Origin of the sequence: Metabacillus herbersteinensis (assembly GCF_042433335.1) — a bacterium.
GTDB lineage: Bacteria > Bacillota > Bacilli > Bacillales > Bacillaceae > Metabacillus > Metabacillus herbersteinensis.
In genome coordinates this window covers 230,685-288,355 of record NZ_JBHLVO010000004.1, presented here as the reverse complement: position 1 = coordinate 288,355, position 57,671 = coordinate 230,685, and the positions used below count along the sequence as shown (strand labels likewise).

52 protein-coding genes and 1 pseudogene (1 of these 53 only partly in view) are annotated in these 57,671 nt (G+C 36.1%); 15 read left to right on the top strand and 38 right to left on the bottom strand.

Going from position 1 to position 57,671, the window contains the following annotated elements; translation table 11 throughout:
• The 5 genes from sirA to yneA all read right to left on the bottom strand — a co-directional run.
• On the bottom strand, positions 1-136 hold the 5' end (the start) of the coding sequence (sirA, locus tag ACFFIX_RS08265; protein ID WP_378932388.1) for a sporulation inhibitor of replication protein SirA. The gene continues 314 nt to the left of window position 1, outside the view; the window shows 136 of its 450 coding nt (coding positions 1-136); the start codon lies at positions 134-136; its stop codon lies off the left edge, out of view.
• Between the two features lie 221 nt (positions 137-357).
• Positions 358-2,364: a transketolase gene (gene tkt / locus ACFFIX_RS08260; RefSeq protein WP_378932386.1), complete on the bottom strand. Its 2,007-nt coding sequence runs from the start codon at positions 2,362-2,364 to the stop codon at positions 358-360.
• A gap of 192 nt (positions 2,365-2,556) precedes the next feature.
• Positions 2,557-2,787 carry a DUF896 domain-containing protein gene (locus ACFFIX_RS08255; RefSeq protein ID WP_378932385.1) on the bottom strand — a complete coding sequence of 77 codons (231 nt, stop codon included), beginning with the start codon at positions 2,785-2,787 and terminating at the stop codon, positions 2,557-2,559.
• A 60-nt stretch (positions 2,788-2,847) separates the two neighbouring features.
• Complete coding sequence (locus ACFFIX_RS08250; protein ID WP_378932384.1) at positions 2,848-3,519, bottom strand: YneB family resolvase-like protein; 672 nt, start codon at positions 3,517-3,519, stop codon at positions 2,848-2,850.
• Positions 3,520-3,524: 5 nt separating this feature from the next.
• Positions 3,525-3,833 carry a cell division suppressor protein YneA gene (gene yneA / locus ACFFIX_RS08245; protein ID WP_378932383.1) on the bottom strand — a complete coding sequence of 103 codons (309 nt, stop codon included), beginning with the start codon at positions 3,831-3,833 and terminating at the stop codon, positions 3,525-3,527.
• Between the two features lie 155 nt (positions 3,834-3,988).
• Between yneA and lexA the strand changes: the two genes are divergently transcribed.
• Together lexA and ACFFIX_RS08235 are read left to right on the top strand one after the other, a co-directional pair.
• The gene (lexA, locus tag ACFFIX_RS08240) at positions 3,989-4,612 is read left to right on the top strand and encodes a transcriptional repressor LexA (protein WP_378932382.1); all 624 of its coding nucleotides are present in this window, start codon (positions 3,989-3,991) and stop codon (positions 4,610-4,612) included.
• Between the two features lie 148 nt (positions 4,613-4,760).
• Positions 4,761-6,185 (top strand): magnesium transporter CorA family protein, encoded by a 1,425-nt coding sequence (locus tag ACFFIX_RS08235; protein ID WP_378932381.1) that lies wholly within the window; start codon positions 4,761-4,763, stop codon positions 6,183-6,185.
• A gap of 448 nt (positions 6,186-6,633) precedes the next feature.
• Here ACFFIX_RS08235 and ACFFIX_RS08230 read toward each other — a convergent pair whose 3' ends face one another.
• The 5 genes from ACFFIX_RS08230 to hflX all read right to left on the bottom strand — a co-directional run bounded on the left by ACFFIX_RS08230 (position 6,634) and on the right by hflX (position 11,546).
• Positions 6,634-6,834, bottom strand: coding sequence for a cold-shock protein (locus tag ACFFIX_RS08230; protein WP_378932379.1), 201 nt, complete (start codon positions 6,832-6,834; stop codon positions 6,634-6,636).
• Positions 6,835-7,080: 246 nt separating this feature from the next.
• A complete protein-coding gene (glnA, locus tag ACFFIX_RS08225) occupies positions 7,081-8,415 on the bottom strand; it encodes a type I glutamate--ammonia ligase (protein ID WP_378932377.1) in 1,335 nt (444 codons plus the stop codon).
• Between the two features lie 53 nt (positions 8,416-8,468).
• Complete coding sequence (locus ACFFIX_RS08220) at positions 8,469-8,873, bottom strand: MerR family transcriptional regulator (protein ID WP_378932376.1); 405 nt, start codon at positions 8,871-8,873, stop codon at positions 8,469-8,471.
• A 122-nt stretch (positions 8,874-8,995) separates the two neighbouring features.
• The gene (locus ACFFIX_RS08215; protein ID WP_378932374.1) at positions 8,996-10,264 is read right to left on the bottom strand and encodes a methionine gamma-lyase family protein; all 1,269 of its coding nucleotides are present in this window, start codon (positions 10,262-10,264) and stop codon (positions 8,996-8,998) included.
• On the bottom strand, positions 10,257-11,546 hold the full coding sequence (gene hflX / locus ACFFIX_RS08210) for a GTPase HflX (protein ID WP_378932443.1): 1,290 nt from the start codon (positions 11,544-11,546) through the stop codon (positions 10,257-10,259). The genes ACFFIX_RS08215 and hflX overlap by 8 nt, the downstream gene beginning before the upstream one ends.
• A gap of 222 nt (positions 11,547-11,768) precedes the next feature.
• Here hflX and ACFFIX_RS08205 point away from each other — a divergent pair, with 222 nt between their 5' ends.
• The gene (locus ACFFIX_RS08205; protein WP_378932372.1) at positions 11,769-12,395 is read left to right on the top strand and encodes a trimeric intracellular cation channel family protein; all 627 of its coding nucleotides are present in this window, start codon (positions 11,769-11,771) and stop codon (positions 12,393-12,395) included.
• Positions 12,396-12,448: 53 nt separating this feature from the next.
• Here ACFFIX_RS08205 and spoVK read toward each other — a convergent pair whose 3' ends face one another.
• The 3 genes from spoVK to miaA all read right to left on the bottom strand — a co-directional run bounded on the left by spoVK (position 12,449) and on the right by miaA (position 14,906).
• Complete coding sequence (gene spoVK, locus ACFFIX_RS08200) at positions 12,449-13,414, bottom strand: stage V sporulation protein K (RefSeq protein ID WP_378932370.1); 966 nt, start codon at positions 13,412-13,414, stop codon at positions 12,449-12,451.
• Between the two features lie 289 nt (positions 13,415-13,703).
• Complete coding sequence (hfq, locus tag ACFFIX_RS08195; protein ID WP_378932368.1) at positions 13,704-13,928, bottom strand: RNA chaperone Hfq; 225 nt, start codon at positions 13,926-13,928, stop codon at positions 13,704-13,706.
• Positions 13,929-13,955: 27 nt separating this feature from the next.
• A complete protein-coding gene (gene miaA / locus ACFFIX_RS08190; protein ID WP_378932366.1) occupies positions 13,956-14,906 on the bottom strand; it encodes a tRNA (adenosine(37)-N6)-dimethylallyltransferase MiaA in 951 nt (316 codons plus the stop codon).
• A 277-nt stretch (positions 14,907-15,183) separates the two neighbouring features.
• Here miaA and ACFFIX_RS08185 point away from each other — a divergent pair, with 277 nt between their 5' ends.
• Positions 15,184-15,273: a YjcZ family sporulation protein gene (locus tag ACFFIX_RS08185; RefSeq protein ID WP_378932365.1), complete on the top strand. Its 90-nt coding sequence runs from the start codon at positions 15,184-15,186 to the stop codon at positions 15,271-15,273.
• Positions 15,274-15,343: 70 nt separating this feature from the next.
• Here the strand turns inward: ACFFIX_RS08185 and mutL are convergent, their stop codons facing one another.
• The 6 genes from mutL to ACFFIX_RS08155 all read right to left on the bottom strand — a co-directional run bounded on the left by mutL (position 15,344) and on the right by ACFFIX_RS08155 (position 25,160).
• Entirely contained in the window at positions 15,344-17,200 is a 1,857-nt protein-coding gene (mutL, locus tag ACFFIX_RS08180; RefSeq protein WP_378932363.1) for a DNA mismatch repair endonuclease MutL, read from the bottom strand.
• Between the two features lie 19 nt (positions 17,201-17,219).
• Positions 17,220-19,802, bottom strand: a complete 2,583-nt coding sequence (mutS, locus tag ACFFIX_RS08175) for a DNA mismatch repair protein MutS (RefSeq protein ID WP_378932361.1) — start codon at positions 19,800-19,802, stop codon at positions 17,220-17,222.
• Between the two features lie 240 nt (positions 19,803-20,042).
• Positions 20,043-20,585 (bottom strand): outer spore coat protein CotE, encoded by a 543-nt coding sequence (gene cotE, locus ACFFIX_RS08170; protein WP_378932359.1) that lies wholly within the window; start codon positions 20,583-20,585, stop codon positions 20,043-20,045.
• A gap of 209 nt (positions 20,586-20,794) precedes the next feature.
• A complete protein-coding gene (locus ACFFIX_RS08165) occupies positions 20,795-21,223 on the bottom strand; it encodes a YlbF/YmcA family competence regulator (RefSeq protein ID WP_378932357.1) in 429 nt (142 codons plus the stop codon).
• Position 21,224: 1 nt separating this feature from the next.
• Positions 21,225-22,754: a tRNA (N6-isopentenyl adenosine(37)-C2)-methylthiotransferase MiaB gene (gene miaB, locus ACFFIX_RS08160; protein ID WP_378932355.1), complete on the bottom strand. Its 1,530-nt coding sequence runs from the start codon at positions 22,752-22,754 to the stop codon at positions 21,225-21,227.
• Positions 22,755-22,985: 231 nt separating this feature from the next.
• Complete coding sequence (locus ACFFIX_RS08155; protein WP_378932353.1) at positions 22,986-25,160, bottom strand: DNA topoisomerase III; 2,175 nt, start codon at positions 25,158-25,160, stop codon at positions 22,986-22,988.
• Positions 25,161-25,531: 371 nt separating this feature from the next.
• On the opposite strand from ACFFIX_RS08155, the gene ACFFIX_RS08150 reads away from it, so the two are divergent.
• Both ACFFIX_RS08150 and ACFFIX_RS08145 read left to right on the top strand, forming a co-directional pair.
• Complete coding sequence (locus ACFFIX_RS08150) at positions 25,532-26,047, top strand: undecaprenyl-diphosphatase (protein WP_378932352.1); 516 nt, start codon at positions 25,532-25,534, stop codon at positions 26,045-26,047.
• Positions 26,048-26,129: 82 nt separating this feature from the next.
• Entirely contained in the window at positions 26,130-26,858 is a 729-nt protein-coding gene (locus tag ACFFIX_RS08145) for an endonuclease/exonuclease/phosphatase family protein (protein ID WP_378932350.1), read from the top strand.
• A gap of 120 nt (positions 26,859-26,978) precedes the next feature.
• On the opposite strand, the gene ACFFIX_RS08140 is transcribed toward ACFFIX_RS08145, so the two are convergent.
• From ACFFIX_RS08140 to ACFFIX_RS08130, 3 genes are all read right to left on the bottom strand, one after another.
• A complete protein-coding gene (locus ACFFIX_RS08140) occupies positions 26,979-28,088 on the bottom strand; it encodes an MGDG synthase family glycosyltransferase (protein ID WP_378932348.1) in 1,110 nt (369 codons plus the stop codon).
• 147 nt (positions 28,089-28,235) lie between these two features.
• Positions 28,236-28,472: a hypothetical protein gene (locus ACFFIX_RS08135; RefSeq protein WP_378932346.1), complete on the bottom strand. Its 237-nt coding sequence runs from the start codon at positions 28,470-28,472 to the stop codon at positions 28,236-28,238.
• A gap of 174 nt (positions 28,473-28,646) precedes the next feature.
• Positions 28,647-30,116 carry an alkaline phosphatase family protein gene (locus tag ACFFIX_RS08130; RefSeq protein WP_378932344.1) on the bottom strand — a complete coding sequence of 490 codons (1,470 nt, stop codon included), beginning with the start codon at positions 30,114-30,116 and terminating at the stop codon, positions 28,647-28,649.
• A 234-nt stretch (positions 30,117-30,350) separates the two neighbouring features.
• Here ACFFIX_RS08130 and ACFFIX_RS08125 point away from each other — a divergent pair, with 234 nt between their 5' ends.
• Entirely contained in the window at positions 30,351-30,857 is a 507-nt protein-coding gene (locus tag ACFFIX_RS08125) for a DUF3189 family protein (RefSeq protein WP_378932343.1), read from the top strand.
• Positions 30,858-31,260: 403 nt separating this feature from the next.
• Here the strand turns inward: ACFFIX_RS08125 and ACFFIX_RS08120 are convergent, their stop codons facing one another.
• The 4 genes from ACFFIX_RS08120 to ACFFIX_RS08105 form a co-directional block, all read right to left on the bottom strand.
• On the bottom strand, positions 31,261-31,545 hold the full coding sequence (locus tag ACFFIX_RS08120; protein ID WP_378932342.1) for a hypothetical protein: 285 nt from the start codon (positions 31,543-31,545) through the stop codon (positions 31,261-31,263).
• 233 nt (positions 31,546-31,778) lie between these two features.
• Positions 31,779-32,504 carry a YwaF family protein gene (locus ACFFIX_RS08115; protein ID WP_378932340.1) on the bottom strand — a complete coding sequence of 242 codons (726 nt, stop codon included), beginning with the start codon at positions 32,502-32,504 and terminating at the stop codon, positions 31,779-31,781.
• Positions 32,505-33,409: 905 nt separating this feature from the next.
• Positions 33,410-36,826 (bottom strand): methionine synthase, encoded by a 3,417-nt coding sequence (metH, locus tag ACFFIX_RS08110; RefSeq protein ID WP_378932338.1) that lies wholly within the window; start codon positions 36,824-36,826, stop codon positions 33,410-33,412.
• Positions 36,819-38,654: a bifunctional homocysteine S-methyltransferase/methylenetetrahydrofolate reductase gene (locus ACFFIX_RS08105; RefSeq protein ID WP_378932337.1), complete on the bottom strand. Its 1,836-nt coding sequence runs from the start codon at positions 38,652-38,654 to the stop codon at positions 36,819-36,821. The genes metH and ACFFIX_RS08105 overlap by 8 nt, the downstream gene beginning before the upstream one ends.
• 552 nt (positions 38,655-39,206) lie before the next feature.
• Between ACFFIX_RS08105 and ACFFIX_RS08100 the strand changes: the two genes are divergently transcribed.
• Positions 39,207-40,196, top strand: a complete 990-nt coding sequence (locus tag ACFFIX_RS08100) for a spermine/spermidine synthase domain-containing protein (RefSeq protein ID WP_378932335.1) — start codon at positions 39,207-39,209, stop codon at positions 40,194-40,196.
• 320 nt (positions 40,197-40,516) lie between these two features.
• Here ACFFIX_RS08100 and ACFFIX_RS08095 read toward each other — a convergent pair whose 3' ends face one another.
• From ACFFIX_RS08095 to mtnK, 4 genes and pseudogenes are all read right to left on the bottom strand, one after another.
• Positions 40,517-41,440: a spermine/spermidine synthase domain-containing protein gene (locus ACFFIX_RS08095; RefSeq protein ID WP_378932333.1), complete on the bottom strand. Its 924-nt coding sequence runs from the start codon at positions 41,438-41,440 to the stop codon at positions 40,517-40,519.
• Between the two features lie 111 nt (positions 41,441-41,551).
• A complete protein-coding gene (gene metK / locus ACFFIX_RS08090; protein ID WP_378932331.1) occupies positions 41,552-42,766 on the bottom strand; it encodes a methionine adenosyltransferase in 1,215 nt (404 codons plus the stop codon).
• Positions 42,767-43,066: 300 nt separating this feature from the next.
• Positions 43,067-44,113, bottom strand: coding sequence for an S-methyl-5-thioribose-1-phosphate isomerase (gene mtnA / locus ACFFIX_RS08085; protein ID WP_378932441.1), 1,047 nt, complete (start codon positions 44,111-44,113; stop codon positions 43,067-43,069).
• A 24-nt stretch (positions 44,114-44,137) separates the two neighbouring features.
• Positions 44,138-45,352: pseudogene (mtnK, locus tag ACFFIX_RS08080) on the bottom strand (S-methyl-5-thioribose kinase); the annotation flags it as partial.
• A gap of 146 nt (positions 45,353-45,498) precedes the next feature.
• On the opposite strand from mtnK, the gene ACFFIX_RS08075 reads away from it, so the two are divergent.
• From ACFFIX_RS08075 to ACFFIX_RS08045, 7 genes are all read left to right on the top strand, one after another.
• Positions 45,499-46,686, top strand: coding sequence for a pyridoxal phosphate-dependent aminotransferase (locus tag ACFFIX_RS08075; protein ID WP_378932439.1), 1,188 nt, complete (start codon positions 45,499-45,501; stop codon positions 46,684-46,686).
• A gap of 38 nt (positions 46,687-46,724) precedes the next feature.
• A complete protein-coding gene (locus ACFFIX_RS08070) occupies positions 46,725-47,945 on the top strand; it encodes a 2,3-diketo-5-methylthiopentyl-1-phosphate enolase (protein ID WP_378932329.1) in 1,221 nt (406 codons plus the stop codon).
• A gap of 2 nt (positions 47,946-47,947) precedes the next feature.
• On the top strand, positions 47,948-48,610 hold the full coding sequence (locus ACFFIX_RS08065) for a 2-hydroxy-3-keto-5-methylthiopentenyl-1-phosphate phosphatase (RefSeq protein ID WP_378932327.1): 663 nt from the start codon (positions 47,948-47,950) through the stop codon (positions 48,608-48,610).
• Complete coding sequence (gene mtnB, locus ACFFIX_RS08060; RefSeq protein WP_378932437.1) at positions 48,607-49,275, top strand: methylthioribulose 1-phosphate dehydratase; 669 nt, start codon at positions 48,607-48,609, stop codon at positions 49,273-49,275. The genes ACFFIX_RS08065 and mtnB overlap by 4 nt, the downstream gene beginning before the upstream one ends.
• Before the next feature lie 37 nt (positions 49,276-49,312).
• Complete coding sequence (mtnD, locus tag ACFFIX_RS08055) at positions 49,313-49,846, top strand: acireductone dioxygenase (RefSeq protein WP_378932325.1); 534 nt, start codon at positions 49,313-49,315, stop codon at positions 49,844-49,846.
• A gap of 540 nt (positions 49,847-50,386) precedes the next feature.
• Positions 50,387-50,788: an adenosylmethionine decarboxylase gene (gene speD, locus ACFFIX_RS08050; protein WP_378932324.1), complete on the top strand. Its 402-nt coding sequence runs from the start codon at positions 50,387-50,389 to the stop codon at positions 50,786-50,788.
• Positions 50,789-51,188: 400 nt separating this feature from the next.
• Positions 51,189-51,755, top strand: coding sequence for an ion channel (locus ACFFIX_RS08045; protein WP_378932322.1), 567 nt, complete (start codon positions 51,189-51,191; stop codon positions 51,753-51,755).
• A gap of 131 nt (positions 51,756-51,886) precedes the next feature.
• Here ACFFIX_RS08045 and ACFFIX_RS08040 read toward each other — a convergent pair whose 3' ends face one another.
• The 8 genes from ACFFIX_RS08040 to ACFFIX_RS08005 all read right to left on the bottom strand — a co-directional run bounded on the left by ACFFIX_RS08040 (position 51,887) and on the right by ACFFIX_RS08005 (position 57,326).
• Positions 51,887-53,233 (bottom strand): flavin monoamine oxidase family protein, encoded by a 1,347-nt coding sequence (locus tag ACFFIX_RS08040; RefSeq protein WP_378932321.1) that lies wholly within the window; start codon positions 53,231-53,233, stop codon positions 51,887-51,889.
• A 372-nt stretch (positions 53,234-53,605) separates the two neighbouring features.
• Positions 53,606-54,466: a DUF421 domain-containing protein gene (locus ACFFIX_RS08035; protein ID WP_378932319.1), complete on the bottom strand. Its 861-nt coding sequence runs from the start codon at positions 54,464-54,466 to the stop codon at positions 53,606-53,608.
• Positions 54,467-54,497: 31 nt separating this feature from the next.
• Positions 54,498-54,704: a DUF1657 domain-containing protein gene (locus ACFFIX_RS08030; protein ID WP_378932317.1), complete on the bottom strand. Its 207-nt coding sequence runs from the start codon at positions 54,702-54,704 to the stop codon at positions 54,498-54,500.
• Positions 54,705-54,716: 12 nt separating this feature from the next.
• Positions 54,717-55,067: a stage V sporulation protein AE gene (gene spoVAE, locus ACFFIX_RS08025; protein WP_378932315.1), complete on the bottom strand. Its 351-nt coding sequence runs from the start codon at positions 55,065-55,067 to the stop codon at positions 54,717-54,719.
• A gap of 5 nt (positions 55,068-55,072) precedes the next feature.
• Complete coding sequence (spoVAD, locus tag ACFFIX_RS08020; RefSeq protein ID WP_378932313.1) at positions 55,073-56,083, bottom strand: stage V sporulation protein AD; 1,011 nt, start codon at positions 56,081-56,083, stop codon at positions 55,073-55,075.
• Positions 56,083-56,562, bottom strand: a complete 480-nt coding sequence (spoVAC, locus tag ACFFIX_RS08015) for a stage V sporulation protein AC (RefSeq protein WP_378932311.1) — start codon at positions 56,560-56,562, stop codon at positions 56,083-56,085. The genes spoVAD and spoVAC overlap by 1 nt, the downstream gene beginning before the upstream one ends.
• 18 nt (positions 56,563-56,580) lie before the next feature.
• Positions 56,581-57,042 carry a YhcN/YlaJ family sporulation lipoprotein gene (locus ACFFIX_RS08010; protein WP_378932310.1) on the bottom strand — a complete coding sequence of 154 codons (462 nt, stop codon included), beginning with the start codon at positions 57,040-57,042 and terminating at the stop codon, positions 56,581-56,583.
• 80 nt (positions 57,043-57,122) lie between these two features.
• Positions 57,123-57,326, bottom strand: a complete 204-nt coding sequence (locus ACFFIX_RS08005) for a DUF1657 domain-containing protein (RefSeq protein WP_378932308.1) — start codon at positions 57,324-57,326, stop codon at positions 57,123-57,125.
• Positions 57,327-57,671: the final 345 nt, after the last annotated feature.

Below are 57,671 nucleotides of genomic sequence, written 5' to 3'. Positions count from 1 at the left end.
GAATTAGGTTAAAGTGTTTTGTCTGAGATCTTGTCCACTGGTAGTCTTGAAAAAGGTGATACATTTTTGATTCCCTACCAAAGTAATGACTTGCAAATTCTTCTTCTATTAAATAAATACAGTAGTGTCTCACCATTTCACCCCTTATAACAATGACAATTTCTTTTTATTATAAATGAAGTGAACAGCAAGATTTGTCTGATGGCGTTGCAAGAAGACACTACTTTTGTCGAATTTCCATTAGCAGAAAGAATCCTACTAAATTGTAGTACATTTTTGTGTGGAATCAGAACCACTATCGTATTATTGGTGATCAAAGTAAAAGACAAGGAAAGATGCCCCTTGTCTCATTTTTACTTATTTATTGATTAATGCCTTAACTCTAGCAACAACATTCTCAACAGTAAATCCATATTCAGCCATTACTCTTTCACCAGGCGCTGACGCCCCAAACGTATTGATCGCAAGAATTTCACCTTCATCTCCAGAATAACGCTCCCAACCTAGTGGAGTTGCCATTTCAATTGCAAGGCGTTTTCTCACTTCTTTAGGAAGTACTGATAACTTGTATTCATCAGATTGCGCTTCGAATAGATTCCAAGCTGGCATACTTACTACAGATACATGAATTCCTTCTTTTTCTAACACTTGTTGAGCATCAACAGCTAAACCAACTTCTGATCCAGTAGCTAGTAATAATGCATCAGGAGTTTCTTTTTCTGCTGGAGATATAACGTAAGCTCCTTTCGAAACACCCTCATATGCTGTTTTATCTGTGTTTTTAATCGTTTTTAAGTTTTGACGAGTTAATATAAGTGCAGTTGGAGTCTTTCTTGATTCTAGTGCAACTTTCCAAGCTGCTGCAGTTTCATTTCCATCTGCGGGTCTAATTACTGATAAATTTGGCATTGCTCGTAAGGAAGGTAGCTGTTCAACTGGTTCATGGGTTGGACCATCTTCTCCAACTGCAATGCTGTCATGTGTAAATACATAAGTAACGGGTAAGTTCATTAACGCAGCTAAACGAATTGCAGGACGTAAGTAATCTGAGAAAACAAAGAATGTCCCACCAAAGACGTGAAGTCCACCATGTAATGCCATTCCATTTAATGCTGCACCCATTGCAAATTCTCGAACACCGAACCAGATATTCCGGCCACTATAATCTTTTGCTGTATAATCTTCGGAACCTTTTATCGATGTCTTGTTTGAACCGGCTAAATCAGCAGATCCCCCAAAGAATGAAGGTAAGTTTTGAGCGATTGCGTTAAGTGCTTCTCCAGATGATGCACGAGATGCTAGACTCTTCCCTTCCTCGTACACAGGAATGTCTTTATCCCAGTTCTCAGGAAGTTCACCTTGAATTGCTTGAGTTAGTGTTTTTGCTAATTCTGGATATTCTTTTTCATATTTATCATATAGTGCATTCCATTCATCTTCTTTATTCTTCCCTGCTTCTTTGATGCTGTCGTTGAAGTGATCATACACTTCAGAAGGAACGTGGAAGTCTTGTTCAAACGTCCATAAATAAGCTTCCTTCGTTAATTTTATTTCGTCAAGTCCTAGTGGGGCACCATGAACATCTGATGTACCAGACCGATTCGGTGAACCAAATCCAATGGTGGTTTTAACTTCAATAAGTGTTGGTTGATCTTCGTTTTGCTTTGCAAGCTTAATGGCATTAGATATTTCTTCAATGTTATTACCATCTTCTACTCGTATAACTTGCCATCCGATTGCTTTGAAACGATCTTCTACATTTTCAGAAAAAGAACGATTTAGATCTCCATCAAGGGAAATATCGTTAGAATCATATAATACAACAAGTCGTCCTAGTTTTAAGTGTGCAGCAAGTGATGCCGCCTCTGCAGAAACACCTTCCATTAAATCTCCATCACCACAAATTGCATATGTAAAGTGATCAACAACTTTGAACGCTTCTCTATTATATGTACTAGCTAAATGACGCTCTGCCATCGCCATACCTACTGCCATAGCAACTCCTTGTCCAAGTGGACCTGTTGTAGCATCTACACCCGGTGTATGGCCGTATTCAGGATGTCCTGGAGTTATACTTCCCCATTGTCTAAATGACTTTAAATCATCCATTGACACATCATAACCAGATAAATGAAGCATACTGTATAAAAGCATAGAACCGTGTCCTGCAGATAAAACGAAACGATCTCGGTTAAACCAGTTTGGGTTTTCCGGGTTTTGATTCATATATTTTGTCCATAAAGTGTATGCCATTGGCGCTGCACCCATTGGCATTCCTGGATGTCCTGAATTTGCTTTTTCAATTGCATCAATTGATAAAGTACGTATTGTTGCTAATGAGAGTGATTCAATCGTATGTTCCATAAATAAATCATCCTTTCAGTTCATAACTGCTTCCTACTTTTTAATAATAGCGATACATCGAACAATGCACAACTATTTCCTATTGAAAAAAACCCATTTAATAGAAATGAAATTCAAGCACATCCCTTATGGGCCCTGGTACCAATAGTATGTACAAAAAAAGGAATACATCAAAAAGACGTATCCCTATTGTTAATGTAAATTTCGTTTCTTTTCATCTTTCAACTTCTGCGGTGTCACATCATTTCCTTTTGGATCAATTACAGTAACACCTTTAATCGTATTCTGCATGGATTTACGAAAAACTTGTAAATATTGTTGTCGAAGATCTTGTTGTTCATTCTGTTCAGCTTCAGTTAAACCAGTTTCTTTTGATTTACGAGATAACTCATTTATACGATCAAACTTTTCTTTAGGCAACATATGATGGTACTCCTTTCCTTAATACATTGCCATGTTACTAAAATCACTTTAAAAATACAACTATTCCGTTTCGTCTTCGTTTGATAGTCTGTATTCTTTGTACCTTCTATGAACGGTTGCTTTTGATACATGATAGCCAAAGCCACGAAGAGTTGCAGCTATTTCTGAAAAAGTTAATTTGTTTTGCCTTAATCGAATAATCTCAGAAATTGGAACCTCTATCCGTTCTTTTCCAGTTCCTAAATGCTGATTTTGAATATTTTTATGTGGTTTGTATCCCTTTTCGACAGCACGTCTCATTCCTCTTTTAATTTTCATATTATGTATTTTTCGTTGATATTCTTCTACTATACTAACAATTTCTAAAACCATTGAATCGGCCTCTGAAAGCTCCATTTTTCCCTGGTGGGTAATCGTATAGATCTTAACATTTTCTTTGAGTATGAAGTGAATAATTGCTACACGCGCATTACCTCTGCCTAGCCTAGTTTCATCTTGAACTAGAACAAAGTCTACCGTTTTCTCTTTGATTATATCTAACAATTGAAAGATCCCTTCGCGCTCTATCTCGTATCCGCTTGCTTGCTCAGAAATAATATCAGCAATCGAAAGGTTATAATCTTGGGCCAGCTTTAAGAGTTCTTCTTTCTGTCTCTCTAAGGAAGTCTCCTGAGATTCTTTTTTTGTGCTAACTCGACAATATATAACAGCTGTTAATTTTTTATTACTCATGATGCTTATTCATCGCTCGCTAAGTTATTAAAAAACTGTTTTTTATCAATTGGAACGAACACAACTTCACCTGGTTTAATAACTGAAGTGGCTAAATTATTTTTATCTTGGATCCATTTTACAAATTCTTGTTTAGGGATTGAAGCATGCTCTTCATATTTTTCTGCGATGCTCCACAAACTCTCCCCCTCTTCAATTTCAACTTGATGAAAGTTTTCAAGTGTGTCTTCCTTCCCGGTATATGTAATCGCAAATGCAAATACTATGATTACTACAAAAAATGATAGTATATAAGACAATGATTCTCTTTTCATTAATTTCACCTCATACAGAATGTTTGTTCGTAACTTATAAGATCAGTATAATACGAACGATTGTTCTAGTCAACTGTTTTATTCGAACTTATGTTTGTATATTGAGGAAAATCATGCTATAATCTACATAAATTACTTGAAACCGAGGTGTGCAAATGATAAAACTATCAAAAAGACAGCAAGATATATTAAACTTCATTAAAGATGAGGTTCAGAAAAAAGGATATCCACCTTCCGTTCGTGAAATAGGGGAAGCGGTCGGCCTTGCTTCTAGCTCTACTGTTCATGGTCACCTTGCTAGACTTGAAAGTAAAGGACTTATTCGCCGCGACCCTACTAAACCAAGAGCAATTGAGATTCTAGAAGACGATCAATTGAGTCATATTCCAAAAAGCAAGGTTATAAACGTACCTATAATCGGAAAGGTAACAGCTGGTTTACCTATTACTGCAATTGAAAACGTGGAGGAATATTTTCCTCTTCCTGAAAGCTTTGCAAGTGCCGATGAACAAATCTTTATGCTTGAAATCATGGGAGAAAGTATGATTGAAGCTGGTATATTAGATGGAGACATGGTTATTGTAAGGCAGCAACAGACTGCAAATAATGGGGATATAGTTGTTGCAATGACAGAAGATGATGAAGCGACAGTAAAAAGATTCTTTAAAGAGCGCGATTTTATTCGACTACAACCTGAAAACTCAACAATGGAGCCAATAATTCTTCGTAATGTTTCAATCTTAGGGAAAGTTGTCGGCGTTTATCGTTCTATACATTAATAGTTGCTTGTCATTCACATGGCAAGCTTTTTTTGTATAAATTTTTTCTTAGTCACTCACCCTTTCTAGAAAAAAATGCTTTCTAAGTTTGAATGCATGACTAACGGGTATAACTCTTAATAACTATTTTCTAAAAAGAGGGAAAACTATGGAAGATAATCAATCTACTTTAATAAGAGGTGTTTGTCAGTTTGTTTTTCCTATTTCATTAATAGGGTTCAATCATGAAGAACTATCATTTAATTTAGAAAAAGAGGGATTTAAGTTCTTTTCGTTGAAAAATAGTGACCATGAGTCAGAATTTTACGGAACAAGAACAAATGTTCCACATAGCGATAATGAGCATTATTTCCTTCCGTATATTGAAAATATACTTTTTCAAGACTCATTTCATGCATTTTCTCTAAATAGATTTTCTAAAATGATATCTAATCAGTGTACATTAATCACGCCCGTACATACGATTCCATTTTCTATCCTTTCTATTGATTTGATAATTTGTCCTTTTAACATTGGCTTGATTACAGTCCGTACTGAACTACCAGCTAACATTCCATATCTTGTTGCCTTAGATTTTATGAATCACTTTCGAGTATTAGCGCCTAAAATAACTGATCAAAAAGGGACAATTCTTACTTATAATGAAAAAACGTTTAGTGAAATGAAGAAATTCATATTAGATGAGCTTTGCCCTGGTATCATTCCTTATTTAAACGACGATGAGCGAAATACAACCAACGGAAGTCTTCCTTACTTCGTCGATGAACGTATGTTCGTGTCAGGGTATTTATTACAGCCGAATTCTACTACGATTGATGAATACCAATTATTTAAGGTTTCTCATCTAAATTCTTATGATGACAGCGGAAATGAATACATTTCTGCTAGTAATCCAGATTATATTAGTGAGCATATAAAAAATCATTCATATGATCGCTGGGCCCCTAATACATATTACGTGACAAGTGATCACACATTCACTTGTGTGTCAAAAGATGAAAAGAACTCTAAACAGTTGCTAAATAATATGTATGGACCTCACTATTACAATTTACTTTTACATTTATTTTATAAAATTGTTTTACTCAAGCTCTCTTATGATTATTCAAAACTTGACATCGATCGGAAAGAGCAAAAAATCGAAGACTTAATTCGATCGATTACAAATTTTTCAGCAAAGTTTATTTTCTTTGAAATAAGTAGCAGAACAGAAGGTCAAGAAATTTCCAATTGTTTAAAGCAAACGTTTAAAATTGAACCTCTTTTTGATGAAGTTAAAAATACATTAAATAGGTTATATCAAAATCAAGAGAGGCTCATTGATAAGCGAAAAAACCAGTTGTTACTTATCTTAACGATTTACACAGTGATATCAGGTATTTACGGAATGAATTTAGTGGTTGAAGATTGGAAGGGAAATATCGATTGGAGTAAGTTACTACAGTACTCTGTATTTGAATACATTTCTCTATTCATTGCGATCAGCGGTATTACAGTTGGTTTCCTTTTAGGATTAATTGCACTTTATAAAATGGCGAAAGAGTATTACTTTAAAGAGAAAAAAAATAATTAGTTCCAGTTTCAATAAGGAAATCATCGGAATTTGTTTTATGATGAGTTCAACCATTTTTTACCTGTACTATAATTATCTCCCTACTCGATCTTTAGTGGGGATTTTTTATTTTGTCAAGGGTCACTCTAAGTAACAAATAAGGCTCTTATTACATCGACTAAATCGGAAAAGAAAGTAAAAAAAGCGCAAACGCCTTGGTCAGCCTTAGACATAGCATAAGGCGATTCAAGGGTAGGCGGCGTTCTTTGCCTTCAATTTAGAATTGACTTAATGACCCTGATAGGCAGTCAAAAGCGCGACGTCAATCGCCATGACTGCACTAGCATGTCCTGTGCGTCAGGGCTAGGCGCTGGAGCTGGACTTCCGAAACGCTTACTGTGTCTTAGAATTATATAAATTCTGACAGTAAAAAAAGGACTCAGAATTGAGTCCTTTTCCTTTTGTTTAATTAAGCTTTGTTAACGTTAACTGCTTGAAGTCCACGTTGTCCTTGCTCAGTGTCAAAAGTTACTTTTTGACCTTCGTCTAAAGATTTAAAGCCTTCGCCTTGGATAGCTGAGAAATGTACGAATACATCTTCTCCTCCTTCGATTTCGATAAAGCCGAATCCTTTTTCTGCGTTAAACCATTTTACTGTACCTTGTTGCATAGTATTTCCTCCTGTGTGGTTAAAACCACGATTTATTACTATCCTTGCTCTACAGATATCAAAGGCGAAAAGTTTAAACACTTGTTCTTTCCTCACATACCTAACAAAAATAATTCTTATTAAACATAACAGATATTCTAAAAATAAGCAAATTATTTCAGTAAATAAATTAAAAAAAGTGGTGGGGAATTTTACTTCCCACCACAATTTAAGAGGTTTTTCAGGTATAGGCTTTTAAATCAAGCCTTAAAAAGTTGATAAATACTGCTCTCTTTCCCATGGGTGAACTTGAGTACGGAACATATCCCATTCTATTTCTTTTGCTTCAATAAAGTGTTCAAATAAATGTTCACCCAATGCGTTTACGATTACTTGATCCGTTTTTAAGTTATCTAGTGCATGAGCCAGTGTTGATGGTAAGTCGACGATTCCACTCTCTACACGCTCTTCTTTAGACATTACATAGATATTTCGGTCAATTGGCTTTGGAGCTTCTAATTGATTTTTAATGCCGTCTAGTCCTGCTGCGAGAAGAACCGCCATAGCTAGGTAAGGATTTGCTGCTGGGTCTACACTTCGAACTTCTACACGTGTGCTGATTCCACGAGATGCAGGGATACGAATGAGTGGACTTCTATTTTGAGCTGACCAAGCTACGTAACATGGAGCCTCATAACCTGGAACAAGACGTTTGTATGAATTAACAGTTGGGTTAGTTACAGCTGTGAAATTCGGTGCGTGCTTAATAATACCCGCGATGAATTGTCTAGCTGTTTCACTTAATTCTAAATTACTGTTTGTGTCATAAAATGCATTTTCACCATTACGGAATAATGAAAGGTTCATGTGCATACCAGATCCATTAACACCGAACAAAGGTTTTGGCATGAACGTCGCGTGTAATCCATGTTTACGAGCAATTGTTTTTACTACTAATTTAAACGTTTGAATATCATCACATGCTCTCATTGCGCCAGCATATTTAAAATCAATTTCGTGTTGCCCTGGAGCTACCTCATGGTGAGAAGCTTCAACCTCAAAGCCCATTTCTTCTAATTCTAAAACGATATCACGTCGGCAGTTTTCACCTAAGTCTGTTGGAGCTAAGTCAAAATATCCACCTTTGTCATTTAACTCTAACGTAGGCTCGCCGTTTTGATCTAATTTAAACAAGAAGAATTCAGGTTCTGGTCCAAGGTTAAAATCTGTAAACCCTAGTTCCTCCATCTCACTTAAAAGACGTCGTAAGTTGTTACGAGGATCCCCTTCAAATGGAGTTCCATCTGGGTTGTAGATGTCACAAATAAAACGAGCTACCATTCCTTTTTCTGCAGTCCATGGGAAAATTACAAAGGTATCAATATCGGGAAATAAGTACATATCAGACTCTTCAATTCGTACAAATCCTTCAATTGAAGATCCGTCAAACATCATTTTGTTATCAAGAGCTTTTCCAAGTTGACTAACAGGTATTTCAACGTTCTTAATTGTTCCTAAGATATCCGTGAACTGTAAACGAATATACTTTACGTTATTTTCTTTAACTAAACTAAGAATGTCTTCTCGTGTGTACTTTGCCATTTGTAAAATCTCCTCCAGAAAATGATTATATTTTTTAAAAGTATTGCTAACAATTAGTGGAAAAACCTAGACATATCTCCTTGCCTTAATGTTGGCTTTTGAAATTTACCAGCCTGAATTAGCTCAGATTTAAGTAGTTTCCTCAGCTCACCATCAGTTAAATCGGGCTTTTCAACCTTTTTAGGTTGCTCAGGATTTGGATAGGTTGCTGATGCTTCTTTTCGTGCGAATATTTGCTTTATTCCGGCTAAATTGACACCTTGTTCAATAAAGCTTCTAATTTCTAAAAGTATATCCACATCATTAAACGAAAAAAGTCTTCTATTTCCTTCAGTTCTTGCAGGGAACACGAGCTCATTTTCTTCGTAATAGCGGATTTGTCTAGCAGAGAGTTCAGTAAGCTGCATGACAATCCCCATAGGAAATAAGGGCATTGAGCGTCGAATATTGTCACTCATGTTATTCCCTCCTTTGTTTAACATACTCTTATTATATTCAATGTAACATTATGTGTCAATACATGTTAGAAAATATAACATTGTTTTAATAAAATTAAATTGAAAGGTTTGTCCACATCTTTCTATATCTTAATCAAGCCTTTTGATAACAGATGATCTATTGCTAAACAAATTGCTATTTTCACATGTGAATACGTTAGTCCACCTTGAACATACGCAACATAGGGAGCTCTAATTGGTCCATCAGCTGTTAATTCAATACTTGCACCTTGAATAAACGTTCCTGCAGCCATTATGACATCATCCTCATATCCAGGCATGTAACTTGGATAAGGAGTGACATGAGAGTTAATAGGTGAAGCAAATTGGATGGCCTGACAGAATGCAATCATACTTGTAGGATTATCAAATTGAACAGATTGAATTAAGTCTGTTCTCGTACTATCCCAGCTAGGATTCGTATTCATTCCTAGTTTTTCAAGGATGGAAGCAGTAAATACAGCTCCTTTTAGCGCTTGACCTACAACGTGTGGAGCTAGGAAAAAACCTTGATACATTTCCTGTAGACTATATAGTGAGGCTCCCGCTTCTGAACCAATTCCAGGGGATGTCATGCGGAAGGAGCAGGCTTCCACTAGATTTTTCTTTCCTACGATGTAACCACCAGTTTTCGCAAGTCCACCACCGGGATTTTTAATTAGCGAGCCTGCCATCAAGTCTGCTCCTACATGACACGGCTCTAATGATTCAACAAATTCCCCATAACAGTTATCAACGAAGACAATTACATCTTCTTTCACAGACTTTACAAACTCAATCATTTCTTTAATTTCAGAAATTGTAAAGGACGGACGCGTAGCATATCCTTTTGAACGTTGAATGCCAATCACTTTTGTTTTCTCTGAAATAGCTAATTTTACGTCCTCAAAGTCAACAGAACCATTCTCCAAAAGATCAATAGTCTTGTATCCGATTCCGAATTCTTTTAGAGAACCGACACCACTCCCTCTAATACCGACTATCTCTTCAAGGGTATCATAAGGTTTCCCTGTTATGTAGACTAGCTCTTCCCCTGGTCTTAGCACACCGAATAATGCGATTGAAATCGCATGTGTACCAGAAATAATTTGTGTCCTTACTAAGCCAGTTTCTCCTCCGAACACATCAGCATAAATTTGTTCTAATGTATCGCGTCCACGATCATCATAACCGTATCCCGTAGTCGGAATAAAATGAGAATCGCTCACTCTGTGACTTTGATAACTTTGTAACACTCGAAATTGATTTTCTTCAATTTTCCGATCTATTTCTGCATGTATTCCCGTGATTTGCACTTCTACCTCTTCTACAATCGGTAATAAAGTTTCACCGTGCTTTAAAGAATTAAACATTTTCCAATCCCTCTTTGCTATATTTCTCTAGTTGTCCACTTATAGAATGTGATGGCAATACAAACCCATTCACTTCATAATATTCTTTTTCTTCATGAAAACTTAATTTTTGAATCATTGTTTCTGATTTTAATTGTGCCAAAAGTTTTCCTTCACAAGGCGGAATGTTGACCGTGTAGCTGTCCATTACCCCCATTGCTATCGCTTCAATCTTTTTCAGTAAAGCTTCTAGATCTTCGTCATTAAATGCACTAATTAAAAGAGAGTCACCCTTAGGAGATGGTACAAAGGAACTTGTAATATTATCTCTTTTGTTATATACAGTCAGGACTGGTATTTCGTTAACCTCCAACTCATCTAACAGCTTATAAACCGTTTTTTCATGATTTGCATAATCTTCATTGGAGCTGTCGACGATGTGGAGAATAAGACTAGCCTCTTTCACTTCCTCAAGTGTAGAACGAAAAGCAGCAATTAGTGTAGTAGGTAAATCTTGAATAAAACCAACTGTATCTGTTAAAAGTGCTTGGTAACTCGATGGAAGCACCATTTTGCGCGTCATTGGATCTAAAGTTGCAAATAGTAAGTCTTCTTCAAAACTCATTGCTTCTGTTAAACGGTTAAAAAGAGTTGATTTACCTGCATTTGTGTAGCCCACTAATGCCATTTGGAATGTTTGATTCTTTTTTCGTCGCTGTCTGTAGCGATTACGGTGATTAACAACTGTTGCTAACTGCTGTTTAACTTCATGAATACGTTTATGTATATGGCGTCGATCTGTCTCTAATTGAGTTTCACCTGGTCCTCTAGTTCCAATTCCTCCACCTTGGCGTGAAAGTGAGATACCTTGTCCGGTTAAGCGCGGAAGTAAATATTGGAGCTGAGCGAGCTCCACTTGAAGCTTTCCTTCTTTAGATTTCGCGCGTTGAGCGAAAATATCTAAAATTAATTGTGTGCGATCAATAACTCTTATATTAATTGCAGAAGACAAGTTTCGCAATTGACTTGGTGATAGTTCATCATTAAAAATGATAACATCAACATCTGTTTCTTCTACTAGAGCTACTAATTCTTCGACTTTGCCTTTTCCAATGTATGTGGCAGGATGAGCTCTTTCGCGTTTTTGAAATAATTGGACGATGGCTTTACCATTTGCTGTTTTTGTTAAGGAAGCCAATTCCTCCATTGAATATTGAAAATGTTCATCAGTTATATTAGGGAGTTGACAGCCAACCAAAATAGTCGTTTCTATTTGTTTATGTAAAATATCTCTCAAGAGCATGACCCTTTCCTTAATACCAATTTTTGTACTCTTAATCATATCAAAGAATGTCATTTTTCTCTAATATTATCCGCTTACACTACCTCTTTATTACGCTTTATTTTACACAATGTGAGATTATTGATCACTTTTTAGGAAAAAACATTGACCAAAGAGACGCAAGGCATATAAAATCAAGAAGTTCACAACTAAGATCGGGTTTTCAAAAGGAGTTTGGAATGTATGACATGGGAAGTTTTAAACATGATTGGGACTGTTGCTTTTGCAATTAGTGGGGCAATTGTTGCGATGGAAGAAGAATACGATCTTTTAGGTATATATATATTGGGGATTGTAACCGCTTTTGGTGGAGGAGCAATTCGAAACTTATTGATAGGTGTACCCATATCTGCTTTATGGGAACAGGAAATACTCTTTCACATAGCATTATTTGCAATGACAACTGTCTTTTTGTTTCCACACTATCTTTTAAGGCATTGGCATAAATGGGGAAATTTAACCGATGCAATTGGCCTTTCTGCCTTTGCGATACAAGGTGCACTTTACGCCGTACAAATGAATCATTCAACTAGTGCTGTGGTTGTCGCTGCTGTATTAACTGGAAGTGGTGGAGGAATTCTTCGAGATTTGCTTGCGGGTCGGAAGCCTCTCGTCTTACGAGCGGAAATTTATGCATTTTGGGCAATTCTTGCAGGGCTTTTCATCGGATTTGAAATTGCAAAATCATCTCTAGAACTATATGGATTGTTCATTGGAATTGTGATTTTACGCATGTTATCTTATACCTATAAATGGAGATTACCGAACCGTTCTCTAAAAGTTAACTCAGAAGCATCTATTTCAAATTAATTGTTTAAGAATCGAAGAAAACCCTGCTGACAAATTGTGAGCAGGGTTTTTCATTAAGATGATTGTTCCTCTTTTAACACTAAATCTTGGCCTTTTATTGTTACGAGGTCATCACGGTTGTATTTATCATTAAGTAACAATCGCATAGCTTGCGAACGAATTGACTTTTCTATGATATTACGTACATACCTACCATTACTGAACTTTGTTGGATGTGTCATGCTCTTAATCGTCATAAGATGGTCTCGTAATTTCCAGTCTGCTTCCTTGCTAAATTGATATTCTCTCTCGATTGTCATTCGTTTAGAAATATCCATAAGCTGATCAACGGAGTAATCTGGAAAATCAACAACAAGTGGGAATCTAGAAAGAAGACCTGGATTTAAGGATAAAAAATGATCCATTTCACGGGGATAACCCGCTAAAATTAATACAAATTCGTGTTGTTTGTCTTCCATATGTTTAACTAGTGTGTCGATAGCTTCTTTACCAAAATCTTTTTCTCCACCTCGTGCTAGTGAATACGCTTCATCAATAAATAAAATACCACCGAGTGATTTTTTTATTAAATCTCTTGTTTTTTGTGCAGTATGACCAATGTATTCACCGACAAGATCCGCTCTTTCCGCTTCAATTAAATGGCCCTTAGATAATACATTCATTTGAAAAAACAATTTACCTATTAGTCTGGCAACAGTTGTTTTTCCCGTGCCTGGATTTCCCTTAAACATCATATGAAGAGCTTGCTTTCCTGCTTTTAATCCCTGTTCTTCTCTTTTTTTGTTTATATAAATCCATGCGTAGACCTCTTTAATCATACGCTTCATTTCTTCCATTCCTACAAGCGAACTCATTTCGTCCTCTATTTCTTGTAGAACAGTATGCTTTCCCTCAGCTTTAGGGATCTTTAAGTCATAAGTAGCTGTATTCCGCTCCTCTAGTTTTTCTTTGCTCTGACCATTTAAGATAACGTTGATTTGACCATTATTTTTATATGTGACTGCTTGATCTCGATCCAAAGGTGCTCACCTCACATTCTCTTACTAATTATACGTAGGCTCTTACATAAACGTGACAAAAGCCTAGATGAAAATGTGTTCTCGACAAAATATGATGGAACCTCGTGAAAGTTGTTGTTTTTTGCGGTTTCCCAAGAAATAATCATCCCATTATTTATATTCTGAATGATGGAATATTAGCCCATAAATTTAAAGAGAAGATAAGGTTTTAACCCCCAAAAAAGCGGTCATAAAAAAGGCACTGAAAAACAGTTAGTTTTTCAATGCCCTCGTCATAGACCGATCTCTTTTATTCGAGCTCTAGCTGAACGTTTTTTTGTGGTGAAAAAGTCGAAATTGCATGTTTATAAATTAATTGTTGTTTCCCTTCAGTTTCTAACAGGACTGTGAAGTTATCAAATCCCTTTATTAGACCTCTTAATTGGAAGCCGTTAAGCAAGAATACTGTAACAAATGTGCCATCTTTTCGTAGTGAATTAAGAAATTGGTCTTGTATATTTACTGATTGTTTCATGTTTCGTCCTCCTCTTTTCTCTATAACCTATTTATTCGCTTTAAACTCAAGCTTTCCTGCAATATATGATAAAATTTCATCAACTCTTTCTTCGTATTGAAGTGGAGTCGTCATATCAAACCACTTTACATCCATTTTGTTACGAAACCAAGTTAGTTGACGTTTTGCATATCTTCTAGAGTTTTGCTTAAGTTGTATAATCGCATCATCAAGAGTTGTCTTTCCTTCTATGTACTCGTATATTTCTTTATATCCAATCGCTTGAATTGACTGAGTATTTCGTATCCCTTTATTATAAAGATTTTTAACTTCTTCAATCAAACCTTGTTCTACCATCTGGTCAACACGTAACTCAATTCGTTCATACAGTAATTCTCGATCCATTGTTAAACCAATAAGGACTACATCGTATAGAAGCTCTCGCTTTTGATTTTGTAAATAGTCTGACATGGTTTTACCTGTGATCTGGTAAATCTCAAGAGCTCTAATAACTCTTCTTTTGTTGTTAGCATGAATGTTTTCAGAAGATTTTGGATCTACACGTTGAAGTTGGTTATGCATTTCTTTAGCGCCGAGAGTTATTAACTCCTCTTCAAGCTTAGTGCGAATCAACGGATCAGATGGTGCTTCCGAAAATTGATAATCAAAGAGAACAGATTGAATGTATAAACCCGTACCTCCAACGATAATTGGAACTTTTTGATGCTGATCAATACTGTCAATTAATTGACGCGCTGATTGTTGAAACTCTGCAACTGAATAGTTTTCATCAGGATCCTTAATATCAACTAAATAATGAGGTATACCTTTCATTTCTTCTCGTTGGATCTTGGCAGTGCCGATATCCAGACCTCTGTATATCTGCATTGAATCTCCACTAATTATTTCTCCATTCAGCTTTAAAGCTAAATCAACGCTAAGCTTCGTTTTACCAACAGCTGTTGGACCAATTAGTACAACTACTTTTTTCCTCTCCAAAACACGACCACTCTTTCACAAAGATAGATTCCACTTTTTTCATCTTATCATGTGATATTTCTAAATACCAGACTATTATTACCTTATTAGGAGAATTGTAAACCCTGCGAAAAAGTGTAATAGTTTACCGTTTATTATGGTAACTGAATCAAATGATTGACTTTATTTACTTTTAGTTCTAACGACTATTTTACATATTTCTGTATGATTGTCCATACCAATGAATTCGATTCATCATATACATATTGTAAGCTATCATAAAGGGTGGTGGAAATTTATGGGATACAGTGGTAACAATAGCTTTGCTTTAATTGTTGTGTTGTTTATCTTACTCATTATCGTCGGCGCAGCTTATTTAGGGAACTAATAGTTTGAAAAAGGCTTCTCTAATTAGTTAGAAGAAGCCTTTTGTTTACATAATATTATTATGGTAAGTCTCACATTACACGTTTGAACATTTTCTCCATTTCATATGTTGAATAATGGACAAGAATGGGTCTCCCATGGGGGCATGTGAAAGGATCAGTTGTTTTCCTTAGCGTTTCTAATAACGCAAACATTTCATCATTTCTTAGATGGTGATTTGCTTTAATGGAAGCTTTACAACTCATCATAATTGCTGCATCCTCACGGAGCTTTTTAATATCAATTTTCTTATCGTCTAACACTTGTTGAATCATGTCTTTAATAATTTCCGTTTCATCACCAGGTGGAAACCATTGTGGATGTGAGCGAACGATGTAACTGTTTCTTCCAAAGGATTCTAAAAAGATTCCTACATCTGAAAGCTGTTCGAGATGGGCTTCAATGATGAGCACCTCACTTGTTGCGTATTCGAACGTCAGTGGCACAAGTAGTTCTTGGACTTCGGAATGGTTTTCAGCTACTTTTTCTTTAAAAAACTCATACTTTATCCGTTCTTGTGCGGCGTGTTGATCCAGAATATACAACCCATTTTCATTTTGTGCCAAAATATATGTCCCATGCATCTGGCCAATTGGATATAAAGGTGGGACACGGTCTTCGATACTAGTTGCCATTGTTGCACTAGGTTCTTTTAATTGGTAAGGGTTATCTGTTCTTTCCTCCGGTACTTGTTTAAGCTCGTTCGTTTCTTGTAATCTTTCACTTTCATTCTCTTCTGTCTTAGTTGTGTGTATTAGTAAGGATGATGCTTCTTTAATAAAAGTTGGTTTTTGCTCCTCTTCATCATGGTTATCTCGTTTTGTTGCATGTTCAAATGAGAAATGCTGCTGTACATCGTGCTGACTTACCTTCTCTTTTTGTATATAAGGAGAAGGGATAAGTTGTTGCTTACTGAAGATTCCCTTTAATCCCTCACTAATTAACTCATTTAGCTCCGCTTCTTTGCTTAATCGTACTTCGAGCTTAGAAGGATGGACATTAACATCGACAAGCAATGGATCCATCGTTACCTCTAGTAATACAATTGGGTAACGACCTATCGGTAATAACGTGTGGTAGCCTTGTTGAATAGCTTTTGCCAGAGAATAGTTTCTTATAAACCGACCATTAATAATCGTTGAAATGTAGCTTCTAGACGCTCGTGTAACTTCTGGTAAGGAGACATACCCTTTCACTTCAAAATCCAGTGATTGAAAAGAGATAGGTAGCATCGTTTTTGCCAAAGTTGTGCCATAGATCGCAGCCAAAACATGGCGAACATCTCCCAGGCCATTCGTGTGTAAAAGTTTTTTTCCGTTATGGACGAGGCGAATAGAAACTTCAGGATGTGAAAGGGCGATACGATTTACAATATCTGAAATATTACCCAATTCTGTGTGTATGGTTTTCATATATTTTAAACGAGCTGGCGTATTATAAAATAAGTCAGTAACTGTTATATCTGTTCCTTTACGACTCGTTGTCGACTCATGAAGTTCTACTTTTCCCCCACTTAATGTGATTTTTGTTCCAGCGGCATGCCCAGTACTTGTCTTCATCTCAAGTTTTGACACAGAGGCGATACTTGGTAAAGCTTCTCCCCTAAATCCTAGTGTTCGAATGCGAAACAAATCATTTTCATCTTTTATTTTACTGGTCGCATGTCGATGAAAGGCATTAAGACAATCCTCTGCTTCAATTCCATCACCATTATCAATGAGGCGAATTTTACTTAGGCCCGCTTCTTCAATCTCAATTTCAATGATCGTTCCGTTTGCATCAATCGCATTTTCTAGCAATTCTTTTACAACAGAGGCAGGTCGCTCCACTACCTCGCCTGCAGCAATTTTGTTAGACAACTGCTCATCTAGACGAATAATCTTTCCCAAGAAAATCACCTCCTGCAGATTATTTTAATTTTTTTTGCAAGTGATAGAGCTCATTCATTGCATCTAGAGGTGTCATCTCTAGTAGGTTAATTTTCTTTAGAAGATCAAGAACATTTTGTTCTTTTTTTGGTATTGACTGCTTTTCTCGTTTTGGTGCGTCATGAAACAACGAGAGCTGTGAGTCAGAATAATGCTCTGATACATCATTAATCTCAGATGAGTTTGTATTAACCAACTTATCTTCTTTTTCCAGATCAGTTAGAATTTCTTTTGCACGTAATATGAGCTGCAACGGTAATTCCGCCAACTCAGCTACGTGAATTCCATAGCTTTTATCTGCAGGACCTTCTTCAATTTTGTGGAGAAAGACCACTTTCCCGTTTTCCTCAATCGCTCGAACATGAATGTTTTTCAGTGCTGAAAGTTGTTTTTCTAGTACCGTAAGTTCATGGTAATGGGTGGAAAACAAGGTTTTTGCACCGATATGTTCATGAATATATTCAATAATAGCTTGAGCTAGTGCCATCCCATCGTAAGTAGAAGTTCCACGTCCAATTTCATCAAATAAAATCAAACTTTGATTTGTTGCGTTTACGATTGCATTCTTGGCCTCGAGCATCTCAACCATAAACGTACTTTGACCAGATATAAGATCGTCAGCTGCACCGATTCGAGTAAAAATTTGATCAAAAATCGGAAGAGTGGCTTCACTTGCTGGAACGTAGCATCCTATTTGAGCAAGTATAGATATAAGAGCTACTTGTCTCATATATGTGCTTTTCCCTGACATATTTGGGCCTGTAATTAAGAGCATATTTCGTTCTGTAGCCATGTAACAGTCATTCGGTACATATTCTTGACTATCCAACACCTTTTCCACAACTGGATGACGACCATTTTTTAAAAATAACTCACCTGTTTGAGTAAAAGTTGGTCGACTATAATGACGTTTTTCACTTACAGTTGCAAAACATTGTAAGACATCAAGCTCGCTAATTAGTTTAGCTAATGCTTGCAATCTCGGAATATCACTTTTTATGGTGTCTCTCAACTCAACAAAAAGCTGATATTCTAGCTCGACTATTTTTTCCTCTGCCTCTAGAATTAATGTTTCTTTTTCTTTTAATTCAGGAGTTATAAAGCGTTCTGCGTTTGATAAAGTTTGTTTTCGTTCGTATAGTCCTTCTTGAAGTAGGTGAAGATTTGCTCTGGTTACTTCGATATAATAACCAAATATTCGGTTGTAGCCTATTTTTAAAGACTTGATTCCAGTTCGTTGTCGTTCTTGCTGCTCTAGTTGTGCAATCCAGGTCTTACCGTTTCGGCTAGCATCCCGGTAGTTATCTAACTGTGGATGGTACCCATCTTTGATAAGGTTTCCTTCTTTAATGGAAAGAGGAGGATTAGCAAAGAGCGCAGTATCAAGTGTTCCTAGAATATCCTCACAAGGATCTAGATTTACTCCAAAAGAAGTGTCTTCTAACGATTGTAAAAGTTCTTTTATTAATGGTATTTGTTGCAATGATTTTTTTAGTTGGATAAGATCTCTTGCGTTCACATTCCCAAATGCTACTCGACCTGCTAATCTTTCTAAGTCATACACTTCTTTTAATAACTCTCGTAAGTCTTCGCGTTCAAAAAAGTGCTGTAGAAACAACTCAACCATGTTTAGACGATCGTCAATTTTTTCTTGATGAACAAGAGGTCTGTCTATCCACTGCTTTAATAGTCGCCCGCCCATCGCTGTTTTCGTTTCATCAAGTAACCATAACAACGAGCCTTTTTTTCCTTTTGATCGAATTGTTTCTGTTAATTCTAAGTTTCTTTTAGAATATAAATCAATTTTCATTGACTCATTTAGATAATATACTTGAACTCTTTGTAAATGATTTAAGCTCCGTTTTTGGGTACGCTGTAAGTAATTTATTAACCTAGCAAAAGTTGAGATAAGTTTCTCTTCTGAAAGTTCATCTGTCGTTTTTAAAAACTCTTGAGGAAGCGTTGTTGAATTTTCAATGGAAAATGTCACATTACAACGGTCGATTAATTTCTTCTTCCATTCTTCTAAGAATGAATCCTCGACGACGACTTCTTTAGCACCAACAGAGTAGATTTCGTTGATCACCTCATCAAAACCTGAAACAGATGTGACTAAGTTTTCACCCGTTGTAAGATCACTTAGTGCTAATCCGAAATTTGCTCCAAAATAAGTAATTGATGCAATATAGTTGTTTTCTTTTTCGGTTAACCCTTTACCTTCCATAACTGTTCCTGGTGTAATGAGTTGGACTACTTCGCGTCTAACAACACCCTTAGCTTGTTTAGGATCTTCTACTTGCTCACAAATGGCTACTTTATGTCCTTTTGTAATCAATTGTTCTATATAAGTTGGAGCAGAGTGATGGGGTACCCCACACATTGGAATACGTTCTTCAGAACCGCCTTCTCTGCTAGTTAATGTAATTTCAAGTTCTTGTGACGCGTTCACAGCATCAGTAAAAAACATTTCATAAAAATCGCCTAAGCGAAAAAATAAAAAGGCATCTTGATACTCTGCCTTAATCTTTAAATATTGTTGTATCATCGGCGTATATGTAGCCATTTAAATCCCCCAATGTCTTAAAAAACGTTTCAAAAACACTCTTAATTATAACATATCTCGACAAAAACTTGGGGGATTGAAAGATGGAATATAAAAGAATTTAGTGGTTGAAAAAATTGAGGAATGACCGGAGCGTCCGATTTTGGTACGTGAGGATCAGGCCAAACGAAGCTAACGCAGAAATCTGAAGCTTATCTTTTTCCAAAAAAATAGGCAGGAAGATTTCTCTCCCAGCCACGATCACTCCTCTACATCCCCAACTAAAAACTCAGGATTTAAATCTTCAAATTCATCATCTAAATCATCTTCCCAATCTTCGTCATCATCACAGCCGTGTGGATTTACGTGAACACAAACTTTCGTTTCACCAATTACTTCTGCTAGATGCTCTCTTTCAGCTTGAACGATAATTTTGTTTCCATTTGGTGAGATCGTAACTTCTAAACAATTTGGCTGTTGTAAAGCTACGCAAATGACTTCGTGCTCATCATCTAAGAAATTTTTGTCTTTGTATTTTAATTTGATGACGTCGACATATGAAACACGTTCTGTTACGACTTCTGTTTTTGTGTTGTCGTTGTAAGAATACCAAACGTTAATGTCGTAAGTACCTTCCACTTCTACTGTTTTACCAACCTTATGAGCGTCATATTTATGGTTTATTATCCAGCCGCCCAAAATGCTAGTTGGTCTCTGCGATGGTGAAATCGTATGTGTACATTGCGTAAATTTGCGGCCTTTCGCAACAACTGCTTTTGTAATAATTTCTCTGTATTCAGACATTCGAGCATACCCTCCTCTGGTCTTGTCACTTAATCCTATGCTGGGCTAGTTACGATTGTTCCAATAATTTTTAGGAAATAATGACATGTTACACCAATTCATGAATCCGTATAGTTCATTCTATGCTCTCTCCTTAGAATATGTGCCTATAAAACAAAAAAAGTAACTGCATTTGCCTATGCAGTTACTTTTTTAAAAACTATTTATTTTTAAGAACAGCTACTACCTGAAGAATTACTTAGTTTGGATCCTGTTTCTCCTTGCAGGAGGTCACCACCAGTTGATGTGATGATTTCATTTGTTACTTTGTTTGAAACTGTGTTTGAGATTAATTGAAGCAATTCATTTACTTCAAGTTGAGAATCCTTGAATTCTTGGATAATTGGTAGTTCATCAAGATCATCTTGAATTTTATTAATTTTATCTTCTACTTGTTTAAGTGCTTCGTGTTTACCATAATGTTGGAAATTAACAGCTTGTTTTTGTAAGCTTTTAATACTCGCAATCATTTCACGAACCTTTTGATTTTCATTAAGTTGTGCTTCTGCACGCTTAAAGAAATCAACTTCTTTTGAATCTGCAACCATCTGTGCTAATTCACGAGCTTTTAATACGATATCGTCTTTTGTATATGCCATCTTATTTCACCCCAACCGCTTCTTCTATGATTTCTCCATTTAGTGACCATGTGTTGGCTTTTGACACTTTCACCTTCACAAGTTTACCAACTGATGATTTAGGACCTTTAAAGTTAACAAGCTTACTTTTTGAAGTATACCCTGCCAAAATCTCTGGATTATTCTTACTCTCACCCTCGACAAGTACTTCAACAATTTGGCCTTCGTATTCTTTCATTTTCTTAACAGCAATCTCTTTTACCAAATCGTTTAAACGTTGTAATCGTTGTTTTTTCACTTCTAAAGGTACGTTGTCTTGCATTTTTGCTGCTGGTGTACCTTCACGTGGAGAATAAATGAATGTATATGCACTATCAAATTCAATTTCGCGATACAATGAAAGTGTTTCTTCGAATTGCTCTTCCGTTTCGTTCGGAAAACCAACAATAATATCTGTTGTTAATGAGGCTGTTGGAATAGCTTCTTTAATTTTGTTTACCAATTCCACATAGTGCTCACGGCTATATTTTCGAGCCATTATTTTAAGAATTTCAGAGCTTCCTGATTGGACAGGTAAGTGAATGTGATCGAGTAGATTGCCGCCTTTAGCAAGGACTTCAATTAAACGCTCATCAAAATCTCGAGGATGACTCGTCATGAAACGAACTCTAGGAATATCAATTTTATAGATTTCATCCATTAAATCGCCTAAACCATATGAGATATCTTCAAAATCTTTTCCATATGCATTTACATTTTGACCAAGTAGCGTAATCTCTTTATACCCCTCGGCAGCTAAGTGACGTACTTCCTGAATAATTTCTTCCGGTCTGCGGCTCCGCTCTTTCCCACGTGTATAGGGAACGATGCAGTATGTGCAAAATTTATCACAGCCGTACATGATGTTAACCCATGCTTTAATTTTACCATTTCTCACTCTAGGAAGGTTCTCAATTACATCGCCTTCTTTAGACCAAACTTCAACAACCATTTCTTTTGAAAGATATGCTTCTTTGAGAATGTGTGGAAGACGGTGAATATTATGCGTTCCAAATATCATGTCGACAAACGAATGCTTTTGCAGAATTCGGTTAACAACAGATTCTTCCTGTGACATGCACCCACATACTCCTAATAAAAGGTCAGGTCTTTCTTTTTTCAATGCTTTTAAGTGACCTAATTCACCAAATACTTTATTTTCAGCATTCTCACGAATTGCGCATGTATTTAGCAGAATGACATCTGCATCTTCAACACCATTTGTTGGCTCATAGCCTAGAGCCATAAAAATACCTGCCATAACTTCAGTATCATGTTCATTCATTTGGCAGCCATACGTTCGTATATAAAACTTTCGGCCTTTACCCATTTCTTTAAATTCTTCAGAAATACCGAAGTCTTTATGATAAGTTACTTCTTCTTTTCCACGCTTCTTTGCATCTTTTAATGAAGGTGGCATATAAACCGCTTGAAAATACTTACTAAAATCCTTTTCAGATTTTTTGTCCGCAGGATTAATCTGTGTGCTTTCAAGACGTTGTTTTTCATTCATATAAAACATTCTCCTTTCAAAACCTTCTTGCTTAGCCTACTGCAACTTTCTAAAAGTTAGAAAAATCTATTATCTAGTCTACTGCATTTTTATATAGTTAACGTAGCTCCATATAAATTTATTTTAATAACATACTAAACGTACAACATATAATTATATCGGTTAAAGTTATTGAATTCAAGAATAAAAGCAGTGGTCTTAGACCTTAAAGAGTTGAAGATACTCTAACACCTATTCTTTTTGAAAAGAAAAGACGATTTTGTTAGTAGCCCATTCTAATCTTGCATCAAATGTTTTTTCTCCTTTTTTAAAGCCTTTAATAATATCTGATTGCTGTCCTTGCAGGATTTTTTTTACATTGGTTTGGGAAACTGTTTTCCCGAGGATTTTTTTCGAAATTGTGAAATCACATTTTGTTTTTGAATAATTAGAGCAACCGTAAAATGAAGACTTATCAATAACTGATCCATCACATTTTTTACATTTCCCGAGCTTTGTAACAGTGCGTTTTGATCTATTTGTAGGGTTTTGTTTTTTAAACTCTTCTAGGTGCTCTTCAGCAAATGTCCATTGATTACTATGCTTTTTCGCATCCTCTATTAATTTTATTGATAACTTCTTTGCTTGATCCATAAACTCATTGGGTGCGGCGTTTCCTTCTCCTATTTCGTGAAGGCGTTGCTCCCATTTAGCTGTCATCTCTGGTGAAACGAGAATGCTTGGACCGATCGAACGGATAAGCAACTGTCCTTTTGTTGTTGCATAAACTAAGTTCTTTTTAACATCAATGTAATTCCGGGTTTTAAGAACACCTATAATTCCGGCACGTGTGGCTTCAGTTCCTAGACCCTCGGTTTTATTTAAAACCTTTATTAATTCAACGTCTTCAATATGCTTGCCGGCTGATTTCATAAGGGTAATAATTTGTCCTTCTGTATATCGCTTTGGTGGCTGAGTTTTCCCTTCATTTACACCGACTTTTTCTACTTTACCTTTTTCTCCTTGAGCTAAAGATGGGAGAATTTGTTCCTCTCCAGAATCATCTTTATTCTTCTTTTCAGAAACAACTTTTTGCCACCCTTGCTGAATTTGTTCTCTTCCTTTTGATAGAAAAGTAGCCCTTCCTTCGACAAGTGTATGAATTGTTGTGTAATCAAAAATCGCTTTTTCATAATGTGCTGTGAGTAAACGTTTGACAATTAAATCATAAATTTTCTGTTCATCTTCAGGTAATTTCGCTGGATTCGTTACTTGTTCAGTTGGAATGATCGCATAATGATCTGTTACCTTCTTTTCATTTACATAGCGTTTATTATTAATAATTGACTGAATTGGAAGCGGGAAAAATGATTTGTACTCTTCTAAACTACTAATCTTCTGAAGTATCTCAGGAAACATCGCCGCTTCTTCCTTTGTCACAAAGCTAGAGTCACTTCTTGGGTACGAGATAATCCCCTTTACGTAAAGCTTTTGAGCCACTTCCAACGTTCTTTGAGGTGATAATTTGTAAAGTTTATTAGCTGTTGCCTGTAATGAAGAGAGATTAAATAAAACAGGAGGGTGAAATTCTTTCCGCTCTTTTTCAATGGATGAAATTTCTGCATCCTTTTTTTCGCAAAATTGCTTAATCTTTTCAGCTAAATTCTCAACTTTTATATGCGTTTCCCCGTCTTTATGCCACTTTCCTTTATATCTTTTGCCATCTATATTAAAGGTTGCAACCACTTCCCAAAAGGGTTCAGATTTGAATTGTTCAATTTCTTTTTCTCGCTTCACTATTAATGCAAGGGTAGGGGTCTGAACACGTCCAGTTGAAAAAACATCTGATATTCCCTTTTTCTGCAGCAACAACGTGTATGCACGTGACGCATTCATTCCTACTAGCCAATCAGCACAAGCTCTACTAAGAGCTTCATAGTATATATTTCTTGTTTTGGACTCATCTAATAGATTCTCAAAACCGTTAATTACTGCTTTCGGTGTTAATGATGAAATCCACAGTCGTTTCATAGGCTTATTATTTTTACATTGTGCAAGTACAATTCGTATTATTGCTTCTCCTTCACGCTCTGCATCGCCCGCAATAATAATTTCAGAAACATCCTGACGATGAATTAATCCTTTAATGATGCTAAATTGCTTCCATCTTGTTTTTGTTACGCGATGTTGAAAAGTAGGTGGGATGATGGGAAGAGTATCGAGTGACCACTTTTTCCATTTCGCATCATATTCTTCTGGTGGGACAAGTTCACATAAATGGCCAATTGCCCATGTTAGGAGAGCACCTTTCGGGAAAAGAGGATGTGGAGGAATTTCAACATAGCCATCTTTTTTCTTGAATGTAAACGGGGATGCTAATTTAAGTCCTTGATCTGGCTTTTCTGCGATGATAAGTACTGTTCCCAATATGGTTCAACCTCCTAATTAGATTTGTTGTGTAGTGAATAAGTTTCTCGGATAGCAATAAAAATTAAAACCTTTTAAATGCCGTTTTTTAGTTAAGTTATAAATGTAGAATAGTTGAGGATTAGGTATAGGGGATACACGGGTTTTAAATACTTTTTTTAATGTTTGAACAATATTTTCTGCATCTTATTTTGCCGCATTTATTATAGAAAAGTCAATGAGAAGTTTATAGACACACTTCTAATAACACATAACCTTCATTGGAATGGATAAATCACATGTTTTAAAGAGGGTAATTGCCATCTATTAATACATGCTTTTTGCTTAGGAGGGAACATTATACATATCTAAATATAAAGGAGACAATTTTTATGGATTACAAAATGTTTAAGTCTATCAATCGGCTTGTGGGTCATTATTCTCTAATTGATATGCTGATGATATTGATTTCAAACAAGGTTCGTTATGTGTTTATTATTGTTTTGGGTTTAATGTGGTTTCGAAATAATTCCAATAAAAAAATAGTTTTAAATGCAGTGAAATCTACGGTATTTACTTTGTTGATTAACACTTTAATTAAATTGTTTTATTTTAAGCCTCGGCCGTTTATGAAACGGCGTGTAGGCATACTTATCCCTTCGAAGTTGGACTCATCATTCCCTAGTAAACACACCTTACTTGTGTTTGCTGTATCTACTTCTATTTTTCTTCGTGAACGTATCCTAGGAACAATCCTATTGGGGATGTCTATGTTGACGGGTTTGTCACGTATTTGGGTAGGGCATCATTATCCTTCTGATATTATTGGAAGTGCCTTTATTGGTAGCTTGACGAGTGTCGTGATTGACAAATTTTCACGTTTATTTAACTCTTTTGTTCGTCTATAAGTAGCATAGATTTATTTGTTCTTGATATATTTAGCAACAATATTTACGTTAATAGACTTAATATAATAGAGGAGAGAATATTTTGGAAATCAAGGTAATGACCTTTAACATTCATCATGGCAGGGGGGTTGATAAACAAGTAGATCTTTACAGAATCGCTGAAGTGATTGAAAAAAGTAAGGCGGATATTATTGGTCTTAATGAGGTTGATAGATATTTTTCTAAGCGAAGTATGTACGAAGATCAAATTAGTTGGCTTGCAAAACAATTGAATCTAGATCACGCTTTCAGTCCGTCTCTTTCTATAAAATCTAAAAATTCAACAACGGTACGACAATATGGAAATGCCCTTTTATCTCGATATCCAATTGTAACAAATAAGAGCCATTTATTTAATTATATTCCCGGATTAATCGAAGGAAGGTCATTGCTGGATGCAACAATTCAAATAAACGAACAGTTATATCAAATCATGGTTACTCATTTAAGTCTTAATCCCCTTCTACATAGGAAGCAAACTGATTTTATCCTAAATCATCTTCATACGTATCCCCATCCTATTATTATCATGGGAGATTGGAATATGAAACCTGGATCAAGAGGATGGGAAAAGTTAACCAATGAGTTACAAGACGCTTGGCATTTTGCAGGAATGGGACTAGGCTACACTTATCCATCGCTTCGTCCAAGAATGAGGTTGGATTACATATTTGTCAGTCCCGAACTACGGGTTGTTGAAGCTGAAGTTATCTTAAAATCAACTAACGCTTCTGATCATTTGCCGTTAAAAACGACAATATCTTGTTGTTAAAAAAAGAATGAATGAACAGAATAAAAGAATTTTGGAAATTCCTGATAAACGATGAAAAAGGACTAACTCACCATTAGTATCAGACCCTCTAATTTAATATAAAGTTACAAACCAAAGCAATTAAAGAAGATGTTTAACAATAAAGTCTGCACTTGCCAACGGATCTATTATTTTTTGAAATTCACTTGTACTTTGATACAAACACTCCTTTTGTGAAGAAAATAGCAAATTTTCGAGTATATCATTGATGTTTTCAATGTCATCAATTTTTCTAGCCAACTGATTATTTACTAAAAAGTCACAATTTTTTTCTTCATGACCTGGTATTGGTTGATAGATAAATAAAGGCAGACCTTTTGCTAATGCTTCATAACAAGTCAAGCCACCCGGCTTTGTTATTAGTAAATCAGCGGCTTCCATCCATTCATCAATTAGATCAATAAACCCTAGTATATGAATATTGGAATGATGAAACCTTGCATCTTTTAAAAAAGAACTCCTTAGTGATTCATTGTTCCCGGTACATATGATAACCTGAATTTTTTCTTTCCATTTTAAAAGCGCATGGGAAAGCTGTTTAATTCCACCTAACCCTAATCCTCCTCCCATAATCATTAGGGTAGGAAGTTCTTTTAAATTTAATTTTTTTCGCATTTCCTGTTTGTTTTTTCGAACCCAAAAATTTGATCTAATAGGCATGCCGGTAATAGCAATCCGATTCTTTGGAATTCCCATATCTATTAATTGTTTAAATACATACTTATTTGATACCATGTAAATATCTACCTCAGAATGAGCCCATGCTCCATGAACATGAAAATCTGTTACCAACGTGCAAAGAGTAAAAGTATAACCCATTTTCTTTAAGCGAGATGCAGTTGAGCTGGTAAATGGGTGTGTACAGACGATAACGTGAGGGTTTTTATTATTAAGAAGAAGTTCAACTTGCCGGTGAAACAGCTGGTGAATAACGTACTTCTTCCAATTGGAAAGAGGCATGTTATGCTTATAGAGATAGATTTTTCTCCATAATAAAGGAGAATTAACGATCATATTTAGATAGGAATTAACGATAAGCTTAGTCGTAAAAGGATGAAGTTCCTGTCCTACTTCGAAGATTTGTGTATGAACAGAAGGTGCAAGATGAGAAATTCCTTGCATCAGCGCTTCTCCTGCTTTTGTATGACCGTTACCAATGGCTTCCGATAGTATTATGACTTTTTTTTCCACGGATTACACCCTTATTTTTTCTTTTTAATGGATTAAAATATAATTAAGAATAAGGACATTAAACTAATAACTTTGGATTATAGACTTTATAATAATAAGAATAGGGACTACCCCTTTCTAGAGATAGCCCCTACGGAAAAAGAATGTCTATTGATTATTATTGTTCTTATTCACCATATTAGGCGTTACTTCTTCAGCAAATTCATTAGCAAAATTCACCTGATTTTGTAATGGTCTTCTCGTATTATTTCGAAGGTTATTGTATCCTTCTTGGATTTTTTGTGCCCATTTTGTATTACGGCTTCCCATCACTCCAAGTGTCGTTAAACCAAGTAATGACCATAATATCCTGCTTCCGTTATTAGTTCTTCTATTTCCAAACATGTTAAATAAGCGTTGATTTTTTCTTCCTCTGATTAAATTGTTCAATTTGATTACCGCCCTATTTCTTATTTTTTGGAGACAATCATAGTTTGTTTAACTTTACAGAAAATAGTGCTGGTAATTTCTAATACTTTTGTTTTACATAATGTTTGAAAGTATAGGTCAACTTTTTTCTTAAATTAAAGATAGAATCCAGTCTTTTAATTCTAAAATACGTAAATTTTTTGGTTTTGTATTTGTTCCGGTTACAATCATTGAAACAAGTGAATCTTGTTCATGCAATCCTCCGTGGCTAGCACCCCCAACATGAGTAGGAGATCCTTCGCCTATAAACTCATATCCTGGTTTGGCACTAACAACCAGATAATCCCCCTCATGTGAAAAAAACGTCGTATAAAGTCTTGCCAGAGCATCTGGATAAGCCCTATAATTGACTGTATTTTCATTTATTGAAAGATCTAATAGTTCTAGTTCCCCTTCTATAGACCAAGATTGTCCATATTCATCAATAAAATTTCCTTCAGGGTGAAATTTAAGCTGTCCATCTTGAATGCCGGAAGTTACGATAATGGAATTTCCCTTTTTCCAAGCAATCACATCGATCCTTTCATCTTTTTGCAAAATACTTGCAAGTTCTTCTAGAGGTACAGTCTTAGAATCCAGTGTATAAATAAAGGACATTCTTTCATTCACACAAAGAATCACTTGATCTGAAGAGGTAATACCATCCTTTAATTTTGGAATTTGATAGGAGTGTAACAGTTTTCTCAGATCAATCAATGCTAAGTTACGATCATTATCAATCCATGCTTGGCCGTTATCACCCAAAATAATCCATATATTATTCGTTAATGCGTCTTCCCATGTACGATACGTGTTAAGGATTTTTTGCAGTTGCTTGTCCACTTTTTCAATCCCTTTAGTATCCATTCTCCCTTTTTTATGTATGCGTTGATCCAAATCAGGAAAGTAAGCAATTGTGAGTGCAGGAAGCATATCCCGTTCGATGAGATAGTTCAATTCATTTGCAGCAAATTTGTTATTAAACCCATACTTCTGCCAAAAAAAGGAGTTCCCTTTTGATGGATTTAATTTTGCCATAGCTCCATAGGAAAACACATATGGAGCGTACGCAAATATTTTCCTTCTCATTCCTGTAACCAATGAAAAAAGAACAGGAAATGTTAATTGTACAGATTGGTTTCCCCTGTATAATAAAGTATTAATTGATGCAGTTTGAATATCTTGATCCATAAGGATTTCATGAATTGTCTTATGTTTTTTACTTAAATGGTTATGATTTAAATTATAAAAAATATCTTCCATGGATTGTCTTAATCCTAATTTTATAAGTTCTCTAGCATGACTTCCGTAATTAATAATTCGATTTTCTTTTTTGTTAAACCAAACTAAACCCGGAACTTTATGTTGATCACTGTAAACGCCGGTTAATAATGTACTATCGACATTGACTGACATAGTTGGAAATGGACTTACGACATTTGGAATGTTATAACCATTTTCGATAAAAAATTGAAGTGCAGGAGCTTTTCCGTTCTTTACCGCTTCCTGTAAAGTTGGATTCATTAATGTATCAATGAACAGCATAATAATATGTTTCTTTTCTGACCGTTTTATCGTCATAGGTACCCCTCCTCTCACTAAACACATTCCTTCGTATATTAAAGATCTCAGGAAATACCTGATACATATTATTTATTCATATCCAAAGAAAAGCTTCTTCAAACTTATAATAAAAATTAGAGAAATCCCTTTTTGGTTGTTGTACCAGCCTAGCCGCTTCAATTGGGAGCTTTTGGGATGAAATCTTGAATAAATGGTGATAATAAATAGATAAAAATAACAAAGGATGATACCGTGATTTATATATATAATGATTATGGCGGGACACATACCACTGCACTGGCAGCAGCGTATCATTTAAAAAATTTGCCTACTGATCGAGAGCTTACCAAAGAAGAAATATTAAATGTTAACTTTTTCAATAAATTGACTACTTCTGATATGGGAAAGATCATTTTTCAAGGGATAGATGAAGATGGTAATTCTGTTTATACAATTGGTAGAAAATCCTCCAAACTCGTTGTACCAGCTTTAAAAAACCTAAGCTTATTATTGCAAGATACATATAAAGGTCATGAAAAAATAGTTTTTTCTAACACATCACCAACTGTTCCATTTGCTATGACAATTGGAGGTTTTCTTTCTAGAGGGTTAAAAATCGATTTCATCGGTGTGCCATTATTAGTTTTAGGTGCCAAACAATGCTGTAATGACATTATTCGATTGGTTGAGTACACGAAACAAATAGCAAAATCGCCAAATGAAAAGGTGATTGTATTAGAGAATAAAGGATTTAAATGAAAATGGTAAATGTGGCGCCTACATAATACGAAGGGTAAGTTTTAGTGGGCACTAGATAAGATGACTCTAGCCCGAAACGAAGTCATCTCCTAAGTGCCCTAGCTCTTTTTTAAACTGTCAATTTATAGTGTCGTTTTTATCAGATTCCGAAGGTGTTTAAATGCAACCTATTGAACGATGTCGAATACAAAGGGAAGCGAATTTAAAGTATAGAACCAATTCACGATCTAGAGCAAATTCGAGCGAAAATCATAAGTTAAGATCTGGCTTAGGCAAAATCTCGACACTCTTGAGCACAGTTTAAACAAATTTGACTAAAAAGCCTGCTAATGACAATTCAATCTCATCTTTCAGAATAGAACAAATCTATTGAATAAAGTAGGGCAATTTGAATGTTTAATTTTTAAAACATTTCATTAATTTCCCAAGATTCGACTGTTAAATAGGCGGTATGCGGATCCATGCCTTTACCTATTAAATAGGTAATCGCAGCAACTTCTTGTAATGCATGCTCATATGAAGTAGCTTTCGCCTCTTTTAGGCCATATTTAACAAAAGGGTCAATCATATTTAATATTTGTGGTTTCAAATGAGGGTATAATGGTTGTTTGATTAGTTGCCCTGCCCACATTTCAGACTGTGGGTATTGTGGAAATTGACTGACTCGTTGCTGTTGATCATAAGACATGTGGTAAGGGTATAAATAATTCATTTTTACTCCCGCTTTCCTGTAATTGATTACATTCAGTACTATACTATGTTCCACGAATGTCCTAGGGACTAGACATTTGCCTACATATCCAAATCGAACATGAAGAAAAACCATTTAGTCTAAACTCAATACAAATAATAGAACGATAAAAGAACACCTGCTGTCTCAAAACCTTAATTTTCTAGGTGAGCCGGAAAGAGTACCGTAGCTTACTTTCTTTCCATTTTCCTTTTTAGCCAAAACGGACTGTACAGAAGGTAAAAGCTCAAAATCATCATTATCTCTAGAGAGATAAGATACCACGGCCATGGCCCGAGGAAATCTAAAAGAGAAGCGTTTCCGGGCTTTTTCATGATGTAGAGGTAGTTTGCCCTCAACCACTTATTAAGGAGAAATACGCAAACTGCATAAAGGTTGACAATGAGAACGCTCACCCACATGGAACGAATCGTCGGCCGATATTTGCAGGCGAACACCATAAACAAACAGGCAAGCACCACGCCTCCATGCGAAATAAAAAACTCAATATATCGAAAATGAGGAAACGAAAACCGACCAAGATCAGGTGTCATGACGGCTTGAATGGAACTGCCTAAACCGGCAAAATACATAAATTGAAAAAGTCTGTAGCTACCCGTTAGTAGCATTACTATTGCAATAATGACAGCAAGATCACTAAGATGAAGTGGCAAAGCCGTTTTAAGCGACCAAGCATTCTGACTTACTAGCCATAAATGATAACTAGCATCAAAAGCCAATAAGAGAAATGCTAGAGAGAATCGAACAAAACTTTTTTTCTCCTGCTTCTGAATCTCCTCTCTAAAGACAAAAAGAAGAATACCGAGAACTAAAATGATTGAGATCGTCATTAGGTGCTCCCCTGAAAAAAGACGAAACGGATCTAGTTTTGAGTCAAATTGAAAAAATGTTTGCATCTTGAACCCCAATTTCTTAGCTGATTTTATAAACGAGTATTTCTAGATTGAGATAAATTCCGATAAAGTCTATACCGAGTTCTTTGTAAGGCAATATTTAAAAAAGAACGTTATCTATCTTTTATTACATAATTAATTTTTATTTTAATTTTGTTAGCTCAAAGAGGAGCAGGAGCTAAATTATTTTTTAATAATGTTTCTGCAAAAAAAGTGATTTATTTTTTTAGTATTAAGTAAAATGGAAAGATTTATGTAACAAAATATATTCCCTACTGGTGTGTTAAACATAAAATAGGAAAAGAATCACAATCTCCCTATCCTTTTGACTTTAAATGAGATATATTCTAAATATTTCATCAGGTAAAAAAACAAATCACTTAACCTTTATAATGACTTGCTCAACATTTATAATCCAATTTAATGAATATATAATCTAATCGAACGTCAATAAATAAACATATCAATTTTGGACTAAGAGGTTGGAATAATGGCAATACAATCAGCAACAAATTTTTCTGAGTTTTACAAAAAACATTGAATCGTAATGAACAATTTCTACAGGCAACGGATTGAAAATACAATATTCACTTGGCGCGGGTGGATAGGAATTTTACTTATCGTTATTCAAGTACCCCTTTTATTCAATATTTTAAATAAAGTCTCCCGAAAGCCGTTTAAGAATAAGTATAAAAAAGAGCGAACGTTCATAAAGTCCTTTTTCCCTACAGCTGTTTCTCCTCTAAGCAACCATATTTCAGTAAAAATCACATAGCAATTAGCATAAAACTGTACTGCCAGTGTTGGTTTTGTTGGTTGGTTTTGTTTAATCCATTTATATCCCTGCATTTTTTTAGTACGAATAATTCGGTTAATAATTACCCGAAAAAGAACCAAAACATAAAGTTTTAGTTCATCACATTAAAATATCTTGCTTCAGGGTGAGACACAACTATTGCGGAGACAGATGCTTCCGGCTCCATCATGAATCCATCTGTTAAATGAATTCCTATAGATTCCGGTTTAATAAGGTTGAACAATCGTTCTTGATCCTCCAAGTTTGGACATGCCGGATAACCGAATGAATAGCGCTGTCCTTGGTATTTTGCAGAAAAACGCTGCTCCATCGTAAAATTAGCTGGATCTGGGAATCCCCAGCGATCGCGGATTAATTGATGCGTTCTTTCTGCAATTCCTTCTGCCAATTCAAGTGCTAACGCTTGGACAGCATGACTTTTTAAATAATCCCCTTGCGCTTTATATTCCTGTGCAATTTTACGCACATGTTTTCCGGCTGTAACGGCAAAGAATGCAACATAATCAACCGTTCCTTTAGGTCGGGCATAGTCTGATAAACATCGATAAGGAAAAGTACTTTGTCTAGGAAATTCAAACGTTTCAAGGATAGTACTTTGATTTTCAGGATCTAAAATATGAAGTTTTTCATCCTCGCTGTACGCAGGGAAAAATTGATAAACCGCAGATGGTTGAAACCATTTTTTCTTTGTTCCTTCTATTACGAGGGAATCAATGATTTCTTTAAGTTCAACTGCTTTCTCATTTTTTTCAGCAAGCATTTTTTTTATTTTCCCTTTTAATCCTAGATGGTGACCTAGTAGCATTTGTAAATTCACATAAGGGAAGATTTGAGCAATATCAATATTTTTTAAATAGTGCTTTTTACAATCCTCAGGTTTGAAAATAGGGGCTTCAGTTATAGTTGCCCGTTTTTTAAGTAATTGATCGGCTTCTTGGGTAGTTTGTATTCTTGGCAAAGCTTCCGTACCTTTTCGTTCTTCTTTAACAAATTGAGCAGGATCTGTTGTTAACCTATTGGCAAGGGAGAGACCGTCCATGGCATCCTTTGCATATAATACTGTTCCTTTATAGTTAGGTGAGATTTTCATTTCTGTAAATTTTCTGGATAGAGCGGCACCACCGACCATGATAGGTGTTAAGATTCCAGCATTTTGTAAGTCTTGAGCGGTAATGACCATCTGCTGTGCAGACTTTACAAGTAATCCTGATAATCCGACTATATCCGGCTTTTCTTTTCGAATGGCAGTGATTAGATCTTGCGGTGTTACTTTGATACCCAAGTCCACAGTTCTATACCCATTGTTACTTAGGATAATGTCGACAAGGTTCTTTCCAATATCATGGACATCACCTTTTACTGTAGCCAGAATGACTTTTCCTTTGCCGCCGTCATCTTTTTTCTCCATGTACTGTTCTAAAAAGGATACAGAAGCTTTCATTACTTCAGCACTTTGCAGCACTTCTGCAACAATTAATTTATTGTCGTTAAAGAGTTTTCCTACTTCTTCCATCCCTGTCATTAATGGTCCATTAATGATTGAAAGAGGATCAGGGTATTTTACCAAAGCTTTTTCAAGGTCAGGCAATAAACCTTCTTTTGTACCTTCAATAATATATTGAGCCAATCGTTCCTCTAATGGTAAGGATTGAACAGGTTTTTTATTTTCTTTTTTCTTCCCGCGGTAAAACTCGACAAACTTTGCAAGTGTTTGATCATTTGTCTGGAACAAAAGCTCTTCAGCAAGCTTTACTTCATTCAGCGGAATGGATGCAAATCGTTCGAGCTTTTCTGTATTGACAATGGCATAATCCAGCCCTGCTTGTGTGCAGTGATATAAGTAAACAGCATTTAGTATTTCACGGCCAACTGGTGGAAGACCGAATGAAACGTTGCTGATTCCTAATATAGTTAAGCATTCAGGAAGATGTTTTTTTATTAATTGAATTCCTTTAACTGTTTCATTAGCTGACCCAATATATTGCTTATCCCCAGTTCCAACAAGGAAGACGAGTGGATCGAAAATTAGGTCACTGCCTTTTATTCCATATTTATTGACTAAGAGATCATATGAGCGTTTGGCTACTTCCAGTTTCTTCTCAGCGGTTAAAGCCATTCCGATTTCATCAATGGTTCCGACCACGATGGCAGCCCCATATTTTTTAATTAAGGGAACAACCGCTTCAAACCTTTCTTCGCCGTCTTCCAGGTTAATCGAATTAATAATCGCTTTTCCTTGTGAGTACTTTAGAGCAATTTCTATGACATTTTCATCGGTTGAATCAATAACAAGGGGAGCCTTCACTTTTTTCGTAATTTCCTGAATAAAAAGTTCCGTATCTTCCATTTCATCCCGATCAGGATCTGCTAAACAAATATCAATGACATGTGCTCCATTTTTAACTTGAGCACGCGCAACTTCAGATGCCTCTTCAAACTTTTGATCTGCGATAAGACGTTTGAATTTCCGTGAACCGATGACATTTGTTCGTTCTCCAACAAACAATGGCCTCATGCTGTCATCATAGATTAAGGATTCAATGCTCGACACCATGTGTGGCAGCTGTTTTTCTTCTAAGGAGCGAGGTGCTACATCTTTAACCGCATCTGCCAGTGCTTTTATATGAGCAGGTGTCGTACCGCAACATCCCCCCACAATATTAAGCCAGCCCTGTTCAGCGAATCCTTTAATTTTTTGAGCAAGAGAATGAGGGGTTTCATGGTAATTTCCTTCTTCATCTGGAAGACCAGCATTTGGATAGCAGCTCACAGCACTGTTGGTTAAACCTGATAGTGTACGAATGTGGTCAGTCATAAATTCTGGTCCGGTGGCACAGTTAAGTCCAACAGAAATCGGGTTCATATGTTGCAAGGATATATAAAATGCTTCAATATCCTGTCCTGCAAGTGTTGTCCCCATTGGTTCAATTGTTCCTGACACCATGAGCGGAACCTTTTGGCCAAGCGTTTCAAAAGCTTGAGAGATTCCAAGGAATCCTGCTTTTATATTGAGCATATCCTGGCTTGTTTCTAGTAATAAAAGATCAACCCCACCAAGCATTAGACCTCTTGCTTGTTCTTCATAATTTTGAATGAGTTCCTCAAACTTAATCCCGCCAGTGACAGATAATGTCTTTGTGGTAGGACCCATAGATCCTGCTACATAACGCGGCCATTGTGAAGTGGAATATTTTTCGGCTGCTTTTTTTGCTAATTTGGCTGATTCTATATTGATCTTGAGAGCTAAATGTCCTAGTTCATATTCATCCAAGACAACTCTTGTTGCCCCGAACGTGTTGGTTTCGATAATATCGGCGCCAACTTCCAAATAAGCTTCATGAATGTGTGCGATTGTATGAGGAGAAATAAGGCTTAAATATTCATTGCAGCCTTCATATTTCTCTTCGCCAAAATCATCCGCTGATAAATTAGCATCCTGAATCATCGTCCCCATTGCGCCATCGATAACAAGTATTTTTTTTTTAAGCTGTTCTTGCATGTTATTCATGTGTGACATTCCTTTCTTTTTGCTGAATATAGGTGGATAATTCAACCGTTAATTCATACTGTAGAAAAGGTGTGATTAAGTAGATCCCATTAAATAAATCATAAGCAGTATCAATCAGACTTTTCGCGATGGCTAACCCTTCTTTGCGTGCCTGCTCTTTATTCTCACCCGCTTTTAACATAGCCTCCCTGATCGAGTCTGAAATTTTGATGCCAGGGATTTCGTTATGAATAAATTCAGCGTTACGGCTGCTCGTTAGCGGCATGATGCCGATGTATAAAGGTGCCTCCAAATTTTTTGTTTCCTCATAAACCTTATAAATTTGTTCTTCTGAATAAATAGGCTGCGTCATAAAGTAGTCTGCTCCGCAGGTTATTTTTTTCTCAAGCCTTTTCACCGCTTTATCTAAGTGCTTTACATTTGGGTTAAAAGCTGCAGCAACTGAAAAATTAGTCTTTTCTCCAAGAGACTTACCGGAATAAGAAAGTCCTTCGTTAAATTGCTTAATCAAACTGATTAAATCATAGGAAGACAAATCATAGACTGAAGTGGCTCCTGGAAAATCACCAATTTTTGAAGGGTCCCCAGTAACAGCCAAAACATCTGTTAATCCTAGCGTATGCAAGCCCATTAAATGAGATTGCAGGCCAATTAAATTTCGATCTCGGCACGTAATATGAATTAAGCTTCTCAAATCTACCTGATCTTTCACTAATGATCCGCACGCAATATTACTGATACGCGGGGTGGCAAGTGAATTATCTGCAAGTGTTAATGCATCAATTCCAGTATTTTTTAACGCTTTTGCACCTTGTAAGAATTTTTTAATGCCTAATTTTTTAGGGGGATCAAGTTCTACAATAATAGAGTGTTTTTTTTTTACGATTGACTGAAGCGGTTCGTACTTTCTTCCCTCCCGATCCAAGACGGAAATAACTTCCCGTTCTTCTTTCACTTGTTTTTCCGTAATAGGAGGAAGTTGAGAAATAGCTTTAGAAATGGCTTCAATGTGTTTAGGTGTTGTGCCGCAGCATCCCCCGATCAATCTGACCCCCTGCTTTCGGAACTCCAGTGCACTTTGGGTAAAATAAGACTCATCTGTTTCATAAGTTATCTGCCCTTCATCTAGGCCAGGAAAACTCCCGTTAGGATAGGCAGAAAGATACGCGTTATCAAGTAAAGGTACTTTTTCTAAGGACTGAATCATGTGATGAGGGCCAAGTCTGCAGTTAATTCCAACAACATCTGCCCCCAAATCGGCTAGATGCTGAAGTCCTTTTTCAAGAGACGTTCCGTCTTGTAGCACACCTGTTTCATGTAAAGACATATTAGCGATAATAGGGGTGTCTGTTTCTTTTCTAGCAATCTTTAATACATTTGTTATTTCTTCAAAGTCGTAGTAGGTCTCTAAAAGGAGGCCATCTACATTGGCATTTAAAATTAGATAAAGCTGTTCTCTAAAATTTCGTTTTAAATCTTCAATTGAATAGGCACTCTTTTTGAAGGATCTTATTCCTCCAATAGTTCCGAAAACAAAGTTTTTATCTATAGCAACTTGTTTTGCTAAGTGAACAGCGGTCTCATTCAACCTTTTAATGTCATCTTCTAAACCATAGCGGGAAAGCTTTAAGTAATTCGCGCCATACGTATTCGTTTGAATAACATCTGCACCGGCCTTGATATACGCTTCGTGGATACTTTTTATTTGCTCCGGTTTTGATAGGTTTAATTCCTCAAAACAACGGTCAATTCCGTGTGAATATAACAAAGTTCCCATCGCTCCGTCAGCTATTAAAATACGAGATTGAATTTCTTCCAGAAAATTCAACGATAGTCCTCCTGATCTATAGATTTATACTTCCTCTATAAAAATAAAACGAGCATGTAATGGTTTTTATTTCAATAGCTAAAATAGTAGCATCACTATTTTGTAGCGTTTTGTACAAATGCTTTTCAAGAATTCATTGTTTTTAATACTGTCAAATTTAACACCCTATACATGAGCAGGTACATGCCCACCTAATGTTTTGTACTCCAACGATGAATCTCCTTAATAGAATATGTTTATAACCCTTTATTGGATATACGCCATTTAACTCAATATTAAAAAATCCATTATTTACTATCGTGATATGTAACAATAAGTGGCATTTGTCTATTAATAATAGATGTCTATTTTTTATAAAGGTTTCCATAAAAAGACATCACTAAATAGTCATCTTTACTAAAAAAACCATTTAGCATAACAATAAATTTAAAGGTAGTTTTATTAAATTAATGTTTAAATGGGTATTCGTACAAACTTCCCTTAGGAAAGCTAAATAGAATATCAAAACATGATACTTGCATTATTTTTTTAAAATTGATTGGGGGAATGGATATGTATGACTCAAAACTCTGGCTAACAGAACGTGTAACAAGAAATCAACAAAGTAATAAACATGACAAACAAAAACAAGAAGAAAAATCGAATCCAACTAATAAAGAAAAAAAATTTCAAGGGGATGAGTGGGATAGAATTAGCCTAAAAGAGATGTTGGCATGTAAAAACAAAAAGTTATATCAGGGTCAAAGTAGGTATCAAAATATCCAAGTTTTAGAAGCTAATGACATTCGTATGTATTTAAATGAACAATTACAATTTAGTTCATTAGATGAGCGAATTTATCATGAGGCATTTGTTCACGTACCTATGGCACTTACTAAAACTCATAATCGCATCCTAATATTAGGGGGCGGTGACGGGCTTGCTTTAAGAGAAGTATTAAAGTATTCTGATGTTTTGCATGTAGACCTTGTAGATATTGACTCCAAAGTCTTAGATATTGCGCGTAATGTACCTGAAATTGTGGAACTTAATGAAAAAGCTTTTTTCGATAAACGTGTTCAAGTCCATGCAAAAGATGCTCGTGATTTTCTAAAAACGAATAATAAGACATATGATATCATGATTATTGATTTTCCAGATCCTGCAGATGCTATTTTAGCAAGCCTGTATTCGGTAGAAATGTTCCAAATGTTGTCCAAATATCTAACAAAAGACGGTATGATTGTCTGCCAAGCAAATTCTCCTGAAGATACACCGACTGTATTTTGGAGCATTGGGTTAACAATTGAAAAAGCCGGTTTTTACACAGAAGGCTATCATACGATCGTACCTTCTTTCGGTGATTGGGGTTTCCAATTAGCATCCAAAAAATCTTTCTCCGCTCAAATAAAAAAAATAGCTGTTCCTCATCGAACTCTTCCTAAAAACTTATCCAGCTTATTTCATTTCCAAAGTGATGTTTTATCCTATAAACGATGGGCTATTGAAAATAAATTAGGAAATCTACAATTGCATAAAATCTATAAAAAGGAAATTGTATAACCGTACTAGAGTCTATATAAATTATAAAAAGATAAAGCTACCATGTTAATAATTTGGTAGCTTTTTTAATTTCACACAAGCTCAATACACATACAATGAATTGATCTACAAGGAGGTTTTAAGATGAATCAATATCGATACCCTATAACCAAAATTATCGGTATGAAATACAAATTCAACCAAGCTTGATGGTTATGTGGTGGGACCCCTTTCTAACTATTCAATGGACTGGGATAGAAAGGTTACTTCTATTGGACTATGATTACCTCTCAAAAACTGGCCACATTACTTTCTGAAACAGAAAACTATAATTATTCAACTCAAAAAGCTTTTTTTATAATATTAAGCAACACCGTGTTGCTGTCTGTTTGGACTTTGCCTGTATTATTGGCCATCGCAAAATAAAATGGCAGATGGAACATGTCTTTTAATCGTTTAGATGACAGGTACCGTGCTGGAACTAACATCCGTAAGTCGTTTGCTTTAACAAGGGAAGTTGTAGCCAAACAAAATCCCCAATCCTCTCCTTCTTCCGAGACGAAATTGTGGTATGGTAGTACATAGAAACCAGCTTTTTTGAGAGTTGCTTGGATACTCCATAGGTACCCAGGTGTCGAGTCTGAATTGGAACAAGCTACACTGATTGCGCCCCCTGGTTCTAAACGTCCTTTCATGAGGCTGTAGAACTCCCTGCTGAAGAGACGGGAGAGCTCAGGACATTTGTCGTTTGGCTCGGGAAGGTCAATAATAATAACATCCCATTTTGCCGGGGTTTTCTCTAAAAACTTTCTACCGTCTTCAATTATGGTCTGAACTTTAGGATGATTCAATGAGCCTTTATTAAATCGAACCAAAGGCTTTAATTTTTTACCGAAATCCACCATCACTTCGTCAATGTCGAGGGTAGTAATTTTCTCCACATCGGAATAAAGAAGGGCCTCGCGAGTCGTTATTCCACCTCCACCGCCAATGATCAGTACACTCTTCCGCTTGTTTGCGGCAACCATTGGGATGTGTACCATTGCTTCTGCATATATATCCTCATCAGCTGTTGTGCTAAACATGACGTAACCATTGCTATAAATCAATAGATTACCATTATGATTGACGAGAGCGATCCGCTGGGTGGAAGTTTTAAATTTTCGTAAAATCCGATAATCCCCTTCAGGTTCTTCATCCATACTGATATAATCCTTGATAGAATCGTCACCAGAGTTTCTCCAATCCCCAAACTGTTGACTCATACATATCTCTCCTTGTTTCTAGATTTTATTACTATTCCAAGCAAATGGTGAAAGTTCGAAAAACCGCAACTATCATGATCCGAAGTAGCTTTTGTTCTAAGTCCCTTTTCCTCATGCCTCTTTGGTTATTTTCTCAGCCTCCTTTTTTAACATTTCTGCCTTATCCGTGTTTTCCCAGGGCAATTTGATATCCGTTCTTCCAAAGTGTCCATAGCAAGCAGTTTGAAAATAAATTGGTTGCCTTAAATTTAACATTTGAATAATACCTGCAGGGCGAAGGTCAAAGGATTTACGTATTAGTTCAACGATCTTTCTCTCTCCTATTTTTCCAGTACCAAATGTTTCAACAGCTATTGAAACAGGGGTAGCTACTCCGATCGAGTAAGCCAGTTGAACTTCGCATTTTTCTGCTATCCCTGCTGCAACAATATTTTTTGCTACATAACGTGCAGCATATGCTGCCGAGCGATCAACCTTAGTTGGGTCTTTTCCTGAGAAAGCACCGCCTCCATGACGTGAATAACCACCATACGTATCAACAATAATTTTACGTCCAGTTAAGCCTGCGTCTCCTTTTGGCCCACCTATAACGAAACGACCAGTTGGATTAATAAAATATTTTGTGTGATGATCAATTAATTCAGGTGGCAACACGTAAGCAATTACATGTTCATGCAAATCTTTTTTTATCTGATCTAATTCTACTTCTGGATTATGTTGTGCAGAAATAACGATTGTGTCAATGCGATCTGGCTTTGAATCTTGGTATTCGACAGTAACCTGAACTTTACCATCAGGACGTAAATAACGAAGCATCCCATTTTTTCGCACTTCTGCTAAACGTCTAGCCAGTTTATTTGACAGTGAGATTGGCAATGGCATTAAATCCTGTGTTTCATTACAAGCAAATCCAAACATCATTCCTTGGTCTCCGGCACCAATTGCTTCAATTTCATCCTCATTCATTAACCCTTCACGGGCTTCAAGAGCATGATTAACTCCCATAGCAATATCAGGAGATTGCTTATTCAGCGCTATTAAAATCTTACATGTATCTGCATCAAAACCATATTCAGTGTTTGTATACCCGATATTTCGGATTGTATCTCTTACTATTTTTAAGAAATCTACTTTGCAGTACGTTGTAATCTCTCCAGATAAAACAACTAAGTCTGAACTAACTGAGCTTTCACAAGCAACGCGAGCATTTGGGTCTTTTTCAAAAATGGCATCTAATACAGCATCAGAAAGTTGATCACACAATTTATCGGGATGACCCTCAGTAACCGATTCTGATGTAAAAAGGTGACGTTGTTTCTTATACATTTCTTCTCATCTCCCAAGCTAACAATATTTAAAGCTATCTATATCAAAGTTTTGGATAAGAATAACTCTATCTTTGATCTGAGGCTTCTCTAGCATGCGACGTATTAAAAATATGATACGGCAACTAGATGAGAATGGTTTGTACAGTTCACCATTTTAAAATAAATTAAATATAGAACCTATATACAATGTTTTATTCACTGGTACTTGCGTCTATATATTTAATAAATGGTATTAAAAAATGGTCTACTGTATCTACCAGTAAACCACCTACTTAAAAGAACTTTTCAAAATTAACTGTTATTTTAATTTTTGAAGTTTACACGCATACTGACCTGCTATTTCAGGATATACAATACCTTTTTCCGTCACAAATGCTGTCACAAGTGAATACGGCGTAATATCAAATGCAGGGTTATACACTTTAATTCCTTGCGGTGCAATCCGTTTTCCTAATCCAACAGTAATTTCATCTTCAGAACGTTCTTCTATCGGAATGTCTTTTCCGGTTAGTGTACTTATATCAATAGATGATAGTGGAGCTGCTACATAAAAAGGTAGTCCATGCTCTTTTGCTAAGATAGCTAAAGTATAGGTTCCAATTTTATTAGCAACATCCCCATTTGCAGCAACACGGTCTGTTCCAACTATAACAGCCTGTACTGAATGATTCGCCATTACCACCGCTGCCATATTATCACAAATAAGTGTGACATCAATGCCTGCCCTCTGCAATTCCCAAGTAGTAAGACGTGCACCCTGCAGAACAGGACGAGTTTCATTTGCAAATATCTTTAGATTCCACCCTCGTTCTTTAGCAATATAAAAAGGAGCTGTTGCAGTTCCATACAAGGCAGTAGCCAAACTCCCAGCATTACAGTGTGTGAGAATACCCATATTGTCTTGAAATAAGCTAAGTGCATGTTCACCAATCTTTCGACAGATTTCTTCATCTTCTTCTTGAATTTTCAAAGCTTCTTCAAGAAGAATTTTTTTAATTAATTCTATATTCATTCCTTGTTTCTGTCCCTGATAAGCTTTCTCTTTTAAACGTTTTAATGCCCAGGACAAGTTAACAGCTGTCGGCCGTGCTGTTGCTAAATATTCCGATTTGTTTTCTAAATCTACAATGAAAGCATTTACACTTTCTTCTTGGCTATATTGAACTCCCAAATAGAGGCCATAGGCAGCCGCCATCCCAATAGCAGGTGCACCACGTACTTTAAGAAATCGAATCGCGTTCCAAACTTCTTCTATATTAGACAGTGTCAGAAACACTGTTTCTTCCGGAAGAAGGGTTTGATCCAGTAGTAATAGTTGATCTTTTTCCCACTGAATAGATTGAATAAACTTACTAGTCTTATCTACCTCCCGACTGTTAACTTTTCTTACTAAAGTAGTAAGATCATTTATCCTCAGTACTTTTTCTCGTTTCAACACCAATTGTTGTCCAATTGCGAGGGCTAATTTTTCTCCTGTTGCTCTTAATATAGGATCGTCTATGCTTTCTAAATCGGGGACATGGGCTAAGCCGATCACTCGGCGCATCATTTTACAACCCGCATATCCTAAGGAATCTTGAAGCAAACGTAGTAAATAATCATCTTTATACCCTTGTAGGGAAGTAGAAGGATCACTAGCTTTTTCCTGCCACAAAGTCCTAAATTCTTTTTCAAAGACTGTCCAAATTTTTTCTACAGTATTTAGCAGATAATCTTGGTATTGTAGCCGTTCTATTCGATCTAGAGTATGTCCCACGTGTGAGCAATAATTGAGTAATAGATTAGCAAACAAAGCTCCAATGTCAAAACCCATTGGTCCATAAAAAGCAAACTCTGGATCAATCACTTTCGTTTCCTGATTTGTGACCATTATGCTGCTTGTATGAAGATCTCCATGGATGAGTGCCTGAGCATGAGTAATGAATCTTTCCTTTAACTTAATAATCTCAAGTTTAAGCTCATCATGACCCCAAATCCCTCTTATTACTTCTTCTAGCATTGGGTTAAAATTATTCGTTTTTGCATCGTAATATGGATCAGTAAACACGAGATCTTCTGTAATTTTACACAATTCAGGATTAATAAATTGGACTACTTTCTGTTTTTTATCTTGAGGATCTAATGCTAAGTCTGAAGTTAAAAACAATGTTCGAGCAAGAAAAGCACCAATGTGTTTTGCAAAATTAGGATAACGTTTTCGTGAAATAAGTCCTTTTCGCATAATGATATGTGTCGATAAATCCTCCATAACAGTTAATGCTAATTCTTTATCATAATGATAAACTTTCGGAACTGAGCCAGGACAAATTGTATTTTGTATTATTAATGCCTCACTCTCAATACGGGCCCTGTCCAATGTTAACGGCCAAGACTCCCCAACCACCCGAGCATAAGGAAGTGCTTGTTTTAAAATTACGCTTTTACCTGACGAGCCTTGTTCTACTATATGGAATACTAGATTTAGATTCCCATCCCCTATTTCCCTGCAAATTAGTTGAGCATTTTCCGAAAATAAACCTGGAATCTTTCTTACATATTGAATTGTTTCTAACTCTTTAAGGACACGATAATTTGAATTTAACATTTATCTCCTCTTCCCTTTTTTAGATTCTTTTCCAGAGTAAAAACAACTAGATGGTGGCAATAAAAGATGGATAAACAATTGTTTTTTTAAGTTTACTCACAAAAAGGTCTTGTCATCATATGTTGTTTTTAAGAGAGAGGTGATTAATTATCCAAAATAACAATTTTAAAATTAAAGCCTCTAAACAAATGAATCGCCTGCCCAATCAATTTTTCTCGACATTAGTGGGAAAAGTAAATAGGGTTATCAACGAGGGTTATGATGTTATTAATCTAGGACAAGGCAATCCAGACCTCCCTACCCCCGCTCATATTGTCTACTCATTACAGAAGGCTGTGGAAAATCCAATTAATCATAAATATCCGCCTTTTTCAGGAAAAATAGAACTGAAGGAAGCTATATGTAATTGGTATCGAACCGAACATGGAGTTACATTAGATCCGGAGAAGGAAGTAGCCATATTATTTGGAACAAAAACCGGACTCATACAGCTATCACAAATTTTGCTGAATCCAGGTGATATGGCTCTCGTTCCTGACCCAGGATATCCCGATTATTGTTCAGGAATTGCCCTTGCAGGTGCTGAGATGGTCCCTATGTCTTTGCATTCTACCAATGGATTTTTCCCCGATTTTTCAAAAGTTACACCTTCACAATGCCAACATACAAAATTAATGTTTCTTAATTACCCTTCAAATCCGACAGGAGCTTGTGCGACTAGTGCCTTCTTTGATAAAGCCATTTCCTTTGCGGAGAAAAACAATATTATCATAGCCCATGATTTTGCATATGGGGCAATCGGTTTCGACGGGTACAAACCTATTAGTTATTTATCACGTCCGGGTGCCAGGGATGTTGGTATCGAATTTTATACGCTATCAAAAACCTATAATATGGCAGGATGGCGGGTTGGATTCGCTCTAGGTAACCAAAAGCTGATTCGCCTAATCAATGAACTCCAAGACCACTATTTTGTTAGCTTGTTCGGAGGGATTCAAGATGCGGCTATAACAGCCTTGACCTCATCACAAGAATGTGTCCAATTACTTGTTGACACTTACGAATTACGGCGCAATGCCTTTTTTGAAGAACTAAAAAAACTAAATTGGAATGCTCCACTTCCTGAAGGATCCTTCTTTGCCTGGCTGCCTGTTCCAAAAGGATACACATCAAGCCATTTTGCTGACACCTTATTAGAAAAAGCCAAAGTTGTTGTTGCTCCAGGAGTCGGATTTGGTCAGTGTGGAGAGGGATATGTTCGAATTGGATTACTTACTGATGAGAAACGCATACGGGAAGCTGTGCAACGAATTTCTAAATTATCTATCTTTTAAAACTTTCTAAACACATTATTTTCAGGAGGTGAAATATTTTGACAAACGATCAGGGTTATGTTGTTGCATCCTACTTAGTTCATGGTAATCTTAATTTTCACAAGAAAGCACAAGATATCGCTGTAGGACTTACAGTCGGCAGCTGGACAGATCTTCCAAAAGTAAAAAAAGAACAGATGATACCTCATTTAGGGAAAGTAATCGATGTAAAAGTGCTAAATCACAATTCAAATGAAATACCTAAGGCTTTATTAATGATCGGTTACCCACTTGTTAATATGAATCCGGATATTCCCTCTATTCTTACAACAGTCTTTGGTAAATTATCAATGGACGGTCAGATTAAATTAATAGATTTGCACATACCAGACTCTCTTCTAACGCAATTTCCAGGTCCACGTTTCGGTATTGATGGAGTCAGAAGGTTGTTAGGAGTTCACGGCCGTCCATTACTAATGAGTATCTTTAAACAATGTATCGGTCTTCCTATTCATGAACTAGAAAAAGAATATCAAAACCAAATCGATGGACATGTGGACCTAATAAAAGATGATGAGATTTACTTTCGGGATGATTATGCACCCGTGTTGAAACGAATAGGTACTTTTGAAAAACGAAATCAACACCATAAAGAAAAAACCGAAAAAAAAGTACTTTATGCAGTAAATCTAACCGGGCCAGTTACTCAACTTGTTGAACAAGCAAAACATTTATCAAACTCGGGAGCAACTTGTTTGTTATTGAATGTGGCTCCATATGGTTTTGATATCCTCCACCGAATAGCCGCAGATCCTGATATCAATATTCCGATTGTGGCACATCCAGCCTTTACCGGTTCGTTTTATCCATCACCTTACTATGGGCTATCTGCTCCGTTGCTTCTAGGTAAATTAATGCGTTTGTCAGGTGCCGACATTGTTCTATACCCCTCTCCTTATGGTTCTGTAGCGATGCCACAAGATGAGGCTCTGAATATAGCAAAACAACTTAGATGCCCAAACAATATTCATCGTCCAGCTTTTCCAACACCTTCTGCAGGAATTCATCCAGGTCTTGTTCCAGCACTATATCGCGATTTTAGAGAGAATTTCATTATTAATGCTGGGGGAGGTATTCACGGGCATCCTCAAGGAACTTCAGCTGGAGGAAAAGCATTTTCTGATGCGGTTCAAGCAGTTGTTTCAGGTCGAACGCTTGCGGAAGCAGCAGAAGATTCTGGGGAACTCCATTCGGCTATTAACAAATGGGGTGTCTTATGAACGTGGGCACACTTAAAAAGATTGCCATTTTTTGCGATTTTGATGGAACTATCACGAAAAGTGACACCATCATCAATATTATGAAGTATTTTAATCCTCCTGGTTGGGAAACGATTAAGAATGATATTATGACTAGTCGAATTAGTGTTCGAGAAGGTGTAGGACGCATGTTTTATCTATTACCCACATCTTACCAAGAGGAACTCACTAATTACGCTATAAAACAAGCAGAAATTCGACCAGGTTTTAATAGATTTATTCAATATTGCCAAGATAACAATATTCGTCTTTTTATTACTAGTGGAGGAATTGACTTTTTCGTTTTCCCTATATTGTCCCATTATCCTATTTCAAAACAAGATATCTATTGCAATTCATGCGATTTTAGAAGCAAACAAATCAGAATTCTATGGCCTTTTCCTTGTGATGCACAATGCAGCAACGATTGCGGAATGTGTAAACCAAGTAACGGTTATATGAAAATTGTAATTGGAGATAGTATCACAGATTTAGCAGTTGCCAAATTGGCTGAACTTGTTATTGCAAGAGATTTTCTTTTACAAAAATGCAAAGAGCAGTCTCTTCCTCATAAAGAATTTGATTCGTTTTTCGATGTGATCAAAATATTAAACGAAATGACTAATAAGCGTGGTGATAACCTATAGCAGCAAATAATAATTTTGAAAAAATTACAATTGAAGCAATTCAACAGACCTTTAATACATTGCAAACTGTTAAAGGAACCCTATCGCAAAAAGGGTGGTTTCCAGCAACGAGCGGGAACATGTCCGTTCGTATAAAATGTTCCTCAATAGAGCAGAATCAGCCTATTATCGCAATAACCTCTAGTGGGAAAGACAAATCGGTTCATACTCCAGAGGATTTTCTATTAGTTAATTTGGATGGAAATCTTGTATTCCCTTCCACCTTAAAACCTTCTGCAGAAACTTTGGTTCATACTGCTATTTATAAATTAATCCCAAATTGTCAAGCAGTTTTTCATGTCCATACGATTTATAATAATCTCATTTCGGATCTTTACGGTGATCAAGGAAAAGTTACCTTCATGAAACAAGAAATGATTAAAGCATTTGATTTATGGAAAGAAGATGCTTCTATATCAGTACCAATTATAGAGAATTTTTCTTGTATTCCTAAATTAGCAGAAGAAATCGGTAGAGTTATTCAACCTGGAGTTCCAGGGGTATTAATCCGCAACCACGGAATCTATGTATGGGGGAATAGTGACTTTACTGCTAAACGCCATTTAGAGGCATTTGAATTTCTATTTGAATATCAAATTAAAAAGTTTTTTCTACAAAAATTTTAATCAAAACTTATAAATCTTTTAAAAAGGAGAAATTATTATGGCAACAATTCGGATGCGTAACACAAATAAAAGATTAACACAAGAACAAGAGGTTCAAAGCTTTTTGGATGAACAAGGAGTTCTTTACGAACATTGGGATATGGAAAAGCTCCCCAATGATCTTCGTGATATTTTTCTACTTTCTGATGAGAAAAAACAAGAAATTCTTAGCATCTTTGATTCCGAAGTTAGCTCTCTTGCAAAGCGACGTGGTTACAAAGAATGGGACATTGTTGCATTATCCGATGCAACGCCTAATTTAGACGAACTTCTTAAAAAGTTTGAACAGGTACATGTTCATACCGAAGATGAAGTTCGTGCCATCACTGCAGGAAATGGGATTTTTACCATCAAGGGTGATTCCGGTTATTTCGATGTAGAATTGTCTGCTGGAGATGTGATTTCTGTTCCGGTTAACATCCCTCATTTCTTTACTTTAATGGAAAACCGTCAAGTTGTGGCCGTTCGTTTGTTTATTGATGCTTCAGGCTGGGTTGCACATCTTTATGAAGATCCGGACTTTAAATCCTAATAGAAATTCAATGTATAGGTTTTTAAACTACGTAACCATACAAGATTAGTCTCTTTCATCTGAAAGAGGCTTTTCCATATTGACATTAACAATTTTATTTTGATCGATTCGTTATCAAGAAGCCAGTACATACCATCATGATCAACAACTACTTTTAGAAAGTCATCACTTCCTGATTTATCGTTTGATTTCCACCTCGTAAAAGCGATCACACTAACATCGTTACAAAAGCGAAATATTCATCATTGAAATCCCCCTCATTCCACCCCCTACTATTTAGAATGGAACATTACAGTAACTTTCTTAAGTAAGTTTGTATGAATACCAGTTCAACCATTTATTGAATGACCTACCTATGTGACCCTTTTTATGGTGTAGCCTTATAAGATATAGGCATCTATTATTAATAGACAAATGCCATTTATTGTTACATATCACGATAGTGAATAAATGGATATTTTTAATAATAGCTAGTTGATTTATATCATTTAAAGCATAAATAACATATTCTATTAAAACAGATTGAAAGGGGACACTATTGTGGAATACAAAACATTCGGAAGACATGTACTTGCTGATGTTTGGGGTGTCGAATTTAATAGAATTAATGATATTGAATTCTTGAAAGAGCATATGTACAAAGCGGCTAAAAAAAGTGGAGCTACTATATTAGCTATTGAGTATAAAACATTTGATCCGTACGGGGCCTCGGTTTTCATTTTATTATCCGAAAGTCATCTATCAATTCATACCTATCCTGAGAAAGGGTTTGCTGCAATCGATGGATACACATGTGGAGAGAATATTGATCCGGAAGATGCAATAAACTATTTACTTACAATTTTCGAACCCGAAAAAATATTTATAAGTAAAATCATTCGAGGAACAGGTGAACTAAAAATAGTGACAAATTCCCAATTAAATAATAATAGCGAGGATTAAGATCAATAAAAAACTTATAGTGAATAGGTTTAATGAAATTCATGTCTACAAAACTAATTAGAATTAGCCACTATTATATATGGGAATCGTTAAAATGTCGTTTCCCTTTTTGTTGTTTCGAAGAGATCTAGTGTACGTTAGTTATATCAGAGTTATTCAAACGGCCGAACCGTTTCTTCACGCTAACAAAAAACACGAAGGCGTTTATTGAATCACACTAAGGGAACAGTGGGTGATGTAATTGAAAATATTACTTGTTGCAACTGCAAGTGCAGATGAATGGGTCCCACCATAACAATTGTAAATATAGATCAACTACTTCACACCAGTGAACATTTTTATAAATTAGGGAATATAGTTTTTTCACTTTCTAATTTAAATTTGAATTCAATTTTATTAAATGGAGAAGATAAGATTAATAACAAATATAGGAGTAATTATGCAGAAGCGATTTCTTATGAGGGAATTTAATAAAGAAAAATTATATATATATCTATTTCTAAATTTCATGGTAGCGGGATTGCTTATAGCAAATTCATTTTTAGGATCTAATCGAGAATTTTGGATTTACATTTTGTGTGTACTACTTTTACTTGTTTTTATCATTTGTTTGTATCTGTTAATTGAATTTATCATCTTAATACCTACTACAGATGCACGTTTAATAAATATATGCCTAGGGTCTAGTCTACTTTTAAGCTTAATCTTACTTACATATTCAAATTTATATTACCTTATTTATTTAATTAAAGGCAAAAAAGCCTTTAGCTTTTCAGGTGATCATCTTTCTGGTAATGACTTTCTATATTATAGTATTACAACTTTTACAACGACAGGATATGGAGATATCACTTCAATAGGTATATTCTCGAATTCTATAGCAGCATCAGAGATGTTAATTGGAATGATAAGTAATACAATACTCATGGCAATTATCACTTCAAAACTCATAAAAAATCTAACATAATGAAGTTATCGTTTTATGAGTTTAAATAGATAATATGCCTTCCTTAACTAGCGCTTCTCTAAAAAAAAGGGAAATAACTCTGGATTATCTTCATAGAAATTAACTAAATTACGTCAACACAACTAGCAACTTTAACGTATCGTGCTGATCACCTCAACGGCTATATTTTGACCTGATTGTACCGCTCCCTCCATGTACGTTCTCCATTCTGTTGCTGTTTCGGTTCCAGCCCAATAAAGCGATGAGACTGGTTCAGATAGTGCCGTCCCAAACTGAGTTAGTACTCCTGTTGCAAAATGGGTACCATAGCCACCACGTGTCCATTCATCTTCAGACCAATTTTTTTCATATACTGATTGAGGATGACTTGCTTTCGACCCAAAGAAATAAACTAAAGCCTTTATTACCTCTTGTTGTCTGTTACTCGCTTCCAAAGTACCCATTAACCGTGCGCACTCACCTGAAATGAGTACAGTTAATACACCTTTACGTCCGTGTGGTGGAGAACTATCCATTATTAATTGAACAGGTGCCTGATCTGAATAAACTTTTCCATTAAGTCCATCTTTTCGCCAAAATGGTTGTTCATAAACAAATATCATTTTTGTAACCGAGGCCAATCCTGCTCGATCACTTAGCTGGACACGTTGCGCTGGTAGTGGTGGAGAAAATTTGATTCGTGCTGAAAGATTTGGAGGAATTGCAATAATAACTCTTTGAGCTTTCCAGCAGTTATTTGCTGTATGTACGATTCCAAAGTCTTTATCATAAATGATTTGTTCTACAGGTGAATGATAGACAATACTGTTACCTAGTGATTCTGCAATCCGTTCGGCAAGGACCTGTGCCCCTTCGACAATCCACTCATTCTCTGCTTCTAGCAAATAGTTACCTGAACCTGTTGTTTTTATAGACCATAATAAATTTAATGCAGAAACCTCATACAATTTTGCACAAAGGGCTTCCTCTACTACCATCCCGTAGAAGGAACGCCCCTCTTGACTAAACATATTGGTCTGAATAAAACTATCTATCGTTTGTTTATCCAACTCATGGGCGACAGGGGATGTCCATGGTGTTTCTGCCGGAATTTGCTTTATCAGATTGTTTATTTTCCTCTTCAAGTTTAACATATCCAAAAGTCCAATCGGTGAAAGTGGTGGAATCTCACCTTTCCCATTTCTTTTCTTCCCACAAACTTGAAATATTGTTTTACCTTTCGTGTATGTAGGTGTTGTATGCAGACCAAAATCAGCAATTAAGCGTTTTAATCTCTTATGATTGGTGCCAACCCATTGGGCACCTAAGTCAATGGTAACACCTTCATCTGTTTTAATACTATGAAGTCTACCGCCATAACGATTTCGAGCTTCAATTACCATAAAAGAATAGTTTTTCTTTTTCAATTCTAATGCTGCAGCTAATCCCGCTAATCCTGCTCCCACAATAACTACATCTACATCACGAATGTTATGCATATTCTTTTCCCTACCTCTTTATTATATAAAACAATTTTCATGTAGATTTCCTATACTTTTTTGAGGTTCGTCGTAATCTCTACACATGGAAACTGTACAAATTGGGCCTACATCTATAATGGATTATTCTTCCTATTATGTAATATATTTATAAACTAGATAAAGTTATAAAAGTTATGTTTCCTCCAAAGTAAAGCAAAACTAAACCATAGTACAGCTACAATTTTTTCTTGATTTGAATTATTGTTTTCGTTTTCTTTAATAATTTCATTTACATTTGTTTCCACTCTGATGCTGATCATAAGCTTGCTGGAAACGGCCTCTATCTTTCACCTCGTTTTTGATCTGCATCACAATGAAAATAAACAATAATTATCCTCTTAAAATGGGGGTCATTTTATCAATGGCTTCTTGTAATTTTTTACTGTTTTTACTATACATATGCTTGGCTTCCTCTGCTTCTGTTCCAAGAGCAAACAGCTCTAAGTCCGCCTGGCATTTTTTCATTGTAGCGAAAACTAAAGGTTTTTCTTGAGGAGATGGAACTTTAAGTTTATCATCAAAAAGGTCAATGGTTAATTGCCCGTAAGAATCCACCTGTCCAAGAAAGACATTTTCAATGGTGACACCTAGTTTTTCCATTTCGGTTTTTAACCAACCTCTGTTTCTTCCACTCGTGGATAGCGGTTCGTCCAATATTTCCCCATCCATAATTACGGTCTGAGGTTCCTTAATCGGAGCAACAGTCAAATTCATATCCTTAGCGGTCAAAGGTTGGTTTTCTTTCTTTAGCAATACGCTTAAATCCCCAGTTGGCTCTAATAACGCAAATTCCACATCGGCTACTTTAAAGACATCCTTCTTTCGAAGCAATTCCAACAACTCATCGGTTGTGTATTTTTCCTTTTTTAAATTATCCTCCATGATTTTCCCATCTTTAATAAAAACAGTTGCTTTTCCTTCTATAAATTCACGAACGCCTTTGCTTTTTAAGGAAAGTAGACCGGCTAAAAAGGGCATTGCCGCGAAGATCACAATTCCGATTACCCCGTGAAACATGTTCCGTTCAAGTCCCATGACAACTTCTGCTCCTATACTTCCAATTGTAATACCAGTAACATATTCAAAGAAAGAAAGTTCGGAAAGTTGCTTTTTACCTAACCATTTTGTGATGAAAAAGAGCACAACAACAAACAATAGTGACCGCACGACTACATCCAACCAATCAGGCATTGCTAACACCTCCTGTAAAAGAATTGTTTATTTAAAAGCCTTCGTATTGGGGTTCTTCTCGTTCCAATTCTCCAACTCTTTTTTTTAAATCCGTTATGACTTCATGGACGACCATCATGGTCTCGTGTAAAGTTCGCTTCGATTCTGTGTCTTGCGTCCGTAGTGCCAAACTTGATAAATCAGATTCAATGCCTTTAAGACTGGCTAGAGATTGCTTAACTTGTGATGCGACTGTCATCTTGTATCATCCTTATCCTTTTGGTTTAAATATCAAAGCCCCAATCATACCAAAAATAATCGCAGCTGATATACCGGCACTTGTTACTTCAAACATCCCCGAAATGACTCCGATTAACCCATGTTTTTCTGCTTCAGCCATCGCCCCATGTACGAGGGAATTTCCGAAACTTGTAATTGGAACCGTAGCTCCTGCTCCTGCAAAATCGATAAATGGTTCGTATAGACCAAACCCGTCAAGAATGGCACCAATGACAACGAACGTACTTAATGTATGTGCAGGTGTAAGTTTAAACACATCAAACATAATTTGTCCGACGACACAAATCAACCCACCAACAACAAAAGCCCAAAAGAAAATCATGATCGTTATTCACCTCCGTATTCAATCGACACCGCATGAGCGATACAAGGAATCGTTTCACTTTGCTGAAAGCTTAACGGAGACAATAAAGCCCCTGTCGCTACAACTAATATTCGTTTAAATTCACCTTTCTTCATACGGTTTAACAAATGACCATAAACAACCGTTGCTGAACAACCCGCCCCACTAGCTCCTGCTAGTACTGGCTGCCCTTCCCGGTAAATCATCATCCCACAGTCCTGAAAGTTTTCTTTACGTATTGGTGTTCCATGTTTTTTAAATAAATCTAGGGAAACTTCGTGTCCAATTTGACCAAGGTCCCCGGTTACAATCAAATCATAATAAGATGGATCAAGATTTCTCTCGTTTAAATGAGCCTCAATCGTATCGACAGCTGCCGGAGCCATCGCCCCTCCCATATTAAAAGGATCTGTCATGCCCATATCAATGACACGGCCAATCGTAGCCGAGGTAACACGTGGTCCTTCTCCCGTCTGACTTAACAAAGCAACTCCTGCACCTGTCACCGTCCATTGTGCAGTAGGCGGTTTTTGTCCACCGTATTCAGTCGGATAACGAAACTGTTTTTCAACCGCAGTATTATGACTGGAAGCACCCGTTAACAAATAATTGGCTCCTTTTGTATTAACAAGATAGGCACCCAGAGCCAGTCCTTCCATTGAGGTCGAACAGGCACCAAACAATCCAAGATAAGGTGTCCCGAGTGTCCGGCAAGCAAAACTTGTCGGAGTAATCTGATTAATAAGGTCTCCTCCAAGGAAAAACTGAATTTGCTCCTTTTGAAGACCTGCTTTTTCAATTGCTCTTTGACAGGCTTCCTCAATAAGAACTTTATGGGCTTTCTCATAAGAATCTTGTTCTAACCATAAATCGGAATGAAGGAGATCAAAATCATCTGCAAGTAGTCCGTCTGCCTCAAACGGTCCGCCCACCGTTCCGGTAGAGATAATGACGGGTTTTTGATCAAAGATCCAAGTGCGATGACCCATTAGCATTACAATCCACCCCACTGAATAAGAATCGTTTTAATCGTAGCTATCACAAACGCAGAAAAGACACCAAACAAAATCACGGAGCCAGCTAATTTAAACATATTTCCACCCACACCTAACACAAACCCTTCGGTTCGATGTTCAATCGCAGCTGATATAACAGCATTTCCAAATCCGGTAACCGGAACAGCAGAACCTGCCCCTCCAAATTGTGCGATTCGATCATAGACTCCAAAGCCTGTAAGAAGCATTGAAATGAAAATTAAGGTTCCAACCGTTGGATTCCCAGCTGTTTGGTCTGTAAAATCAAAATAATAGATATAAAACATTTGAATGGCCTGTCCGATAAAACAAATGAGTCCACCCGTTAAAAAAGCTTTTATACAATTCTTAAATACCGGTCTTTTTGTTTCTAGTTGATTTTCAAGGGTTTGATACTCCTGTTGTACAGGTGTTAATAGTTTCTTTTGCTCGTTTGACATGTCTCCACCCTACTTCCATCACGCTTTTTCCTTCATTAGGCTTTTGATTTTGTCGAATTCTTTTTTTAATGTTTTCATATTTGTCTTATCTTTTTGTAATTTTTGTTCTAATTGTTCTAGTTCCAAATACATTTTTGAATCAGTTGAAACTTCAATTTTATGATCGGGGTATGCTTTTTCTAAGTCTGATTTCACTTTCTTTTCGATTTTCTTTAATCGAAACCGATCAAATTGGTTAACTTTTACTGCCAATAACAGCTCCTTATCTGTATTCACAGCCTTTACACCTGAAATCTCTTCTTCTTTTATTACCTTTTCTTTTGCTTGATTTGCAACAGATTGATCGATAGGCTTGCTTGTATGTACCTTTACGATATTTGCATCATTGGTAGTGGCAAACTGATTCTGATTTCCGGCACATCCTGATACAAGTCCGATAATCACTATTAAAAAAAGACCGATGTTTACTCTCTTATTCATGGGATCGCACCTCCGTTTCTATCCATAAATTGAAGTATAAAAAAGGTTGATTGAATCAACCACCCTTTTTTATAACTTTATTATTCTTTGTATTGAGGTTCTTCTTGTTCGATTTGTTGAAGACGTGGAGAGATACTGTCAACAATGGCTTGAGTTTGTTGAGCTGCTTGTTGGTAAAGCTGTTTCGCTTGTTCATTATCAGTGCCAAGTGAAAAGGTTTCGAAACTAGCTTGCGCACTTTTTAAACTTGCTAGAGTTGTCTTTACTTGATTTCCGACTGTCATTTAGATTCCTTCTTTCTTTTATATACTTACAAATGTATTGTTTCTTTTTTCATGGTATTTATGTAAAATGAGAATGGAAAATTAAGGGGATTACCTTATGCACAAGGAATTACAGGAAGGAAGCGTATACATTCTTTGAAAATAACCGTTAAATACACACAAAAAATAGGAATATATTTAATAGAGAGTGAACAAACTAGACACAGCATGAGACCAAAATTTCATGCTCCTTTCGGAGATACCTTCTGATCTTAATTGGGAGGTATCTTTTATTTTTGGTTCTTGGAATATAATTTTTAGTGTGAGATGGTATAAATAACGTATACTTTCTTTCATACGAGGAAT

Coding starts and splice junctions, on each gene's coding strand:
- ACFFIX_RS08115 (WP_378932340.1), bottom strand. CDS start 32,504: ATGCAAACATTTTTTCAATTTGACTCAAAACTAGATCCGTTTCGTCTT.
- ACFFIX_RS08010 (WP_378932310.1), bottom strand. CDS start 57,042: ATGAATAAGAGAGTAAACATCGGTCTTTTTTTAATAGTGATTATCGGA.
- metH (WP_378932338.1), bottom strand. CDS start 36,826: ATGAATAACATGCAAGAACAGCTTAAAAAAAAAATACTTGTTATCGAT.
- ACFFIX_RS08165 (WP_378932357.1), bottom strand. CDS start 21,223: ATGGCATATACAAAAGACGATATCGTATTAAAAGCTCGTGAATTAGCA.
- ACFFIX_RS08220 (WP_378932376.1), bottom strand. CDS start 8,873: ATGAGTGACAATATTCGACGCTCAATGCCCTTATTTCCTATGGGGATT.
- glnA (WP_378932377.1), bottom strand. CDS start 8,415: ATGGCAAAGTACACACGAGAAGACATTCTTAGTTTAGTTAAAGAAAAT.
- ACFFIX_RS08230 (WP_378932379.1), bottom strand. CDS start 6,834: ATGCAACAAGGTACAGTAAAATGGTTTAACGCAGAAAAAGGATTCGGC.
- spoVAD (WP_378932313.1), bottom strand. CDS start 56,083: ATGCTAATGGGTCATCGCACTTGGATCTTTGATCAAAAACCCGTCATT.
- ACFFIX_RS08100 (WP_378932335.1), top strand. CDS start 39,207: ATGTATGACTCAAAACTCTGGCTAACAGAACGTGTAACAAGAAATCAA.
- yneA (WP_378932383.1), bottom strand. CDS start 3,833: ATGAAAAGAGAATCATTGTCTTATATACTATCATTTTTTGTAGTAATC.
- metK (WP_378932331.1), bottom strand. CDS start 42,766: ATGTATAAGAAACAACGTCACCTTTTTACATCAGAATCGGTTACTGAG.
- ACFFIX_RS08150 (WP_378932352.1), top strand. CDS start 25,532: ATGGATTACAAAATGTTTAAGTCTATCAATCGGCTTGTGGGTCATTAT.
- ACFFIX_RS08120 (WP_378932342.1), bottom strand. CDS start 31,545: ATGTCTTATGATCAACAGCAACGAGTCAGTCAATTTCCACAATACCCA.
- ACFFIX_RS08035 (WP_378932319.1), bottom strand. CDS start 54,466: ATGCCTGATTGGTTGGATGTAGTCGTGCGGTCACTATTGTTTGTTGTT.
- ACFFIX_RS08040 (WP_378932321.1), bottom strand. CDS start 53,233: ATGCATAACATTCGTGATGTAGATGTAGTTATTGTGGGAGCAGGATTA.
- hflX (WP_378932443.1), bottom strand. CDS start 11,546: ATGCTCTTGAGAGATATTTTACATAAACAAATAGAAACGACTATTTTG.
- ACFFIX_RS08215 (WP_378932374.1), bottom strand. CDS start 10,264: ATGTTTAATTCTTTAAAGCACGGTGAAACTTTATTACCGATTGTAGAA.
- mutS (WP_378932361.1), bottom strand. CDS start 19,802: ATGGCTACATATACGCCGATGATACAACAATATTTAAAGATTAAGGCA.
- tkt (WP_378932386.1), bottom strand. CDS start 2,364: ATGGAACATACGATTGAATCACTCTCATTAGCAACAATACGTACTTTA.
- ACFFIX_RS08130 (WP_378932344.1), bottom strand. CDS start 30,116: ATGACGATAAAACGGTCAGAAAAGAAACATATTATTATGCTGTTCATT.
- lexA (WP_378932382.1), top strand. CDS start 3,989: ATGATAAAACTATCAAAAAGACAGCAAGATATATTAAACTTCATTAAA.
- ACFFIX_RS08005 (WP_378932308.1), bottom strand. CDS start 57,326: ATGACAGTCGGAAATCAAGTAAAGACAACTCTAGCAAGTTTAAAAAGT.
- ACFFIX_RS08135 (WP_378932346.1), bottom strand. CDS start 28,472: ATGTTTGGAAATAGAAGAACTAATAACGGAAGCAGGATATTATGGTCA.
- mtnD (WP_378932325.1), top strand. CDS start 49,313: ATGGCAACAATTCGGATGCGTAACACAAATAAAAGATTAACACAAGAA.
- spoVAC (WP_378932311.1), bottom strand. CDS start 56,562: ATGTCAAACGAGCAAAAGAAACTATTAACACCTGTACAACAGGAGTAT.
- ACFFIX_RS08250 (WP_378932384.1), bottom strand. CDS start 3,519: ATGAGTAATAAAAAATTAACAGCTGTTATATATTGTCGAGTTAGCACA.
- ACFFIX_RS08205 (WP_378932372.1), top strand. CDS start 11,769: ATGACATGGGAAGTTTTAAACATGATTGGGACTGTTGCTTTTGCAATT.
- ACFFIX_RS08235 (WP_378932381.1), top strand. CDS start 4,761: ATGGAAGATAATCAATCTACTTTAATAAGAGGTGTTTGTCAGTTTGTT.
- hfq (WP_378932368.1), bottom strand. CDS start 13,928: ATGAAACAATCAGTAAATATACAAGACCAATTTCTTAATTCACTACGA.
- miaB (WP_378932355.1), bottom strand. CDS start 22,754: ATGAATGAAAAACAACGTCTTGAAAGCACACAGATTAATCCTGCGGAC.
- ACFFIX_RS08255 (WP_378932385.1), bottom strand. CDS start 2,787: ATGTTGCCTAAAGAAAAGTTTGATCGTATAAATGAGTTATCTCGTAAA.
- spoVAE (WP_378932315.1), bottom strand. CDS start 55,067: ATGATTTTCTTTTGGGCTTTTGTTGTTGGTGGGTTGATTTGTGTCGTC.
- ACFFIX_RS08095 (WP_378932333.1), bottom strand. CDS start 41,440: ATGAGTCAACAGTTTGGGGATTGGAGAAACTCTGGTGACGATTCTATC.
- ACFFIX_RS08030 (WP_378932317.1), bottom strand. CDS start 54,704: ATGACAGTCGCATCACAAGTTAAGCAATCTCTAGCCAGTCTTAAAGGC.
- cotE (WP_378932359.1), bottom strand. CDS start 20,585: ATGTCTGAATACAGAGAAATTATTACAAAAGCAGTTGTTGCGAAAGGC.
- ACFFIX_RS08045 (WP_378932322.1), top strand. CDS start 51,189: ATGGAGAAGATAAGATTAATAACAAATATAGGAGTAATTATGCAGAAG.
- ACFFIX_RS08185 (WP_378932365.1), top strand. CDS start 15,184: ATGGGATACAGTGGTAACAATAGCTTTGCTTTAATTGTTGTGTTGTTT.